We start from the raw sequence: 40,450 nt of genomic DNA on the forward strand, positions 1-40,450 counted from the left end.
CTCTGATAGTTCCGCGACGGAGTGTCTGGCAAAGAAATCGGCGTCGGCGAGCTTGCGGGTGGACTCGGATGCGAGGGCTTTGGCTCCGTTTTCACAAAACTCGGCGAACGATCGGCCCTGATCCGGATCCGGCCATGCACAGCTCGGACAATCGAATCCACCGGCCTGGTTCATTTCCAACAAGCCGCGGGCTCCGCGAAACGGCCCGGCTTCGCGGAGGATGTGGCTCAGCGCCGAAGTGACTGCGGGCAGTCCGGCCGCCCATTCGCCGGGGGCGGATTGTTGGAGATTTTCGGATTCGGCCATCGAGTCACAAACAAGCCTCGGAAGGCAGGTCTTTCAAGGTGGAAAGAGAAGCCACTTGGCAAATCCACCGGTTTCGGATTGGTTTTCATCGGTTCACCCTCCACTCATGATGCCCCGTTCCTCCGCTTTGATTTCCGCCCTTTGTCTGACATTTCTCACAACTTCGTGCGGGCTATTTACGCCGAAGGATCCGGCAAGGGCGCGTCAGGTCATGTATGAATGGCACGACGACGGCGGTCCGGGTGAAGTGAGCGTGGAAATCGACCTAACAAAACAAATCGCCACCTACAAACGCGGCGACCGGCCCATTGGCTGGTCCTACGTATCCTCGGGCAAGGAAGGCCACTCGACGGCCACCGGTAATTACACCATCACCGAGAAAATGCCGGTGAAATATTCCGACCGCTACGGCTGGATCGCGGACGCAACGGGAAAAGTCACCAACGGCGACGCCACTCCCAAATCGCCGGTGCCGCCGGGCGACCATTATTCCCCCGCACCGATGAATTACTGGATGCGGGTCACCCACTACGGGGTCGGCATGCACGCGGGTGACATCCCCCGGCCCGGCGAAGCGGCGTCCCACGGATGCATCCGGCTGCCACGGGATTTCGTGCCCACTTTATATGACGTTACCAAAATCGGCACTCCGGTGAAAGTCACCCACGGAAAATCCGCTCCTGTCCGCAAGCCGGAGACTATCGGCTGATCTTGATTCTGCCGAATCGCTTGGCGGGACTCGGGGTGAACTCGTAGTCATCGATCAAACAGCGTTCCCACGACGCGTTCACCGGGGTCACCTCCACCGCGTGTACCCCCGGATTCCACTGGGCCGCATTCAATCCGCTGGAAAACTGCGGAACATAACTGAGCCCGCTGCCGATCCTTCTCAAATATTCCAGCCGAAGCCGCCGCTGCCCTTGTGGATCGACGATAATCCGGCTGATCGGCAAACCGGAGGTGGACCCGGCACCGCCTAACAAATTTCCGGCGTCCTGCGCCTGCGGGTTGAGATTGAACGCATACTCGATGAGCGTCGGCACTCCGTCATGATCCCCGTCCGCCGTTGAGAAGTCGTCGAAAACCAAATCACTGGTGAAGAAGACATCCTCCTCCATTGCCTCGTTCACTCCATCTCCGTCGAAGTCTTCCGTGCGGTCATCCAGAAGCTGGATCGTGAAGGCATGTTCGGTATAGTTTCCACCTTGGTCGGTCGCACGTACTTGGAAGACCATGGTGCCACCGGCTTCGTAGTCCACACCCGCGCTGGATTGGACGAGCAACTGCCCGCCCGAGGTTGTCAGGCAGTAGGGATCCTGCGAGCCGCTGGTCACCCGCACGACAAACTGGTGCGTGTCCCCGGCGTCCGGGTCAAAAGCAGCTAAATTCCCAATCACCGTGTCTGGAGGACTGTTTTCCATCAGTATCGCCTGCCCGCTTTGTTGGACAGCCGGTGAAAACGAGATGGCTGTCGGCGGATGCCCGCTGACCGTGTCCATCCAGATCATCTGGGTAAGCACTCCTTTGTCGGTGGTCGCCATGATCCTGGCAGCACGGATCTCGCCTGTTGTCACCGTGCCTCCGATTACTCCGGTTAGAGGATTGATGGACAGTCCGGCAGGCAGCCCCATCGCGCTGAATTCACTGGCGGTCGCACCTTGGATGGCGACCGGATAAGTCACCACCTGACCCGGCCATCCATGCAAAGTAGTGTTTGACAGGATTTTCGGAAATCCAGTGGCCTGTCGGATTGCAAGATTGTGAAAACTCCCGGCAGCGATCTCCTGAACCTGAAGGGCCTCCAGCGGCACTGTTTCCTGACCATAAAGATTCGATCCCCACGATACGACTGTTCCGTCGCCTTTGACCGCGATACTGTGCTTCCAACCTGCTTTGACTTCAACCACGTCACCGAGCCCCGAAGGGACGAGCACCTGATCCTCTTCATTATCTCCCCATCCGACCACGGTTCCACCGCGCAGGAGCGCAAGGCTGTGAAACCCACCCGCAGCAATGCCGACCACGTTATCCAAGCCTGTTGGAATGGTGACCGCCCCCAACCAGTCTCTGCCCCAGGCAACCACGTGACCGTCGCTTTTCAACGCCAGCGTATGGTAGCCTCCGGCAGAAATCGCCACGACGTGGTCGAGTCCCGCCGGCACGTTGGTTTGCTCATATCCATTGTCGCCCCATGCCACAACCGTGCCGTCGCGTTTTAGCGCCACGCTGTGATAGCTACCGGCGGAAATCGCAACCACATCAGCCAGATTCAGCGGCACGGTCGCCTGTCCGTCAGCGTTTCCGCCCCACGCGACCACCGTGCCGTCGGCCTTCAATGCCATGCTGTGGTAATCTCCCGCACTGATGGCTGTCACTCCTGATAGAGCGGCGGGAACGATCGTCTGACCGTCGTCGTTCCAGCCCCAGGCACTGACGGTTCCATTGCTCCGCAACGCGAGATTATGCCGCCATCCGGAAGACACCATCACGACCTCTCCGAGGCCGGCGGGAATATCCCTCTGGCCGTGGTCGTTGCTTCCCCAAGAGACTAGAATGTTGCCCGTCGGGAAACTCGATGCATTGAGCGGTGAGGTTCCGTTTCTCGCCTCGAAGCCGTCGCCGAAGCCATCGCCATCCATATCCTGGAGCGTGTCGCTGGTTCCATAGATATCCTCTTCCTGAGCTTCCGTTAGCCCGTCACCATCGACATCCTCGCCACGATCATCCAGCAGTTGGAGCATGATGACAGCTTCATAAGGATTCAACGAGGCGTCCCGCACGCGCAACCGCACGCTCAACGGCTGCTGACTCAGTTCGTAGTCACGATCGATGTTTTGATTCACGATCAGTTGGTTCCCTGCGACGCGAAAATAATGGTTGTCGCCTGATCCCACTCCGTCGATCAATTCGAAAGAATGCGTGTCGCCGGCATCCGGATCGTCGGCACTCAGGGTGCCCGCCACGACATCCACGGCGCTGTTTTCCACAATCGCCGCCGGGCTCAAGTGGATCGCTGTCGGAGAATTCCCGTTGAAGACATTTAGCCACAGCGTCTGGCTCAACTGTCCTTGATTGGTATTCACCACAAGGTGGACCGTGCTTCTCGCACCACCCGCGACGGTTCCGCTGATCACCCCGAGTTGTGGATTCAACGTCAGACCGGCGGGCAATCCCATCGCGGAAAACAAGCTCGGAGTGGCGTTCGCAACCACGATCTGGTGGGTCAGCGGGACGCCGGGCGAGCCGAGAATCCTGTCGCTGCTGGTAATTTCCGCAGTGCCTGCGGTTCTTCGCAATGCCAGACTGTGTTGCAATCCCGCGGAGATCATCCGGACCTGCCCCAGAGCCCCGTTAGGGATCGTGATCTGCCCGCTTCGATTCGATCCCCACCCCGTCACCGAGCCGTTGCTTTTCAAGGCGAGACTGTGGAATCCACCACCGGCGATGGCGACCACGTTGTTGAGTTCCGCAGGCACGGAGGATTGTCCGTCACCGTTGTAACCCCAGCAGACGACCGTACCGTCGCTTCTCAACGCCATCGCATGATAGATACCGGCGGAAATGGCGACCACGTCTGCCAGCCCCGTGGGAGCTGCGGCACTCTGCCAGTCCTCGCCATCGAAATATCTTCCCCATGCCACCACCGAGCCGTCGCTTTTCAACGCCATCGAGAAAAACCCGGCCGCGGCGATGTCGACCACGCTCGCAAGGCCGGTAGGGACCGTTGATTGTCCGTGAAGGTTCGCCCCCCAGGCCACCACGGTGCCATCCGACTTGAGTGCCAGACTGTGGGCCCGGCCCGCGGCCACCGCCACCACACCGTTTAGACCGGAAGGAACCGTGCTTTGGCCTTCCTCATTACACCCCCACGCGATCACCGAGCCATCGCTTTTCAAGGCAAGACTGTGGGCCGAATCCTGCCACCAGTAGTCGCCGCCTGCCGCCACCTCGACCACCTGATTCAATCCGGCCGGAACCGAAGTCTGTCCGTAAGCGTTGAAACCCGCCCATGCCGCGACCGTGCCCGCGGGTTTCAGCCCGAGACTGTGATACTGGCCGGTGGAAATGGAGGAAAAGGCGGCATCGTCAGGTGCCAGCAACTCCTTGGCCTGATTGCTCCCCCAACCAACCAGCGCGTAGTTCGGCATGCTGTTGGGATTGGTCGGCGAAGAGCCGTTGATGACTTCGATCCTGTCGCCAAAACCATCACCGTCCGAATCCACGTTCACGTCGCTGGTCCCATATAAATCCTCCTCTTGCGATTCCGTTAGCCCGTCGCCATCCGCGTCCTCGGTCCGGTCGTCGAGCATTGGGATCAAGAGCGGTTGATCGAACGTCTTGCCTGTGGAATCCGTCGTTCTCACCAGAACGTGAAAGGTCATCGGTTCCGTTTCGAAATCGACGAATTTCCCGTCAGCCTTGATCACTCCGTAGTGAAGCCGCACCTGGTTTCCAGAAATAATGAAGCCGTTGTTGTCCTCTCCTCCCGTCCCCTCCACCAGGCTGAACGTGTGAGTATCGCCTACGTCCGGATCCACCGCAGTGAGATTGCCGACCAGTTTGTTGGCGGGATCATTTTCCACCACGGTATTCGGGCTCAAGGTCACCCCTGTCGGCGCGGCGGAAAATCCCTGCTGCGACGCTAACAGGAAGAACCCCATGCCGACGAAGGCTTGGAGCACCCGGAACCTGGGTACATCAGGGGGGAAGCACATTGGGGGAGAGCGGGATGGCGAGTCGAAGGCACAACTCCGCACCGGAAAATCGTGATGGAAATAGGGGGCTCAAGATACCAAATGAAAGCAACATTCCTGCCACCAAATCATGTATTTAGGGGGTCGGGGGAGGTTGTGGGAAACGCTGCCTTCTCGCTGATGAACCTTTAAAAACGAAGCGTCCATGACAAGTCCAAAAAAGCGATCGCCGCACTTTTAGATTCACCCTGCTTTGATATCAGAAGAACCTGAAACCCCACATCTCCTCACACTCAATCCCCGTACCCGGAAAACACCCACAAAATTCGCACAGTCACTTGAAAACAAAAGATTTCCAGAAATAACCTTTTTCAAGGTACCGCCATGGTGACGACCACCCGCCCAAAGCGACGGACGGGGTCGGCACCGGCGGGATCGGGAATCGTAGCCAGCTCCCAATCCGCATCAATCGGCTCGATCGCGGGAGCTGCAACAGCGTCCGTAAAATCGTCCGGACGGGAGCCGAACTGGGCCCGGTAGCTCAAACCAGCCACCCCTTTGCGCCGGAGGAACTGAAGTGAAAGTCCCCCTGGAGTCAGAATCATCCTCGGCAGTCCGGAGCCCGGATGAAACGCGGGATCATAGGTGGCGGAATCCGCTTTCGCCGGATCCAGATGAAACGCAAACTCCAGCAACTTGCCGATACCGTCGCCATCTTCGTCCGCCAGAAGCGAGGCATCCGTGCTGCTGACGCCGCTGTCGAATGCCCACTGGCGGAAGGAATTCCGCCACGTCACCGTCAGGGTATTCGAATAAAAGTTCAGCGCCCCAGTGGAATCCACGACGGCATTGTGTGGCAAGGTCAGAACAACGGTTTCAGAGGTGGGCACGACGGAAAGGACGTAGGTAGCCCCTGAACCGGTGACCGATGCCACCGAACCGCCCGTAATTGTGAAATCACTGGCTGTCAGTCCGGTAACGCTTGCGGAAAATACCAGATTCGCGGTGAACGGACCATCCACGACCGCCTTCGCCGTGGTGATGACGGCCAGTGGCCTTACGCTTTCCAGTTCAAGCCTGTCGAGACGCGCTCCGTCCTCCCTTCCGTAAATCGTGACGATGTGGGTGCCAGTGGTTAACGTCAGCGTGACCGGATCCGCGACATTGCGGCTGTTCAGGTAATCCCAGTTGTAACTCGCACCGACGGGAGCCAAAACCCACTGGCTGACGGTGCCGAGCGCCTGATTCCCGTCAATTTCCACCCAGAAAGTATCGCTCGAGGTGTTTGGTGGCCGGACCAGTCCACGGACGAGCCACTGACCCGCACGCGGAACATTGAAGGTATATTCCGCACGATGCTGTGTCTTCACTGGAAGCGATGAGTTGCCGGGATAAGCTCCGTCCGGCAGCCACAAATACTTGCCGTGTGGAGCCGCCGCATCGGTGACGATCGCCATGCCACCGCCAAGATAGGAAGTTTCCGCGGCATTCCGCGCGAGAATCTGTTGGAAATATTGGATAGAGACCGACGTGCCGGCTCCCATCGGAAGAGCCGCGGTATCGCGCACGGCGCCACTTCGGATTTCGACACCGACCGATCCGGTGAGCAGTGGCGTAAAATTGAGCAGATAACCAGTTCCCGACGCGACGATGGAGTTCAGCGTGGTATTGGTCACCAGGAAATCCGACGCATCCAGCCCCGTGACCGCCTCGCCAAACTCAAGGCCGATTTGAAACGGTCCGTTGACCTGCGCGGGCACACCGGTGAACACCGGGATCGGCGGAGTAACGTCCTGATAGTTCACAGACAACACCGACGAAGCCCGACTGCCAAGCTCACTCGCGTTAACCGCGTCGGCCGGAACCGATACCGAAACATTTCCCGATACCGGGGAAACGGTCGCCACATAATAATAACCTTTCCCCCGCAACTTGCTGACAGATCCCCCGCTGACCTGCAAATCGCTCGCGGTGAAGTCGGTGACGTCCTTGTCAAACACCACTGTCACATCGAAGGCTCCGTGGACGGACCCGACTGGTCCGGCGATCTGACAGCGCGCCTTTCGTTTCGCGACGAGACCATTGTAGATTTTGACCGTTTCATCGTTCGTCCAAGTGCCGGAAGTCATCAGGGTCCAGTTCACACCGTCGGCACTGTAATGGACCTGGTAGTTGCCGATCCGCCCGTTCGGGACTCCCTGCCTGGGCGTGTAAACGAATCCCCCGACACTGCGCAAGGAGCCGAGATCAATCGTGAGATGGTGCGGCGGTGGTGGTTGCGGATCCCCCCACTCGGTGTGCCAATAGGTGCCGATGTCTCCGTCGATCGCCCGACTCGCCGCTCCGTTCTCGTCTATCAACTCCTGGCTGTCCACGTCGTGAACGGAAAGGACGGACTGCGGAATCGGCGAACCGTTTCCGTCAAGAACGGAGAACTCGGCGACCGAGGTGATTGTGTTGCCATTCACTTCCGATAGAGAGGTCAACCGAACGTAGCGCGCCTCGGGCGACGGGATGGTGTCGAATTCAGCCGGGATCAGGCCGTTGAGATAGCCACGGAGCAAATCAACCGCTTTCTGGTCAACGAGGTTTTTCGCCAGCGGCGGCATGGCGGCGCTGTTGCCGACATTCGCCATGCGAACTTGCAGCGCGGACAAATCCGGATCAGCAGGTTTGAGGTAGCGGCCGTCCGGACCGAGATCGAAGTGCCCTTTGAGCATCGCGTTGATCAAGCCTTGCGCGTTCAGCGGCGTGCCGAGGCGCGCGTCGAAATAGTCCACCGCACCACCCGGGCGGTGGCAGTGCGAGCAGTTCGAATCCAGATAGGAACGCACCCGGTGTTCGACGGGAGCTGTCGCATCATCGATGGCGCGAGCCTCGATGAAATCGTCCAACTCCTGCGGCGTTAGAGCGTGATCAAACATGCCGAGCGAATTGAACGTGGCGAGCTGGTTAGCCGTGCGGCCGGTCGCCGCGTAATAGAAATCCATGTTGAGCGAATGCGTCCTGACCCCCAGCGCCTGCCCGGAAGCGCTGTTGTGGCATTGGAGACAATCGCCCCGCGAAGGATAGCTCCAGTGGCGGGCTTCCGTGCCGCCGTTTTTCAAGGTCACCGTAAAATCCTCACCCGCCCCGACGGCCAGCAACTCGGCATCCGTTCCGGCGGCGTTCCAGCGATAGGTCAGTCCGTATTTCCCGCCGCCCGTGGTGCAGACCAGAAATCGGGTCTCCAAACGTTTCACCACCGACGGAATGTTCTCATTCGTCGCCACCTCAAAATGTTTCACGAAAACAGTCCCGGCGGGAAACACCCAGTTCTCCTCCTCGCTGAATGTGATCCGCTCGGCAGCAGTGTCGTGGGTCCCATTGTTAGGCAGAATCACCCATCGTTTTTTGGCCGCGCCGTCCGACCACAGCGGATTCGCGACTGAATAGGGAATGACTCCCGTTGCCACCGCCAGAGTCGACAGGTTCGTGAAAACACCGGTCTGCGAGAGCAATGCCGGCGGCTCGGACGCCACCCCTTCGAGAACCAGCTTGCGGATGGTTCCGCCCGGCTGGTTCGTGCCGTTCAGATTCATCAGATAGATCTCTCCGGCGGCGTCCGTGCAGAAATTCGCGAGTCCCGCTTTCTGCCCGGTCGGAAATCCCTCAACGATGAGCTGGGAAACCGGATTTCCTCCCGACTCGTCCAGCGTGACCGCCCAGATCTTGCCGACGAGGAGGTCGCCATAGAGCACCTTGCCACCTAACAATCCATTCCACTTTGAGCCACGATAGCGCATTCCTCCGATGATGCACCCCCCGACGGAGCGCCCGTAGTCGAGCACCGGCGGCTTATCAATCCCGATGGGCGGCACGGCGGCGACTCCGGGGCCTGCCGCCAATCCTTCGCGATAGCCCCACTGGGCGTTGTCTCCCTTTACCAACCGCGACAGCTCCTCACGCTCCGCCCCGCCGACATCCCCGATCCAGATTTCTCCGCTCGGCGCGTCGTAGTGAGCGGTGTGCGGACTGCGGAGTCCGAGCGCGAAATACTCCTCCAGCACCCCGCCGCCGGGGTCGAGCCACGGGTTGTCGTTCGGAATGCCGTAGCCTTGGGTAAAGCTAACAGGCCAGCTCGCCGGTTTGGCCGCCGGGCTCTGCGGCTGGCGGCGGATGGAGTGGGACTTCGTCGGATTATTGCTCACGTCGATCCTAAAAACACCGCTGAACAACCCGAAATCAAGCCGCTGCGTGCGGCTGAGCGACGCATCCGGCCCGTCCCGCCCACCGCCTCCGGGACTGTCGCCGCCGTCGCCGCCGATGATGTTGAGAAATCCCTGAGTGTCGAAAAACAACCCGCCGCCATTGTGCCATTGATCACGGTCGAACTGACTCATCAGGACGAACTCGCTGTTAGGATCCAGCGTGCCGGTGGCGGGCTGCCAGGTGAAGCGGGAGACCCGCCACAGCGAACAATTCGGTCCAGCTTCCGGCAGGTCGGGTTTGCAGTTATAACTGACGTAGGCGAAGTTCGCGTTGGGCGAGCCGGCTTGGCCGAACTCAGGATGGAAAACGATTCGGTAAAATCCCTGGTCTTCCGCCGTCTGCGTTTTGGACGCCCAATCCAGCGCCTTGACCACCTGAGCCTGCGTCACAGCGGGATTATTAGCGAACCGCCACAACTGGCCGTTCTTACCAACGAGCAACATGTCCCCCGTTCCGGGAACCGGCGTGAGCCACAAAGGGTCGATGAAGGTGAGGTTGGGAAATGCGTTCGCGGTCGTCCACCCGCTCGCCTCGCCGGGCGGGGTCTGGGGGAACGTTCCGTTGAAAAAAGCACCGACCGCCTGTGGAGCATCCAAGCCACCCGGTTGCGCCGCGGCATCCGACACAATACCTAACAAAACCGCAAGCAGACACGCAAAAATGAGTGCCACAGAGCTTTCAGCAAAGCGGGGGGGAGTCGCCTTCACTCCTTCGGGGTAGCCGACCCGCGCCCGACGGGCAAGGACATTCCCTTCGTCCCACCGGTGGCAGTTTCGGCATTTCCGCAGGTATTCCAAGGCTGGCGGCTTTTCACTTGCGCCCCAGAGAGCATGGTTTTGATTGGTTCATGGACCAAAGGCACACTCCTATTGCAGCGGCGGATTTGAAGAATCTTCTGGCCGGGCCCCGTCCACCCTCACTGATCGATGTGAGACTGGAAGAGGATTTTCACGGCTCTCACCTGCCGGGAGCGCAAAACAACTGCGTCTTCGAAGTCGCTTTCACAGAGCGAATGCCGCAGATTGCTCCGGATTTCTTGAGTCCGGTCTGTGTCTATGGCGCTGACGCAAACAGCTTGGAAAGCCGGATGGCTGCGGAGAAACTATGCCGACTGGGTTATGCCGAAGTTTACGATTTCAAGAACGGCATCGACGGTTGGATAGCGGCGGGATTTCCCGTGGAAGGTGGTTCGGTCCCGACGACTCCGCCGACCGCGGCGGACGGGCAATTTCCCATCGACCTCGCGGAAAGCCGGATCCGCTGGGTCGGCCGCAACCTGCTGAACCGTCACGAGGGATTCATCGCCCTCAAGGCCGGTTGGTTGCGAATGGAAGCCGGCAGGCTAACAGGTGGCGGATTCGTCATCGACATGTGCTCGATCCACTGCATCGATCTCGAGGGCAACGCGCTTCACGACGTGTTGATCCGGCATCTGATGGATCACGATTTTTTCGACTCCGCGAAATTCCCTGAAGCCACCTTCGCGATCACGGACGCTATCGAAGTGCCGGACGCGACGCCGGGCTCGCCCGATCTAACTATCATGGGCGTTTTATCGCTGAAGGGAGTCTCCCATCCGCTGGAATTCACGGCCTGCACGGGAGTTACTGCGGAGGGCAAACCGGCGGCGCAGGCAACGCTGGCCTTCGACCGCACTCTATGGAACGTGATCTACGGTTCGGGAAAATGGTTCCGCCATCCCGGCGGACATCTGGTGAACGACCTGATCGAGCTGCAACTTCGGATCGTCGGAACGTGACCCGCTTCATTCACGGAGTCGGCGGCGCGGCGGGCGGTGGAGTGGCTGCATCACGGCGCTTTTCCAATTGAGTGCGCAGGTATTCGTCCGGCCCCGCCTCCTTCCAAGCGGTGAACCAGATCGCCGCAAGTTCCTGGCTGCCCGTGAGCAAACGGTCCTCGATGAATTTCTTCCCGACCGTGGAAGTCGTGGCTTCCTCCGCCTTCAAGGCACCGCTTTTCTCAAGCTGATAGAGCGGCTCGACGAATGCGTGCTGGGCGGTGATGTAATCGACGACCGCGGCGAACATGGGATCTCTACCTCCCGGATTGGCGACCATCACCATCGGCTTGACGGGCGTGACCCGGGGAAGGAGATCGTCCACCTTGATTCCGGACTTGTTGGCGAATCCGCCGTCGATCCAGGCATGGAAGCCGGACCATGTGGTATAGCCGTTGGGATTTTCACCGACCCAACCGTTGTGATGATTCGAGAGGTGAAGGGGCTGCGAGCAGTCGCCCACGAAGTGGCCCATGACGCCCATGATGTAGATGATGTTGGCCTGCGCGTTGGCAATTTCCGCAGGGGTGCCGATTTCCTGATAGACCTTGAGATAGGAAAATCCGGACTTCAGCTTGGCATAGGACTCGGTGATCACCCATGGAGCGAATCCGGGCCACTCGGCGGTGTGATCGGCGTTTTTCAGCGGGTCGATAACCTGGAATTCAGCGAGATGGGCGGCGCGGCCGGCGGCAAATTGCGACATGAAGACGTACCGCAGATCGGGCATGGTTTTGACGTCGAGTCCGGCACTGGCGATCTGCTCGTAGTCGAAGTAGTGGTCCGGACTGGCGCAGTGTTTGAGCGGAAGATCGGTCATATTTCGCCAGCGGTCGGGCTCACCCGCTAGAAATGCAATACGTTCAGCCGCAGCGGGTTCGCGGACGAATGCCGGAAAATCCGCAGGCAATGCAGCGAGCGCGGCGGTATTGACGATGCGATGGCCTTCGTAATCCCACGCGTGAGCGGATGGAGCCACGAGGCTGGTGATGAGGGTGGCGAACAGCGCCGGCCGCAGGGTATGCATGCGCGGAGCCTTAGCAGGTGACCAAGGAAAAGCGAGGCACGACTTGGATTTCAGGAAAATTACCTGATGTGGAATTCCGTTACTTTTTGAAAACGATTCCCCCGCCCTCCACGTCGGCCTGGATCACATCCCCATCGACAAATTTCCCGTCGAGAACGTCGAGACTGAGCGGGTCGAGCAATAGATGCTGGATGACGCGCTTCAACGGACGAGCTCCGTAGATCGGATCGTAGCCTTTGTCTCCGATGTATTCCTTGGCCTCTTCGGTTAGAGCGAGACCTAGCCCCTGCTTGGCGAGGCGCTGGCGGACGCGGGCGAGCTGGAGATCTACGATGGTCGTAATCTCATTGCGTTGAAGGCGGTCGAAGATGATGATTTCATCAATGCGGTTGAGGAACTCGGGGCGGAAATGACCGCGCAGGGCTTCCGTGACCTTGGCCTCACGCTGCTCGGCGTTCTCTTCGTGGAGAATGAACTGCGATCCGATGTTGGACGTCATGATGAGCACCGTGTTGCGGAAATCGACGGTGCGGCCCTGGCCATCGGTGATGCGTCCGTCGTCAAGGACCTGGAGCAGGACGTTGAAGACATCCGGGTGGGCTTTTTCAATTTCGTCGAACAACACCACCGAGTATGGCTTGCGTCTAACTTGTTCGCTGAGCTGACCGCCTTCCTCGTATCCGACATAGCCGGGAGGCGCCCCAATCAGACGGGCAACGCTGTGCTTTTCCATATACTCTGACATGTCGATCCGGATCATCGCACCCTCGTCGTCGAAGAGAAACTCGGCGAGTGCCTTGGACAGCTCGGTTTTGCCGACGCCGGTGGGGCCGAGGAAAATGAACGAGCCAATCGGGCGGTTCTCATCTTGGAATCCCGCACGTGCGCGGCGGACGGCATTGGCCACGGCCTTGATGGCCTTCTTCTGACCGACGACGCGCTCGCCCAGCCGATGCTCCATGTTGACGAGTTTCTGTTTCTCGCCCTCCTGCAAGCGGTTCACTGGGATGCCGGTCCATGAGGAAACGATACGGGCGATGTCTTCCTCGGTGACCTCTTCCTTGAGCAACGCGCCTTCATTCTGGCGCAGGGCGAGTTGTTCCTTGGCAGCTTCCAACTCGCGATGGGCTTCAGGCAGATCGCCGTAGGTAATCTGCGAGGCACGCGTTAGATCGCCGATCCGTTGGGCGCGTTCGGTGTCGCCCTTGAGGGTCTCGATTTTTTCCTGTGCCGCCCGGACGAGATCGATGATTGCCTTCTCGTTCCGCCACTGGGCCATCAGGCCGGAAGATTTCTCGCGGAGATTTGCTTGCTCCTCCCTGACTTTTTCCAACCGCACCACCGAAGCCTTGTCGGTTTCCTTTTCGAGTGCTTTTTTCTCCATTTCCAGTTGGAGAATTTGACGCTCCAACACATCGATCTCCGTCGGCATCGAATCGAGTTCGATCTTCAAACGCGCGGCGGCCTCATCCACGAGATCGACCGCCTTGTCCGGCAGGAACCGCCCGGAAATATATCGGTCTGATAGAGTGGCGGCGGCGACCAGCGCTCCATCCTGGATGCGAACCCCGTGGTGGACTTCGTAACGCTCCTTCAACCCCCGTAAAATGGCGATGGTATCCTCGACGGTGGGCTCGCCCACCATCACCGGTTGGAAGCGGCGTTCGAGAGCGGCATCCTTCTCGATGTACTTGCGATATTCATCGAGCGTGGTGGCGCCGATGGTGCGGAGTTCGCCGCGGGCAAGCTGGGGTTTGAGGAGATTCGACGCATCCACCGCGCCCTCGCTGGCTCCGGCACCGACAAGGGTGTGGAGCTCATCGATGAAGAGAATGATTTGCCCGTCAGAGTCCGTGACTTCCTTGAGAAACGCTTTCAGCCGTTCCTCGAATTCGCCGCGAAATTTCGCCCCGGCGAGCATGCCACCGAGGTCCATGGAGATGATCTTTTTGTCCTTCATCGAGTCCGGCACATCGCCGGAAACGATGCGGCGGGCGAGACCTTCGACGATCGCCGTCTTGCCAACCCCCGGCTCGCCGATGAGGACAGGGTTGTTTTTGGTCCGGCGGGAAAGCACTTGGAGGACCCGGCGAATCTCATGGTCACGGCCGATGACCGGATCGATTTTGCCTTTGCGGGCAAGCGCCGTGAGATCGGTGCCGTATTTTTCAAGCGTCTGATATTTTCCCTCGGGATTGTCGTCCGTCACTTTTTGGGAACCGCGCACTCCGGTGATCGCCTCACGGGCTTTCTTTTCGTCGAGACCGGCTTCTTTGAGAAGTTTTCCGGCGGGCGAATCCCCTTTCAAGGCTCCGAGAATGAAATGCTCGACGCTGAGATAATCGTCGCCCAGCGATTCGCGGGCCTTGTCGGCGGAATCGAGTGTGGCGCGGAGGCCGACGCTGATTTGCGGCTGGGTGGATGCTCCCTGCACGCTCGGTTCGCGGGCGAGTGCGGCGGTAACGGAGAGTTTGAGTTTCGAGATATCGACGCCAGCTTTCTGCAAAATCGGAGTGGCAATTCCACCTTCCTGCTGGAGCAGTGCGAGCAGAACGTGGGCGCTTTTCAGCTCCGCGTGGGCGGATTTCGAGGCGATGCTCTGTGCCGATTGGAGAGCTTCCTGAAGCTTCTGAGTGATTTTTTCGAGTCCCATAGCGTGAACCTGTCGCATTCCGTAGCGCCTTGCAACGCGTGGATTGCCAATTTCTGCGCATCGGGTGTTTCCGTGGTGGCGCACGCGTTGCCACTTGCTAAAATCCGCCGCATGGAGCTGCGTCAACTGAAACATTTTCTGGCTGTTGGAGACGCTGGAAGCATCACTGCCGCGGCGAAAAAACTGCGTCTCACCCAGCCTGCGCTGAGCCGTCAAATCAAGGCGCTCGAGGAGGAGTTCGACACCGCCCTGCTGGACCGCGGGGCGCACTCGATCACACTAACACCTGCCGGCGAGGTCCTGATAGTTGAAGCTAGAAAACTGGTAAAATCCTTCGATTCACTCGTCGAGAAGGTAAAAGCCACCGCCGTCGGCGAGCCGTTGCGGGTCGGTTATGCTCCTTCCCTGGCAGGCGAGTTCCTTTCGCTGGCGATCGGGCGCTTCACCCAATTCCACCCGCGGGTGCGGGTCAGTCTTTACGATTGGTCGTCCGCGGAAATGCGGATCGGGTTGGAAACGGGAAAACTGGACCTCATTGTCGCCGCACCATGCCCCGGACTTCAAGAGCCCATCCACTGGATCGCCCTGCGGGAATATGGCTGGCAGGTAGTCATGCCCGCAGGCCATCCGCTCGGCAAAAAGAAACTCATCTCCGCGAAGGACCTCGATGGACAACGGCTGCTGCTCTACGAACGCGAGCACTATCCGGACTATTGGGACCGGATCACCGGATTTTTCCGGGAACATGAATTACAGGCCAAGATCGCCGGAGAGTTCGACGGAGTGAGCAGCCTCACCGCCGCGCTTGAGGGCAACCTCGGAATCGCTCTTCTATCAGAAAGTAGCGAGATCGATCGTGGCCAGAAACAACGGCTGATTTCACGACCGCTGGCGGTGGAACCGAAACGCATCGAGGTGGCCGCCGGAGTGTCCGGCGAAGGAAAAGTTTCCGATCAACTGCTGGCGTTCATCGAGGAACTCAAGCGCGCGGCCGCCGAATCCTAACAGCTATCCCGCGCTTTAATTTCCGCCACCGCGATTACTTTTCAGCGGCGGCGTCTTCACCGTAGAAGCTCTTGATATAGCCATACTCGACCATCGTGTCCTGCCACGGAGCCAGCACGTTCGCGTCTTGGAAAACCCGGCCGGCCATTGCCAGCCATTCTTCGGCTTTGACCAGGTTATTGTCCTCATACGCCAAGGCCGCCTGCGCGTAGTAATAGAACGGGGAATCGTCCTGGAAATCGTATTTATCCCCGAGTTTTTTCGCTTCATCGTTCATACCGAGCTTCTTTTCGCAGAGCAGAATCTTGAACTCCACAAGCCGCGACAGCGCCATGTTCTGATCGCCCGTCTCCTTCAGGATTTTCAGCAGGAGATCCAGCGACTTTTTCCATTCCTTGGTGCAGAAATAAACCTCGGCGATGTTGAATTCGATGCTCGGATTGTCCTTGGCAAGAGCGTCGGCCTTTTTGAATTCCACCAACGCCTTGTCGAACGCGCGCATCTCGACGAAGCAACTGCCGCGAATGTTGTAAACCTCCGGACTGTCTTCAAAAATTTTCGCAACCTTGTCCAATTCCTCGAGGGTTTCAAACACCCGTTTCTGTTGGAAGAGCCGGGTGGCTTCACCAAGACCCTTGAGGAACGCATTCCGGCTCTCCTCGGGCAGATTGAGGAACGCCTTCTGGTTCGGCATCAGGTCGGGGGGAGCGGCCTCCCCCTTGCCCGTGACCGGCATTTTTTCGATAGCGGCCGGCTTGTCCTGAGCCATAAGAGGCGACGACAACACGAAGAGTGTGAGGAGGAAAGTTGCTTTCATAGGTGTCTGATACCCGGGAAACTAGACATCGAAATCCCGGACCGCAAGCCGTCGTTCGAGCGGATTTCGTAACCTCAATGGACGCAATGGCAGGATGAAGCCCTCCGGAATCCCTCCGATTTCCGACTCACTGCCCGTTCCAGGGCGGAAAGTCGGCGAAATTCTGGACCGACGGCTGTTTGTATTTCATGTCGACGAGGGTGACGACGACTTCGCGTTTCTGGTCGCTGGCTTTCCAGCTCACAGACTGGCCTTTGACCCACTCGCCGTTGGCGCTGAGAAACTCGATGACGACCGGATACATGTTGTAGTCGTCCACCTTCGTCGCATGGGGAAACTGGGCGAACCTGCCGGGCGGGATCTGCGGCGTCACCTCTCCCGCCAGGACGAAGCGGACCGGCACGGGTGCCAGATTGATCGCCCGGACGCTTCCCATGGCGAAGGATTTCAGATCGTCGTCATAGGCGATGACTTGGTAGGGAAGCTTGCCTTCGCCGGTCCCGCCCGGGACGAACAGAAACAACTGGCGTGCGGATTTCCCCAACGTCGCCTTGCCCACCGGCACTTGCAGCGGTTTGCCGTCAGGCCCGGTTTTCTCGATGTAGAAGATGGCTTCATTCGTGGTGAAACTGCCTTCGATGACCGGAGAAATGTCGGTGTAGAGAATGACGTCCTGGCCTTTCGATTTCCCGTCGCCTGCGGCGAGAACCACTTTTTCGAGGTCCTTGATCTGTTCGAGGCAGAGGGTTCTTAACTGAACCTTGCGGATGTCCTGGGCTAACAAGACCGGGCTGAACGCGCCGAGAACAAGGATTTTGAGAATCAGTTTTTTCACGGTCGGCGGGTGTGGATTAGATTTCGCCGGAGGTCAACCAACGAAAGGCGATGACCTTGAACTGGCGGCCGAAATTGATGTTGGCAGGCAGGGCTGCCGCGGCCTCGGGCAGTTCCGCGGTGTCCACATACTCCGGCACCCGCTGGACGGTGGCCTCGCAGTAGGCCCGCGCGATGATTATTCCGCTGGCGTCCCTGGCATCGCCGTAGGCCCGGATGCGGAAAGTATCGGAACGCACGGTGGCGAAGGAGCCGATGGACGTGAGGATGTCGCCCTGCGAGATTTCCCCCGGCGCTCCGGTTCCGGTGTTGGGCGTGACGGCTCCCGGGTTCTGCCAACCGAAGCCGCCGACATCGGACGGGCTAACAGGTCTGGCGTTGTCCTCCATTACGGCATTGACGCCGGATTGATCGAGTGCGGATTGCAGCGCGCCTTTGTTCGACAAGTCGCCTGGAGGGCCGAGCCGGCGGTTGACGAATTCCGCCATGGATAGAAACGGCCCGCGGGCCCTGACTTCGGCGACGATTTTCTCCGCCAGCAGCTTGATCTCCGCCGTGGTTAGAGATCGATAGCTGTTCCAGAGCTTGTCCCGGGGTGAACCTGACTGGCCGAGAACAGGCCTCCGCATTCTGAGAAACGGAGCGCCGGAAGAAACCGTTTCGTCCGCACCGGAAGCGAGCGGCACGCCGGTATCCGCAAGCCCCGAGAGCACGGATGTCCACGCCGCGACGGAGGTGCTGTTCACATTGAAACCACCCGCAGTCATCATGCAGGCTGCGGTTTGTTTCCCGTCGACGGTGACCGCGGCTGCCGCGACGTCCTTGGCTGATCTTCCCGACGGGATATAAGGAACGTTGCGTTGGTTAGGCAGATGACGGCTGCCGTTGAAAAAGTCGGTGGCCAGCTCATTGATTTTCGCGGCGGATGAACCGGTATACATCGTTCCCTCCAAGGTCGCCAAGGTGGAGAACCAGTAACGATCCCACAACTGGTCATTGGCAAGCCACGAATGATCGAGGACGGACCGGGAGGCATCGGGTTTGAAAATCGCCAAGTCCGCGGGGAGCGCGGGATGCGCACGGGATTCTCCCACCGAATACGTCACGTAGGGAATGCTGCCGATGCTGGCGCCGTTCGCGTGACGGAGCTGCGCGATCGACTGCAGGGGTGCTAACGGAATTTCGTAGAGTGTCGCAGCGGTGGAGCCATTGATCACGCCATGACCACCAAAGAAAAAGCCCTTGTCGCCAGCCGTCTGGATGGCGGCGGAACCACCGCGCACAGGAGTCAGCGCGAATTCCAGCGGACTGCTGCCCTGGCTGGAGGAAGTGGTGAAATCGCAGGTCGCCATCTGCATGGCCAGGCCCGTATCGGCGACCGGACGCGATAATGTGTAGGATTCCTTGGTCGTCTTCACGCCGAGGCTGAAAACCGCGAATGCCTTGGGAGTGACATAGCCGGAAATCGCCTGACTGTTAGGAACATAGATGCTGGCAGTGGTGATGGGAGCATCCCGCCCGGACTTCGGATAGGTTTCCGGAAAACTCCGGACGTCGGGGAAGCGGGGAGATGTCCCCTCGGAAACAATCGAACTCAACCGGCCTTCATCCTTGTAAAAAACCTGTGTGGTTCCCACCGTCGTGCCGTTCAGTCGAACCGTGACACCGAATTTGTACCCTTCGCTTTTCGCCGTCGCAGGAGATTTCGGGCCGTAACGAACGCTGATGAGGTCGTCCTTCTCTTTTCGCAAAAGGATCACGCCGTCCTTCGCCCGCGCCACCAGCCACGGTGCCCGGGTGCCGGTCGCCAGCCAGTCGACATCATAGCCCACTCCGCTCTTCGCGTCGGTGATGATTCCGGGAGCTGTTAGCGCGGGCGTTCCGGTGCCGCCCGTCTTGTTGCTCTGCCAGTCGAACATCAGTTTGCCATTCGCCCCGCCGCTGAATTCATCGTTGAAGGTCCATCCCGGCGGGAAAGGTTTGCCAAAGACCCTCGTTTCCCCCGCCCCCATGACCACTTCCGCCGTCGATGTGGGCGATCCGGTAAGCTGCATGACGAAATTTTTCTTCTGTCCCGCCGCGCTGATATAAAGGTCGTTCAGCGCCACCAAACCGGAATTGGAAGCCGGCTGGCCGTTCACGAGAAACTCGAAACCGATCGGTGTGTCCGCGAACTCCACCTGGATATTCGTGAAACGGAGAGGAACGCTGTAGGGATTGTGCAGGGTGATCACCGGCAGGTACATCAGATGCAGATCATAAGGATAATCCCCGGTCGCACGTCCGCGGGCGTCCCTGGCGCAGAGACTGAAAACGGTATCGATCCGCACCACCGTGGGCATCAACATGGCTCCTCTGAAGGTCTTCATGTTAGGTTCATAGCGGGGCTTGCCGATCGTCTTGTCCGCGATTCCCACCGTGGCGTAACCGGGGGGAACCACCGCCTTCATGCCGACGCTTGGATTGTCCAGCGCCGTCGTCTTCCGATAGATTTTCGCATACCCCGCGTAGAGAGCCCAGAGAGGATCCGAGGATCCGAGCGGCGTGCTGGTATTCGAGTAGAGGAAGCGTGTCGAATAGTCGGCAGGCAGGTTGGTGGCGTCGAACAAGACACTTAGATCCCTCTTCAATCCACCGTTCGCCACGTCCGCCTGCACCGACAAGGAATCCACACTGAAGTCGTGGAAATAGGGCGCGATCGCACTGGTTCCGCTTCCCGCCAGGCCCGACTGATTGAGACTAACCAATTTGGGAAGGACCTCCGACAGCTTGTCCCGTGCGCTCTTCGAATCGGACTTGAGAAACGCCAGATCGGTGACGGCATTGAATCCATTCCGCGAAGGAGCCCCCGCCTGGGTGATCTTCTCACCGATCCCGTTGGCATCCTTGGCCGGAAGCAGATCGATGCGGCTTTTCACCCCTTCGTCCAAAATCACCCAGGACACCCCGCCGACGGCGACCTTCGGCTTCGTTCCCGCCAACTCGACCACCGGTGCGGTCATCTCATTCGCCGTGTTGCCCGAACCCACGCTCCCAGGTCCAACAAGTCGCTCGATTTTTGCAGCCGTCGGAAGGACCGAGGGATCAGGCGCATCCGCAGGAGTCGGGTTCGCCATCAGATAGCCGAGAAAACCCGTCCCGGTTTTCGCCGCCGCATAGTCCGGATTGGCAGACGGTGGTCGCCATCCCTTCCAAACTCCGGTGACTCCCGGAGCGACCTTTGAATTCACCAGATTGGCGGGAGCGGTGATCCGTGAGTCAGGCCCCGCGGTACGCTGCAGGTCACCGATCGCGAGCATCAATGCGAGCCTCGCATTGGCGCGTGCTTTCGACATCGCATCCCCCCGGCTGGTCGCCCGCAGGGAAATCGATGAAAGCGACAACAGTCCGACCGCAATCACTGTTAGCAGAATCATCAGGCTGAGCGTCACGATCAGCGCGAAGCCCTTGTTCCCGATGACGAATCGTGGATTTGATTTCATGATGATGATTATTCAATTCACACGCGCTGTCGTAACGACTTCATCAGTGCAAGAAGTCAACGCCGGCGGCGAAGCAGAGCAAGCATTCCCAGCATGCCAAGAAGTGATGCGGAAGCTTCGGGAACCGCGGTGAGCGTGACAAATGCCGTGCCACTGCCGCCGTTCACACCCGGCGAATCGTCATCGTAATTGATGAGCCAGTTTCCTCCGTTGGCGGTAAAGACCATGTCATCGGCGTAGCCGTTGAAAGTTCCGCTGATCGCATCATAGGCGAACAACGTAAATTTGTTGCCCATGGTATAATTACCGAGTTCCTCGAGCGTGAGTGTGGCGTTGGCCAGTGTCAGCGTGCCGTTGACATCGACAAGATCCGCCGCCCCACCAAGTCCGGAGGCTCCGGTGTATTGATAGGTATAAGTTCCGCCGTCAATGGTGTTGTTGCCGTTGATGGTGAGCGTGCCGGATGAGTTTCCTGGAGCGAGGATTCCGTTAGCACCGACCGTGACGGTGTTGGTGCCCGCGACCTCGCCGATGGTACCGCTACCACCGAGGGTTGCGGTTCCGGATGCAGCGGTGACGGAAACCGCCGTGTTGCCGAGTGATCCGTTCACCAGCAAGGTGCCCGCGCTGACTACGGTCGCTCCGGTATAGGTGCTCGAACCGGTAAGATTCATGACACCGCCGCCCGCCTTGGTGAAGCCAGCGGCCGCGAATCCGACTTTGTTGGTGATCGCCGCGGAAACAAGCAGATCCGTGGACGCAACTCCATCGGCAACCGTGATGTTGATGTTGCTGCCGTTGTCTCCACGAAGGACCAGGCGTCCGGCAATGGTCGATGTTGTGGAACTGGCAACAGTGGAAACCGAGCTGTTGGAATCAAGTGTCAGGTTGCTCGTCGCCGCAGCGTCACTAACACCGCCATTGGATTGGATGGTTCCACCAGTGAGGGTGTAGGCAACGCCCCAGCCTTGGTCGCCGGTGCCGCTGGCAGCACTGAGAGTGCCACCGTTGACCGCGATGGAGTTGACTTTGGCACTGTTGGTGAAACCCAACGCATTTCCTGAAGTTAGATTTACGATCGCACCTGAATTGATCGTGAGGGCACCGCGAATCGCACCGCTGCCGCCACCCGTAGCCAGAGCAAGCGTATCTCCATTGACAATAGTTCCACCGCCATAGGTGTTGACGTTGGAAAGCGTGAGCGTGCCTCCGGTGTTCGCTTTGGTCAATCCACCCGTCCCGGACATGACGTTGCTGATGCCGACGTTGTTGCCGTTCGTATCGAAAACAAGCCCTCCCGCGTTGAGGTTGACGAACGTTCCGGCCAGGAAATCCGAGTTGTTAGCATGCGTTGTCGCTTTGATGGATCCCCCGTCTGCATTCAAGACGTTTGCGGTGCTGCTGGCGGCGGTCGACGAGGTTCCCTTGCGGATCGAGCCGGTGGAAATGGTGCCGCCATTCAGATTGATGACTCCATAAACCGCACTCGCGGCATTGGCGCCGCCAAGAACCACGGTGGAAGTGTTGAGCTGCGAGGTACCCGCCATGTTCAGGGTGGCGAACCCCGTTCCGAACTGCCCGATCACAAAAGCCGAGGTAGTGGCGTTGAACTGGGCGTTTGCTGACAGATCCACCACCGCTTGGGCACTCGCCCCACTGATATTCGCTAGATTAATCTGGGAAACCGAGTTCGCATTGAAGGTCCCTCCTGTCATGATGATCGAACCTTTCGCCCCGCTGGCGACTCCGATGCTCAATGACGTTCCAGTGTAGTCCACCGTGCCGGCACTGACATTGAACTTCGAATCGGATCCATTGCCCCAGGTGAAAGCCGTCGAGATGGTCAGCGTCCCGCCACTCATGTTGTAGACGGGCTTCCGGGATCCTCCCGCACCACCGAAGCCAAGAGTCCCGACGGAAAGGTTGCCTGCCGTCTGATTGAAGGTGGTCGCCCCACTGGTAAGGTTGAGGTTGAGAGCGGCAAGACTGATGGAGTTGGTCGCGTCGAAGTTGATGACCGTACCGGTAGTGGCGCCGGGGTCCGAGCTGACCGTGTCACCCGCGAGTGGTGCCACGCCACTGACGTATTTCGTCGAATCGCCGAAATTTCCGGTTGCTCCGGCATTCCATACCTGGGTGAGAGCCCACGCCGAAGGACTCGAGAAGGCGAACACAACGGCCGAAACAGCGAGTCCGAGACGTGCATGCATCAACAAGCAGAATGGATTTTTGAGAGATGATTTCATACGGATTGGGTTTTGATAGAGATATGGACCGGCTCAGTTCTCCACACCGACGACGCGGACGAACTTGTGAGCGATGTCGATGGGAACAGTCGCCCCCTTGCGGGTGTAATCCGTGGGAACACCGGATTGATCGGCTGATACCACAGGAGTGACACCGCTGGCAGGCCATGGATTTTCAGCCAGCGTGATGCTTTCCTGAAGGATGTAGGTGGCTCCCGTGTTGCGCTCGTTCCAACGAACGAGCAGGATCGCTCCCGATTGGGTCATCTGCGTCAGCGTGCCGGTGTTGGTTTGTGGATCGGTCCCAAACAGGAATTCCTGGATGTTGGTAAAACCATCGGTATCAGGATCGTCCTGACGGCCTTTGAGCGAGGCATAGGCTGGATTGGTGATGTTGGCATCTGCCCAGGCGGAGTAACCGGTGACAACCGGACTCGTGGTGACGACCAGACTGCCGGTATCACCGACGATATGCGCGGTGGGAATCGCACCGGGAATCGACTGGATGTTGGTCATCGAAACATAGGTGCCAGCCGCCTGTTGGACGCCGTCGAGAAACAGTTTATCAACTGTGTCCGCAATTCCGTGAGCGAGACTGAGCGTGGAGGTTCCGCCATTGAGAGTGACCATGGCCCCGTTATACAAAGTGGCGCTGGTCAGTGTGAGCGGGCCGCTCGTCACGGTGGTGTTGCCGACATAATCCGGATCGGCGATGGTGACGTTGCCGGCTCCTCCTTTGGAAACATTGGCGGTTCCGGAGACATTCCCCATGATGGCAATCGGGCTGCCCGCTGAATCGATCGTGACATTCCCAGTCAGACTGAAGTCGCCGGTCCAGATGCCCGTGGCCACGCCCTGATTGTGAAGCGTACCGCCGCTTTCGATGGTGACCGGAGTGGTGATGGTCAACGATCCATACGTTCCAGCGCGAGCTCCGGACTTGATGGTGAGTGTTCCCGTCGTCCCGCCGTAGGCATTGGATGATGTTTCAGCCCAGACATTGCCGGCGGCAACCACAATGTGGATCGGCGTACCGGAGGCGTCCCCCCGGAAGCCCATATCATTGCCTCCAATTTTTGTTAGAGTATGATTGTTTCCGGTAACCGTTCCACCTTGACCGAAATCGAAGCGGTTTCCATTGTTACCGATGGAGGTGTCTCCCGTCAGGACAAGATTCTTGATCCCCGCGTCGCCAAAACGGATGGCTCCGTTATTGACAATCGCACCGGTATCTCCAGGCCCGGTTCCGGAAACGGTGTAGGTATAAACGGAGCCGGGAGCCTTGCCGTTGATGTCCACCTGTGCGCCGGAGGCGATGGTAATTCCGGAAGTCGCTCCGAAAGCGGAATTGCTGCCCATGATGAGTTTGCCGACATTGACAGCAATCGCTCCGGTATAGGTATTGGTCAATCCAGCCACAGTGACATCCCCTGCCCCGTTCTTCGCGAGACCGCCCGCACCAAGAATGCTGCCCGAGTTTCCGACGATAACATAGGGCTTGTCCGCCGTGTTGTTGAAGACCATCCCACCCGGCTGGACATTTCCTGATAGCGTGACCGTCATCGAATCGGGATTCGCGAGGTCATTGAAAGTGACGGTATCTCCGGTGTGAAAGATCGTGGACGACGAGTCCGCGGTGTTGATGAAATTCTCGTCGATTCCTGCAGTCATCCAGATTGGAACCAGGAAATTTGCCTCCGCTGCGGCCGCCGTCCATGCGAGGTTCCGTGCGGCCTGCGGTGGTCCGATTAGAATCGTCCCTGTGCCGGTGAAGAAATCATCGCTCTGAACGTCGGCGCCTGATAGCGAGGAGCCATACGTTCCGTTAGCTGTGTAGGCGGTCGGTCCCAGTGTCAACGAGCCGACGCGTTCCTGAAGGCCATCCAGACTGACCAGCGCCCCGGTCATCACATTGAGGTTGTTGGCATCCGGAATCACCGTTGCCGAACCGATGGTCAGTTGTCCGGCTTCGACCTTCGTGACCCCTTGATAGGTGTTGGTGCCGGTGAGTGTCAGAACTCCATCTCCTTGCTTGGTAAATCCGCCAGCACCGGACATAATGTTGCTGATCGTGGCGCTGTTCGAATCGGTGTCGAAGAAGAGACCGCCCGCCTGAAGATCCACGAAAGCTCCCAAGAAGAAACTGGAGTTTAAGGCATGGCCCACGACTTTCACCTTGCCCCCGTTCGCATGGACGACATTGGCAGTTAGGCTTGGAGTGACAGTGCTTGCTCCCAACCGGATGGCACCTGTCGCGATGGTGCCGCCGTTGAGATTGACCACTCCGATGATGCTGCTGTTGGCGTTGTCGCCACCGAGCGCGATCCGTTCGATACTGAGAGTGCCACCGGACATTGTCACGTTCCCCGCACAGCCGGCCAGCGTACCGAATTGTCCCGCCGAAAGAACATATCCGGCGGCGTTGAACTGCGAGGTGCCGCTCATCGTTAGATTCCCCGTTCCGCCGTTGTTTCCGAGGTAAATGTTGCGGGTGCCCGTTCCATTCGCATTCAAAACGCCCGCGCCGGACAAGGTAATGTTGCCCGTGCCACCCGATTGGGAACCTATCCGGAAACTCGGCGAGTTGGTTTTGAATTCACCTCCCGAAACTTCGATCGTTCCGATACCGGTGCTGGTGGTTCCCAGCTGGATCTGTCCGGTGCCCGTGTGATTGTAGGTGCCCAACGAGACTTCGACATGACCATGGGATCCGCCACCAACACCCACCGAAACAGAACCGCCGGAATGATTCATCGTTCCGCCACTGACCTTGAATCTGGCATTGCTCCCGTTGCTCCAAGCAAATGCCGCGGTGGATAGACTGCCGCCGCTCAGATTATAGATCGGATTGCGCGAACCTCCGGCACCGCCGAAATTGAGAGTCGCGAGAGTAAGGTCGCCGGCGGTTTGATTCACGGTAGTCGCTCCGGAAGTCACATTGAGACTGAGCGTGGCCAGGGAGATCGTGTTTGAAGCGTCGAAGGCGATGATTGAACCGGTCCCGTCGGCAGTAACGGTGTCTCCTGCAACCGGGGCGATGCCACTGACGTATTTGGTCGCGTCACCGAAATTTCCATTTCCTCCAATCGTCCACACCTGCGTGGAAGCCGCCCATGCCGACGAACCGCAAAGGGTGAAAATCATCGCGGCAATGGCCAGACCAAGTGGTGATTGAACGACTCTTCCGGACTGATGTTTGAATGTGGGTTTCATAGGATTTGGATTGGTTTCTGATTGGGTTTAGTGGGAATTCTAAAGTGGAATCGGGCTGTTCTTAACTTCTGATAGGTAGCGAATACGCAGCACTGAAATGGTGCGGGAAAAGCCCCACGACTGGCGAACAAAGCGATGGGTTTCACTGAGTAGTGTCGGAAGGATTCGGATCTGACGGGATTTTTTACGGAATGATAAAAAGCCGGGATGCCCTGCTGTTCGGCAGGAAATTCCCGCCTCCTCAGAATGATGGGTTGTCGTGGCTCGGCGGGCCGAAGAACTGAACCTCCGCGACATTCCCCCAGCCGCCGTTCGGAGAAAGATAGCGGAGATAGCGAAAGGACTTTGTCTCCCTCACTTCAAGGAGCGTGAATTCACCCGGCCGCGGACTGGCCGCCACCTTGGCCAGAACCACGGCGTCACCGAAATCGCTCCGATTCGCACCTTGAAACACACCTCCCACCATCCGGTCCGGCCACAGGTCCCGCGGGAAATAACGGATCGCTGTCACCTTGCTGGTTCCCGCCACACCCAAATCGAGTCCCGCCCAGACACCATCAGCCGTCGTCGCGTCAAAATAGGTCGAAACGTCGTTGTCATAGACAGCCTCCCGCATGGCGGCGGATTTCTGAAACGACCCTTCCGTTCCGATCACCGTTCCTCTCAGTCCGTTCGTCAGCACCGGACGTTCCGGCAGAGCGATAGAAACCGGAACGTGCACGGACACCGAACCGTTTCCGCCAACCGCCGCCACTTCGAAAACAGCTTCCCGCTCCTCACCGAGACGTTTCGCATTCCGCAGGTCAAAGGAATTTCCGGCGGTCGCCCCCAACCACACGAGTTGGCCGGTCAGCGGATTTTTCTGATAGACCCGGTAGTGGCAGGCCGCGTCTCTAGCAGCATCCCATTTGAGCACGGCATCCAGCGAATCCAGTCCCGCGAATTCAACCTGTTCCACATGAACCCGCGCCGGAACACCCAGCGCCCCCGAGGGCGCATCGTAGAACGCGATACCTCCGATCCTCGCCTCGTAGTCGGGAATCACTGTTGGACTTCCGAAGCGGAGGAAAACCTCGACAATTCTCTTCCCGGCGTGGGTTCCGAGCTCAAGTTGCAGCGTGTTCCAAGTCTCCGGGGACGATTCGCCGGCATCGAAAAACAACGGTTTTTGCGGCGCGTCTGCGAATTTCAGGCCAATTTGGATGGGCGATCCCACCGCTGACTTTCCACGTTTAAAAACCAACGACAGCCTTGTCTTGGCCGTCACCGTCAGCTCGGTCTGATAGAGAAGCAGATCGTTCGTCGCGTCCAGCCTGCCGGAAATCTTCAACGAGGAGCCGCCCTGATAGCAGTCAGAATAGTCGATCTCCGGATGCAATGCGGTTCCCGTGCAGGAAATAGTCCACATCCGATCCGGCAGGCGATTGGCGAAAAGTTGATTACTCCAACGCTCGCGAGAGAGTATCCGGCCGTTCTCGGCATACAGCGCACCACGGCCGGTTCCGAAATTGCTGATGAATGGCAGCGCACCCGCCCTGGCAGTCGGATTGCTGCTGAATTTAGCGATGAATCCACCTCCCGCCGCGACTGAAACATCCAGCTTCGTCTCGCGGGTCACGGTGCGATATTCGATTCCCTCGCTGTCATCACGGATGATTTCCGCCTGATAGGTCGCCCCGGGTGTCAGGAAGTCCAGCGCAAGAGAACAGGTTCGCGCGGTGTTCACATTCATGATCGCGGCATACCACACTTCCCCCTTGCGGCGGGCCATCGCACAGGTCTCCCCGATCTCGCTCCCGGGCAACACGCGGGTTTCATCCCAGAGGCACGGGATCGTGCGGACCAACGGAGCAAAGGCGCTCTTGGCCATCGTATCCGAACGCTCCGCGAGAGTGATCAATGGCCCGGCCATGCTGATGAAAGTGGCGATCTCGAACGCAGCCGTCTGACTGCCTCTGAGACTACCCTCCAACCCCATCGGCGTGTAGTCCGCAGGACCCGCGAGCAAGCGGGTGAAGGGTGGATAGATCGAGTCGGGAGATTTTGGAAACTGTTCCTTCCCGAAAATGGCCTCCATGTTCAGCAAATTTGGATAGGTGCGAAATTGGCCTAATGGCTTACCCGTTCCATGCAGATCTGCGACAAGATGATAGCCCGCCGCCTCTTTCAGGATGTCCTCGACCAGTTGAACCCGTTCCTTCGACGCCGGACTAACCGAATCGAAATCGAAAAAGTCCGCTTTGAATCCGGACACGCCCGCCGCCTTGAGATTCGTGAAGAATTTCTTCCGCATCTCTTTGGTCCGAATATCGGACGACCTCACCCATAGCAGGACTTTCACTCCTACGGTGGCCGCGTGATCCGAAATTTCGCGAACTTCCGGCCAAGGGGTACCGTTGTTCCAGTGCCCCCAACCTTCATCGACGGTATTGTATTCCCAGCCTAACTGACTCGCCCAATAGGAGTTCAATTTGGCGTTTTCCGCCGTGATTCCACCCGGAAAGCGTGACATCCAGTCCCACACCGAACGTCCCGGCCGCGCCCAGGCGGTATCAGCTCCTTCGGGAAAAAGCGCCGGATCCGGCGCGGGAGCCACGCTTTCCACGATGTCGTTATTCACCAACTCGTCCAAAGTGCCGGTCGTCACGACGTTCCAAGGCGTATAGGCATGGTCCCGGGTCGTCGCGCCTTGGCTGTTGTCTCCGTTCCGGGGATAGGTGACCTGAAAACTCCGTCCGGTGGCAGCCGCTGATTTCGTTAGAAACGGATTGGGAAATCCTTTTCCCGGAGCGGACTGGGTGATCGCCACATAGCCGGCATTTCCCGGCAGACGACTGACCACCGGCGGTCCCATTACCGTGCCGGCAGCGACCTCGGCGATGTCCCTACCCGAATAGATGTTCTCATAAACATCCTTCCCGGCCTGCGACCAAACGCGGCTTCCCGCGGGAAGGACGAAGCCACTCGATTCCGCGGAGACCATTTTCTCACCGCTATGCGTGAGTTCATAGCGAAACGCGATGCCGCTGTCGTAGGCGCGCATTTCGAGAATATAGGAAACACCGCTGGCCGGATGCGTCACCGTGAACCGCTTGCCATGATAGCGGTTTTTCGCGACCGCATGAGCGCCGTGTCGCGAAGGGAAAGTCTCGTTCACGTCCTGTGTTGTGGAGGATGCGATTGTTACATGCTCACCACAGTCGGTGCCATTGAGCGTGAAACCGAGCGGTGATGTTTGAACCATCTCGCTGGAATGATGAGTCACTGAATAGCTGAGCCGCGTCCCCACGACCGATACATCGGCACTCAGGTTTCCGTCGGGACTTTTAATGCTTTCGGCGTTGGCGGTGGACAACACTCCACCAAGGAGAATGAAATATACAGATCGAATCATGGGTTGAACGGGCTGACGAAAGGGCCAGCTAAAGAAGTAGTGTCGGGACTTTCCAAGTCTGACGGGATTTCTGCGGGTCAGTTGCAAAACACGCGGATTTCGGGAAAGACATCACGGTGGACCATAGATGACGACCACCCGCCCGAAGCGGGCTACGGGACCGGAACCCGCGGGATCGTCAATCGTAACCCGTTCCCAATCGGCATCGACGGACTCGATCAATCCGAGGCCGCTGGCATCCGTGAAATTATTCAGAGACTGACCGAACTGCGCCTTGTAACTCAATCCCGGCACAGATTTCCGCCTGAGATACTGAAGCGACAAACTATGACCTGTTGAGCTATCCGAAACCATCATGCGCGGTAGCCCTGAGCCGGGCGTGGACGATGGATCATACGAAGCGCAATCCGGGCGGGTCGGATCGAGATTGAATGCGAACTCCAGCAGTTTGGCGATTCCATCGCCGTCTTCGTCCGCCAATTGAAAGGCATTCGCTCCGCTGACACCATGATCGAACGCCCACTGTTGATAGAAATTTCGATAGGTGACGGACAATGAATTCGAAACGAGATTTCCACTCCCGGTCGTTCCGCTCACCGTGTTTGCAGGCAGGGAAAGAGACACCGTCCCCGATGTCGGCAAGATCGTCACATTGTAGAACGACCCTGATCCAGCCACCGAAACCACCGAGCCACCCGCGATTTGAAAATCGCCGCCGGTGAGGCCGGTGACATCCGCGGTGAAAGCAAGACTCGCTACGAATGACCCATCCACCACCGAGCGTGTGGTGGTGAGCGTGGGAATCGGCTTCACGCTGACCAATTCGAACCGGTCCAGCCGTGCTCCGTCCTCGCGGGCGAAGACGGTGATCACGTGGGTTCCTGCGGTTAGATTCACGATAACCGGATCGGCCACATTTCTATTGTTCACGTAGTCCCAGGCATAGGTGGATCCTACCGGCGAAAGATTCCACAAATTGACAGTGCCGGTCGCCTGATTGCCATCGACTTCCACCCAAAACGAATCGCCGGTGGCATCCGGCGCGCGGATCATTCCTCGCATCATCCATGGCCCGGTGGTTGGCACCACGAACGTGAATTCGACACGGTTCTGCACGGGTATGGGAGTTCCGCCGTTTGCCGGATAGGCGCCATCCGGCAACCAAAGATACTGTCCATGCGGAGCCGCAGCATCGGTGACCAGAGCCATTCCGCCTCCGATGTAGGATGCCTCCGATGCATTACGCCCGAGGACCTGTGGCTGATAGAGTGTGGATGCCGAAATTCCGTTGCCCATGCGGATTCCCGCATTGTCCGTCACCGAGCCGCCGATAAGTTCGATGCCAACGGACGAGCCTTGCGTGGTTGGAACCAAGTTGAGCACGTAGCCATTTCCCACAGGCACGATGGACGTCAGCGTGGCGTTCATCAGCGAGAAATCCGAAGCGCTGAGACCATTGACGTGTTCGTTGAAAGAAAGTCCGATCTGAAAAGGACCCGAGACCTGCGAGGGAACGTCCGTGAACTCCGGGACCGGCGGCAGCGAGTCCACATAGCTCACTGATAGAGCCGCCGATGCGCGGCTTCCAATTCCGGCGGCATTGGCGACATCCGCGGGAACGGAAACCGCAACAACCGGAGAAGTCGGGAGAATCGTCGCCACATAATAGTAACCGGCCCCGCGGATTTTCCCGACACTTCCGCCGGTCACATTCAGATCCGCGGCCACGAAGTCGGTGACATTCGTGTCGAAGGCCACGGTCACATCGAACGGACCTCCCACCCGGGCCACCGGTCCGGCGATCTCACAGCGGGCCTTGCGCTTCCCGACCAATCCGTCATAGCGCTGCACGGCCGTATCGTTCGGCCAGGTGCCCGACTTCATCGGCGTCCAATTGATTCCATCCACACTGTAATGGACCTGATAGTTCGCGATCCGGCCGTTCTGATTTCCCTGCCTCGGTGTGTAAACGAATCCTCCGATTTTTCTCAACGACCCGATATCAATCGTCAAGTGGTGCGGTAGCGGAGCTTCGTAAGCCCCCCACTCGGTATGCCAGTAGGTGGTGGGATTGCCGTCGATCGCCATCGTTGCCGGTGAATTCCCATCGACGGTTTCCTGACTGTCGTAATCGTAAACCGAAAGATCGGAAGTCGGTACCGGCGTTCCGTCGGCCCGAAGGATTGAAAACTCTCCCACCGTTGTCCATTTCCGGCCGAGCACTTCGGATAGAGCCGTCAGACGAACGTACCGCGCCTGCGGAGATGACGTCGTTTCAAACTCTGCCGGATTGAGCCCGTTGATATAATTCCGGAGAAAATCGACCGCCTTGTGATCCACCACGTTCTTCGCCAGCGGCGGCATCGCGGCACCATTTCCCACGTTGGACAAACGCACGTGCAGGGCGGATAAATCCGCGTCACCGGGCTTCAGGTAGCGACCATCCGGCCCCAGATCGAAATTACCCTCGAGCACTTGGTTGACCATCCGTTGCGAGATCAAAGGAGTGGCGAGACGCGCGTCGAAATAGTCGACCGTGCCACCCGCCTGATGGCAATGCGCGCAGTTCGTGTCGAAATAGGAACGCACCCGATGCTCCACCGGGGCGGTCGGATCATCCATCGAACGGGCTTCGATGAAATTTCCGAGATCCGTGCTCGTTAGAGTTTGATCGAACATGCCAAGCGCATTGAAGGTGGCCAGTTGGTTCGCCGTGCGTCCGGTAGTGGCGTAGTAAAAATTCCCGTTGAGCGGATACGTCCGGACACCGAGCGCCTGACCGGAAGCCGCGTTGTGGCAAAGCATGCAATCGGCACGCGAAGGATAGTCCCAGTGCCGCGGTTCCGTAACGCCGTTCTTATTGGTCACGGAGAAATCCTCACCTTGTCCGGTCGTGAGCAATTCCGCATCGGTGCCGGCTGCGTTCCAACGATAGGTCACTCCGTATTTACCACCCCCAGCGGTGCACACCAGAAAGCGGGTTTCCAGTCGTTTGACCTGTGACGGATTGTTCTCGTTGGTCGCGACTTCGAAGTGTTTCACGAACACGGTTCCAGCGGGAAACAGCCAGCTACCGTCCTTGCTGAAGACGATTTTCTCAGCCGCCGTATCGTAAACACCATCGTTGGGAAGAATGATCCAGCGCCTTTTCGCCGCGCCATCCGACCACAGCGGAGAAGCCACTGAATAAGGAATCACCCCCGGCACTGTTGCCAGAGTCGCCATGTTGGCAAAGACACCGGTCTGTGATAGAAACTGCGGCGGCTCTACGGAAATTCCGGCGCTGGCAAGTTTCCGAATCGTTCCGCCCGGCTTGTTGGTGCCGTTCAGATTCATCAAATAGATCTCGCCTTCGTTATCCGTGCAGAAATTAGCAAGCCCCGATTTGCTTCCTGTGCTGAACCCGTCAACCATCAGCTCGGTCACGGGAGCTCCGCCGCTTCCGTCGAGCGTTGAAGTCCAGATGCGGCCGCGGCCATTGTCTCCATAGAGGATTTTGCCACCGAGCAAGTCAGCCCACTTCGCTCCGCGATAGCGCATCCCGCCGATGATGCAGTTCCCGGTCACGTGACTGTAATCCACCACCGGCGGATTCTCGATTCCGATGGCCGGTGATGCGGCGGTTCCCGGTCCCGACACCGATCCCTCGCGGTATCCCCATTGCGCGTTGCCTCCTTTGACGAGCCGGGTCATTTCCTCCCTCGCTCCCTCCCCCACATCGCCAACCCAGATCTCGCCTAACATCGCGTCATAATGTGCGGTATGCGGGCTTCGCAGCCCTAAGCCGAAGTACTCCTCAAGCATCGATCCCGCGGGATCCAGCCATGGGTTGTCGTTGGGAATACCGTAGCCCTGTGTCGAACTGGCGGGCCATCCGGCAGGCTTGTTAGCCGGGCTCTGCGGCTGGCGCCGGATGGCGTGCGACTTCGCGGAATTGTTATCCACATCGATCCTGAACAAACCGCTGAAGAGTCCGAAATTCAGCTTCTGGGTCCGGCTCAACGCGCCATCCGCTCCGGTCAGTCCGCCGCCTTCACCGCTGTCACCTCCGTCGCCACAGGTGATGTTGAGGAACCCCTGGCTATCGAAAAACATCGCGCCTCCGTTATGCCAGCGGCAGCGGTCATATTGATTCATCAGCACGAACTCGCTGTTAGGATCGAGCGTGCCGGTCGCGGGAATCCAGGTGAATCGGGACACCCGCCAATAGGAATGATTGGCGTCCGCTCCCGTCAGAGCCGGTTTGTGATTGTAGCAGACGTAGGCGTAGTTGGCATTCGGTGATCCCGCCTGACCAAACTGCGGATGAAATGCGATGCTGTAAAATCCCTGATCCTCCGACGATTGCGTATTCCCCACCCACTCAAGGACCTTGACCACTTGAGATTGAGTCGTGCTGGCACTGCGGGGAAAACGCCAGAGCTGACCGTTTTTACCGACAAGGAGCAAGTCGTTGCCACCTGGCACCGGAGTCAGCCACAAGGGATCGACGAAGGTGAGATTCGGAAATGCATTCTCGGTGGTCCAAGGACTCGCCTCTCCCGGCGCGGTGACGGGGAAGGCACCGTTGAGGAAAGCACCGATCGCCTCGGGAGCATTCAAGCCACCCGCCTGCGAGAATGCCGGGCATGGAATCCAGACGCATGCCGTTGCCACCCACAGCAGGATCAATCGACATGCGGATTTCGCCTCACGGTAGAATTCAAGGATCATTGATACGTTGCGATTGGACTTGGCGCGAAATGCGATGACGATCGATTTGAACCCGAGGCCCCACGATATTGTTAGATATGATCAATGCGCAGGCGGAGAGTCTCCGGTACGCAATGAATCCAGGATGTCATCATCACGGAAAAGAGATTCGGGGTTGCCATTCGGCGGTCGGGTTTCAATGGAGTGGATTGCTAGAACTTCATGAACGGCAATGGTCGTCCTCCGTCAGCGGGCACGCTGACGAGTCGGGAAATGGCGACGACTGCAATGGGTTTCACCGTGAAGTGTCGCGTCCCGGCGGACCTGACAAAAATTCCTCAATTAAATGCCGAAACGCCGTTGCACCGGTCGGATATGCCGGTCTTGGTTGATTTCACGAGGCCTTGAACCCGGCCATCGGCGGCAGCCCGCCTCATCGCCAGCGATTTCCTCTATAAAGTCGGGTTGGCAGTTGCGGATTCCGTCTTTCCGGGTTAGTCCTTTACGAAACCAGCGATCTATGTCTTGTCTAAAAGCCAGCCGCTTGATTTCCATTTTCAGAGACGAAGACTTGTCATGAGCGCATTCGCACACACGTCGCTAGAAGGTGACGACAGCTTTCCTTTACAAGGCAAACTGCCGCAACCGGCGCGTGGAGTTTTCCCCGAAAGCGCGAACGGGCTCTCCCAAGCGAATGCGGAGGACTTCACACTCCATTGGTCACGCACGCAGCTCTCCGTCCGCGCCTTTTTGAATAGTTACTTGAGTGACCGCTCTTCGGTGGATGACTGCATCCAGGAAGTAGCGCTGCTGGCATGGAAGAAAGGTCCGCGCGGACATGCGGAGAATGAACCCTTCCTTGCCTTCTGCCTCGCCTGCGCCAGACGGATCGCGATGGCCCAGGTGCGGAAGAAATATCGCAACCGGTTTCAAATGCTTTCCCCCGACACCATCGCATCGTTGGCCGATACGGTCGCCACCATGGAGCAACAGGAAGTGCGCGAGGCCACTGTCCGAATCTCATCCCTTCAAAGTTGCCTCGATTCGCTGGAGCCCGCTCCGCGCAGATTGTTAGAACTGCGCTATTCATCCAAGGATCAGACCGCTTTGCAAAAGGAAGCGAAGTCCACGGGGAAATCCATGGACGCCATTTACAAGAAACTCGAACGGCTGCGCGCCTTGCTGCGTGAGTGCGTGACCCGGAAATCAACTCTCACGGAATGATCGGAATCTCCGATGACGACCCCCCGGACGCGGAATTGCAGCAGCTTGTTTCGCGCTTCATCGATCAAACCCTGACCGAGGCCGAACGTGACCGCCTTGAACAGCGCCTCCGCGATGAAACCGCCGCGAAGGATTACTGCGCCAACGCCATTCGATTCGAAGCCACCCTGCAGGAAGCACTGAATCCGCAGTCACTGGAGTGGGAGGAAACCCGGCGCGTCGTCTTCGACATGAAGAAGGGATCGCCCGCCTGGTCGGTGCAGCGTCAACAGACCATCCGCTACGGCGATTCCGACCGGTCATTGATGAACCGGGTGACTGGTGCGAGGAAACGTTGGTGGATCGGAGGCATCGGTGTGCTGATAGTGGCTTCAATCGCCGCCGTTTTTTTCTATCAGTCCCATGCGAATACCTACAGTCTGCGCAACGGAGATTTCGAAGCCATGGACCTGAGCCAGAGCCCCCGCGGAGTCGATCAGTCCGTCCTGTATTGGCAGGACTATTTCTCCAACGCGGGAACCGAACTCTGCGAGGTCGGTCGCGTGACCAAAGGCCAGTTTTTCGCGAAGTCCGGCCGTAATGCAGTGAAACTTCGCGACCGCGCTTTCCTCAACCAACTCATTTTGAATAAAGCCGGTGGCAGACTCAAAGCCGTGCCCGGGCTCAAAGTGGTGGTGAGCGGCTGGTCCTACAACGAGGGATCGCCGTCCTATGCCTTACGGGCCAGCCTGCGCTTCGTCGCGAGCGGCTACCCCGACATGATCCAATATGAAGCGGCCAACGTAACGATGCCGTTGAAAGAAGGCGGTTGGCACCCATTCAAGACGGATCTGGTCATCCCGGAAGATCTGCTTCGCCCGCCCAGCGACCTTTCGAAGAATGCCGGAGCACCTCCACCGTCGATCCAACTGGATGGCAAGGAACTCACATTGTCATTGGACAACCGTTCACCCGGCGGAGTGATGTATCTGGACGACCTGGCGATCGAAATCGTCAATCCGGAGAAGAAATAGCTCCTGCAGGAATGGATGCATGGATTCTTCTGCCAGGCATTTCCAGAATTCGTTAGATCGACGGCGGGCTAGTGCTGGTCGGATGGTCCGGTTTGTTCGCTGTTCTCTCTGCCGTAGATCTTAGCAAGGCGTTTTACATTGCTCGGGTCCTTTTTCCTTCCGGCTTTCGAACCAGGAATCTGCTTTACGTCAGAGCCGCTTCCAACACAGAAGATCTCGCCCTTCTTGAGGTCGAACTTCTGGTCGCCTATGAGCAGCGTGCCGTTTTCTGTCGATCTGTCGCATTTCACATCAAAACCTAATGGTTTCCGATTCTGAAAACGAATCAGGCCCCTCCATTTGTAGCCGGATCCACCAACTGCTTGGCCAGTGAGTCGAGCCTCTCCAATTCCGGTTGGAACGATAATAAAGCTGAAGACACCATCGAGGTCGCCGCCGAGCGCGATAACGCCCTCGGATACTGGAATGTATTCACCGCTGATCGAATGGACTACATTGACCTCTTTCTTGCCGCACGATGTGGCCACGAGAAGTAGAGACCAAACCAACAAGCTGCGAATTGATTTCATAGCGAACGGCCGCGCGCGGGAACCACCAGCGTCGGAAGCGGGTTTGATGTTGGAATAGCGGGTGGTCATGATGCCAATACGGCTAAACGTCACTGACGGATTTGGAAAACTCACAGACTTCCATCCTGTCGATGAGGCCATTCGCAAAGGTGAAGCGATGCCCTACTTTGCCATCTGCGAGCACGGCTCCCGTCAAATCGCGAACGACCTGATGAACTTCAACCAAAAAGCTCACCGCATTTTCTTGGTGAAATGAAACCGGCTCGACGTTTGGATCGATCTCGCTCCACTGCTCCGTCCAGTAGGCGCGGACCGCTTCCGGACCACGGACAAAACCACCTTTAAACGCTCTCGGCCATGCAACGTCCGGAGTCGTGAGGGCCAGGGCGGCGTCGATATCTCGCGCGTTGAATGCAGCGTAGGTCTCTCTTAAAAGCTGAATCTCTGATGCGGTTTGATTTGTCATAAAATTTGAATGGTGAAATAGCGCGGTTTTTTCCGACCTCAAGCTCAGCGACTGCGGAGGGCGGCGCGACTCCCGCGCGGTGGGTCTGCTTTGATTAGATGTGGTTCATGGCTGTGGTTCAAAGCAGATGATTTGTGCTTCGGATTGCTTTGGAATCTGGAGACGGAGGAAGGGCTTGCCTGCGGCGACGTGGCACGAGTAGCAGCTTGTGAGTGTCTGCTCATACTTATTGCGGAAGGCATCGGAGTCCTTGGCGGCGATTCTTGTTGTGCCTCTTGGATTCATTCGGCACGTGGTTCCGTAATAACGCAGGCGGAGAGTCGATCAATCAATTCGTGCTGGACAACCTTCCCATCCCGAAAGGTCAATAGGTTGTAACGTGTGTAAACGTATCCTCCTAATCCTGGAATTGAGGAGTGTCCGCTCGGAAATGATCTCTTATTCTCCGCTTTGTTCTCGGATTCAAGTTTAGAGATCCGCATCAACTTCAATATCTGATTCTCCGTGAGTCCGATCAAACGTGATTTGGTAACAGCCATTGGCTCCTTGATTGTTCCAATTTCTTCAACTGGCGGGCCTTTGTTGTCGTCCGCATTCGACACAGACATTCCCATCAGGATTAGTGCGAGGATCGGAAAGAGTTTCATCTATTGCAGAACGATTGAAGTGTGGCACGGCGGGAAAAGGGCGTCCAGAGCGAAGCGAACTAGAGGCGTTGCCCGCCGTTGGATGGAGCGTCTTGTGTGTGCCCAGCATGGGCACGTTGTAAATGGGGTTCAAGTCCCTTGTAGGAATACCAGAACATGAAAATGAAAGAAACTACCACCAGAGGCCAAGCGCGGAAGGGCGACCGACCGCGTGAAGGAAGGCTATGGGAAATCCGCGAGCTGATGGAGAAGAACCGAATAGAAGGCCGACACGGCGCGTCGAGGGGGCACAACACACCGAAGACGTCTGGTATGCCCGTGGAGGTAAATTCGGCGGCAGTGCGGAGGAGCAACGTGCAATTACCTGGGGAGATCTCACGGGCATCCGCCCCTGAGAAGTCAGCAAAGGTCATAGTAGTTAGGAAAATGAGCCGGGGGCAAGTTGCCCATTCCAACAACGATACCGGAGGTCTCAACTGATGAAGGACCGAACCAATGAGGAGGGGATCGACCCCGCCACGGACAAGCCAACCGACGACGCCAGACGGCGAGGCGCGCTTGAGAGCCGTGACGGAGGAACGCATGGAGCCCCTCAAGAACGAACCCTGATCGAGGAAATCCTTGAACCGGAAAACCTCTCCCAAGCGTGGAAACGCGTGAAGAGAAACAAAGGTGCTCCGGGGATCGATGGCATGACCGTCGAGGACTTCCCCGCGTTCGCGCGGGAGCACTGGCCGAGGATTGCCATTGCGATTCGGGAAGGAAAATACCGGCCCGCGCCCGTCAAACGGGTGTGGATTCCGAAGCCTGACGGGAGTAAACGTCCGTTAGGAATCCCGACGGTGCTGGATCGCGTGATCCAGCAGGCGTTCGCACAAGTGCTGGGACCGCTTTTCGAAGTGAGTTTCAGCGAACACAGCCATGGATACCGTCCCGGTCGCTCCGCTCATCAAGCGGTGGCCGTGATGGAGGAAAGCTGGAAGGAAGGTCGCCGCCACGCCGTGGAATGTGACCTTAAATCGTTCTTCGACACGGTCAACCACGACCGCCTGATGGGAGCGCTGCGCGAAAAGGTCAAATGTCGCAAGACACTCCGCCTGATCCGGCACTTCCTAACGGCAGGCGTGGAGCTGCCCTGCGGCACCCTTGAGGCCACGCCTCTGGGAGTCCCGCAAGGTGGTCCGCTCTCACCGCTGTTAGCTAACATTGCACTCGATCCACTCGATAAGGAATTGGAAACTCGCGGACACAAGTTCGCGAGATATGCCGACGACTTCATCGTCACGGTGAAAAGTGCGAACGCGGCGAAACGGGTGATGGCATCGTTGATTCGTTTTACCGAAGGACAGCTGCAACTGATCGTCAACCGCGCCAAAAGCCGTGCTGCGCCGCTCAAAACCTGTGAATTCCTCGGATACCGATTGAACAACAGAGCCAAGCTCGCGTGGACGGACAAAGCGCATCACCGCTTCAAGGAGCGGATCAAGGAGATCACCAGTCGCAACCGTGGGCACAACGTTCAAACCGTCATACACGAGTTGAACTTATATGTTCGCGGTTGGCTCAACTACTACAAACTCAGCTCCACCTATGGTGAAGTTAGAGACTTAGCAGGTTGGATCAGGCGGCGGGTGAGGTTGTATTATTGGAAGCAGTGGAAGCAACCACGCACGCGACGCCGCAACCTGTTAGCATTGGGGGTCGATCCCAAGCAGGTGCATATGGCATCGCGGTGCCGAAAAGGCTACTGGCGGACGAGCCAGATAGAGATTGTGCGATACGCGCTGAACAACCGTTGGTTGGAGGAACAAGGAGTTCCGGACATGGAAGCCATCTGGATCGTTCTTCACTACGGGGAAAAGTCCCCAAGCTGATTGGAACCGCCCTGTACGGAGCCGTACGCAGGGTGGTGTGGGACCGGGGAGCTAATTACTCCCCGGGACCCGATTCTGCCTCTTTGATTCTTCGATTAGAGACCGGGCGAGGTTGGATAAGACATTCTCCATCCTCAAGCCGAAGCAACGTATGGTGCTGATTTCGCCACCAATCGAATTGCCAAGAAAGAACGGCGGCGGAATGGCTGTGGCGATCACGCGGGAACCATTTAGGCCCGAAAGCT

At 58.1% G+C, this 40,450-nt stretch carries 21 protein-coding genes (1 of these 21 running past the window's edge); 6 read left to right on the forward strand and 15 right to left on the reverse strand.

The annotated features are described in order from the left end of the window. Positions 1 to 306 carry the 5' portion of an FdhF/YdeP family oxidoreductase gene (locus ABIQ96_RS18745; protein ID WP_348216161.1) on the reverse strand. 1,959 nt of this gene lie to the left of the window's left edge, so only the first 306 of its 2,265 coding nucleotides appear in the window; its start codon is at positions 304 to 306; its stop codon lies beyond the left edge, outside the window. Positions 307 to 412: 106 nt separating this feature from the next. On the opposite strand from ABIQ96_RS18745, the gene ABIQ96_RS18750 reads away from it, so the two are divergent. Then, entirely contained in the window at positions 413 to 1,015 is a 603-nt protein-coding gene (locus ABIQ96_RS18750) for a L,D-transpeptidase family protein (protein WP_348216162.1), read from the forward strand. Here ABIQ96_RS18750 and ABIQ96_RS18755 read toward each other — a convergent pair. Beyond that, positions 1,005 to 4,988 (reverse strand): cadherin domain-containing protein, encoded by a 3,984-nt coding sequence (locus ABIQ96_RS18755; protein WP_348216163.1) that lies wholly within the window; start codon positions 4,986 to 4,988, stop codon positions 1,005 to 1,007. The genes ABIQ96_RS18750 and ABIQ96_RS18755 overlap by 11 nt on opposite strands. A 383-nt stretch (positions 4,989 to 5,371) precedes the next feature. Next, the gene (locus tag ABIQ96_RS18760; protein ID WP_348216164.1) at positions 5,372 to 9,922 is read right to left on the reverse strand and encodes an Ig-like domain-containing protein; all 4,551 of its coding nucleotides are present in this window, start codon (positions 9,920 to 9,922) and stop codon (positions 5,372 to 5,374) included. 176 nt (positions 9,923 to 10,098) lie between these two features. On the opposite strand from ABIQ96_RS18760, the gene ABIQ96_RS18765 reads away from it, so the two are divergent. Then, positions 10,099 to 11,010 (forward strand): YceI family protein, encoded by a 912-nt coding sequence (locus ABIQ96_RS18765; RefSeq protein WP_348216165.1) that lies wholly within the window; start codon positions 10,099 to 10,101, stop codon positions 11,008 to 11,010. A gap of 10 nt (positions 11,011 to 11,020) precedes the next feature. Here the strand turns inward: ABIQ96_RS18765 and ABIQ96_RS18770 are convergent, their stop codons facing one another. Then, positions 11,021 to 12,076, reverse strand: coding sequence for a hypothetical protein (locus tag ABIQ96_RS18770; protein ID WP_348216166.1), 1,056 nt, complete (start codon positions 12,074 to 12,076; stop codon positions 11,021 to 11,023). Between the two features lie 79 nt (positions 12,077 to 12,155). After that, positions 12,156 to 14,729, reverse strand: coding sequence for an ATP-dependent chaperone ClpB (gene clpB / locus ABIQ96_RS18775; protein WP_348216167.1), 2,574 nt, complete (start codon positions 14,727 to 14,729; stop codon positions 12,156 to 12,158). Positions 14,730 to 14,840: 111 nt separating this feature from the next. On the opposite strand from clpB, the gene ABIQ96_RS18780 reads away from it, so the two are divergent. Next, positions 14,841 to 15,734, forward strand: coding sequence for a LysR family transcriptional regulator (locus ABIQ96_RS18780; protein WP_348216168.1), 894 nt, complete (start codon positions 14,841 to 14,843; stop codon positions 15,732 to 15,734). A 34-nt stretch (positions 15,735 to 15,768) separates the two neighbouring features. Here ABIQ96_RS18780 and ABIQ96_RS18785 read toward each other — a convergent pair whose 3' ends face one another. From ABIQ96_RS18785 to ABIQ96_RS18815, 7 genes are all read right to left on the reverse strand, one after another. Continuing rightward, positions 15,769 to 16,551: a hypothetical protein gene (locus ABIQ96_RS18785; protein WP_348216169.1), complete on the reverse strand. Its 783-nt coding sequence runs from the start codon at positions 16,549 to 16,551 to the stop codon at positions 15,769 to 15,771. A gap of 127 nt (positions 16,552 to 16,678) precedes the next feature. Further along, complete coding sequence (locus ABIQ96_RS18790; RefSeq protein ID WP_348216170.1) at positions 16,679 to 17,386, reverse strand: hypothetical protein; 708 nt, start codon at positions 17,384 to 17,386, stop codon at positions 16,679 to 16,681. Positions 17,387 to 17,402: 16 nt separating this feature from the next. Next, positions 17,403 to 20,867 (reverse strand): hypothetical protein, encoded by a 3,465-nt coding sequence (locus ABIQ96_RS18795; RefSeq protein WP_348216171.1) that lies wholly within the window; start codon positions 20,865 to 20,867, stop codon positions 17,403 to 17,405. Between the two features lie 56 nt (positions 20,868 to 20,923). Further along, the gene (locus tag ABIQ96_RS18800; RefSeq protein ID WP_348216172.1) at positions 20,924 to 23,113 is read right to left on the reverse strand and encodes an autotransporter-associated beta strand repeat-containing protein; all 2,190 of its coding nucleotides are present in this window, start codon (positions 23,111 to 23,113) and stop codon (positions 20,924 to 20,926) included. 33 nt (positions 23,114 to 23,146) lie between these two features. Continuing rightward, positions 23,147 to 26,326, reverse strand: a complete 3,180-nt coding sequence (locus ABIQ96_RS18805; RefSeq protein WP_348216173.1) for an autotransporter-associated beta strand repeat-containing protein — start codon at positions 26,324 to 26,326, stop codon at positions 23,147 to 23,149. Between the two features lie 241 nt (positions 26,327 to 26,567). Then, positions 26,568 to 29,720, reverse strand: coding sequence for a glycoside hydrolase family 97 N-terminal domain-containing protein (locus ABIQ96_RS18810; protein ID WP_348216174.1), 3,153 nt, complete (start codon positions 29,718 to 29,720; stop codon positions 26,568 to 26,570). Positions 29,721 to 29,831: 111 nt separating this feature from the next. Next, positions 29,832 to 34,433: a discoidin domain-containing protein gene (locus ABIQ96_RS18815; RefSeq protein ID WP_348216175.1), complete on the reverse strand. Its 4,602-nt coding sequence runs from the start codon at positions 34,431 to 34,433 to the stop codon at positions 29,832 to 29,834. A 555-nt stretch (positions 34,434 to 34,988) separates the two neighbouring features. Here ABIQ96_RS18815 and ABIQ96_RS18820 point away from each other — a divergent pair. Both ABIQ96_RS18820 and ABIQ96_RS18825 read left to right on the forward strand, forming a co-directional pair. After that, complete coding sequence (locus tag ABIQ96_RS18820; protein WP_348216176.1) at positions 34,989 to 35,636, forward strand: sigma-70 family RNA polymerase sigma factor; 648 nt, start codon at positions 34,989 to 34,991, stop codon at positions 35,634 to 35,636. Continuing rightward, the gene (locus tag ABIQ96_RS18825) at positions 35,633 to 36,649 is read left to right on the forward strand and encodes a hypothetical protein (RefSeq protein WP_348216177.1); all 1,017 of its coding nucleotides are present in this window, start codon (positions 35,633 to 35,635) and stop codon (positions 36,647 to 36,649) included. Before ABIQ96_RS18820 ends, ABIQ96_RS18825 begins: the two co-directional genes overlap by 4 nt. Positions 36,650 to 36,717: 68 nt before the next feature. Here ABIQ96_RS18825 and ABIQ96_RS18830 read toward each other — a convergent pair whose 3' ends face one another. From ABIQ96_RS18830 to ABIQ96_RS18840, 3 genes are all read right to left on the reverse strand, one after another. Continuing rightward, positions 36,718 to 37,287 (reverse strand): hypothetical protein, encoded by a 570-nt coding sequence (locus ABIQ96_RS18830; protein WP_348216178.1) that lies wholly within the window; start codon positions 37,285 to 37,287, stop codon positions 36,718 to 36,720. 13 nt (positions 37,288 to 37,300) lie between these two features. Next, positions 37,301 to 37,684, reverse strand: coding sequence for a nuclear transport factor 2 family protein (locus tag ABIQ96_RS18835; RefSeq protein WP_348216179.1), 384 nt, complete (start codon positions 37,682 to 37,684; stop codon positions 37,301 to 37,303). A 281-nt stretch (positions 37,685 to 37,965) separates the two neighbouring features. Next, positions 37,966 to 38,331, reverse strand: coding sequence for a hypothetical protein (locus ABIQ96_RS18840; protein ID WP_348216180.1), 366 nt, complete (start codon positions 38,329 to 38,331; stop codon positions 37,966 to 37,968). 479 nt (positions 38,332 to 38,810) lie between these two features. On the opposite strand from ABIQ96_RS18840, the gene ltrA reads away from it, so the two are divergent. After that, the gene (ltrA, locus tag ABIQ96_RS18845; protein ID WP_348216181.1) at positions 38,811 to 40,205 is read left to right on the forward strand and encodes a group II intron reverse transcriptase/maturase; all 1,395 of its coding nucleotides are present in this window, start codon (positions 38,811 to 38,813) and stop codon (positions 40,203 to 40,205) included. The last annotated feature ends 245 nt before the right edge of the window (positions 40,206 to 40,450 follow it).

Source organism: Luteolibacter sp. (assembly GCF_039920825.1).
Lineage (GTDB): Bacteria > Verrucomicrobiota > Verrucomicrobiia > Verrucomicrobiales > Akkermansiaceae > Luteolibacter.

Coding starts and splice junctions, on each gene's coding strand:
- ABIQ96_RS18830 (WP_348216178.1), bottom strand. CDS start 37,287: ATGACCACCCGCTATTCCAACATCAAACCCGCTTCCGACGCTGGTGGT.
- ABIQ96_RS18840 (WP_348216180.1), bottom strand. CDS start 38,331: ATGAAACTCTTTCCGATCCTCGCACTAATCCTGATGGGAATGTCTGTG.
- ABIQ96_RS18780 (WP_348216168.1), top strand. CDS start 14,841: ATGGAGCTGCGTCAACTGAAACATTTTCTGGCTGTTGGAGACGCTGGA.
- ABIQ96_RS18805 (WP_348216173.1), bottom strand. CDS start 26,326: ATGAAACCCACATTCAAACATCAGTCCGGAAGAGTCGTTCAATCACCA.
- ABIQ96_RS18825 (WP_348216177.1), top strand. CDS start 35,633: ATGATCGGAATCTCCGATGACGACCCCCCGGACGCGGAATTGCAGCAG.
- ABIQ96_RS18750 (WP_348216162.1), top strand. CDS start 413: ATGATGCCCCGTTCCTCCGCTTTGATTTCCGCCCTTTGTCTGACATTT.
- ABIQ96_RS18765 (WP_348216165.1), top strand. CDS start 10,099: ATGGACCAAAGGCACACTCCTATTGCAGCGGCGGATTTGAAGAATCTT.
- clpB (WP_348216167.1), bottom strand. CDS start 14,729: ATGGGACTCGAAAAAATCACTCAGAAGCTTCAGGAAGCTCTCCAATCG.
- ABIQ96_RS18785 (WP_348216169.1), bottom strand. CDS start 16,551: ATGAAAGCAACTTTCCTCCTCACACTCTTCGTGTTGTCGTCGCCTCTT.
- ABIQ96_RS18835 (WP_348216179.1), bottom strand. CDS start 37,684: ATGACAAATCAAACCGCATCAGAGATTCAGCTTTTAAGAGAGACCTAC.
- ABIQ96_RS18770 (WP_348216166.1), bottom strand. CDS start 12,076: ATGCATACCCTGCGGCCGGCGCTGTTCGCCACCCTCATCACCAGCCTC.
- ltrA (WP_348216181.1), top strand. CDS start 38,811: ATGAAGGACCGAACCAATGAGGAGGGGATCGACCCCGCCACGGACAAG.
- ABIQ96_RS18820 (WP_348216176.1), top strand. CDS start 34,989: ATGAGCGCATTCGCACACACGTCGCTAGAAGGTGACGACAGCTTTCCT.
- ABIQ96_RS18815 (WP_348216175.1), bottom strand. CDS start 34,433: ATGATCCTTGAATTCTACCGTGAGGCGAAATCCGCATGTCGATTGATC.
- ABIQ96_RS18795 (WP_348216171.1), bottom strand. CDS start 20,867: ATGAAATCAAATCCACGATTCGTCATCGGGAACAAGGGCTTCGCGCTG.
- ABIQ96_RS18810 (WP_348216174.1), bottom strand. CDS start 29,720: ATGATTCGATCTGTATATTTCATTCTCCTTGGTGGAGTGTTGTCCACC.
- ABIQ96_RS18800 (WP_348216172.1), bottom strand. CDS start 23,113: ATGAAATCATCTCTCAAAAATCCATTCTGCTTGTTGATGCATGCACGT.